56 protein-coding genes (2 of these 56 only partly in view) are annotated in these 55,648 nt (G+C 57.1%); 34 read left to right on the forward strand and 22 right to left on the reverse strand.

The annotated features are described in order from the left end of the window. Nucleotides 1–274, forward strand: partial view of a response regulator gene (locus AC4FIA_RS08935; RefSeq protein ID WP_490365549.1) — the 3' portion only. The gene continues 1,472 nt to the left of window position 1, outside the view; only the last 274 of its 1,746 coding nucleotides appear in the window; its start codon lies beyond the left edge, outside the window; it ends in the stop codon at nt 272–274. A 4-nt stretch (nt 275–278) separates the two neighbouring features. Here the strand turns inward: AC4FIA_RS08935 and AC4FIA_RS08940 are convergent, their stop codons facing one another. From AC4FIA_RS08940 to AC4FIA_RS08950, 3 genes are all read right to left on the reverse strand, one after another. After that, entirely contained in the window at nt 279–1,199 is a 921-nt protein-coding gene (locus AC4FIA_RS08940) for an MYG1 family protein (protein ID WP_490365550.1), read from the reverse strand. Nucleotides 1,200–1,365: 166 nt separating this feature from the next. Continuing rightward, entirely contained in the window at nt 1,366–3,027 is a 1,662-nt protein-coding gene (locus AC4FIA_RS08945) for a BCCT family transporter (RefSeq protein ID WP_490365551.1), read from the reverse strand. 230 nt (nt 3,028–3,257) lie between these two features. Further along, nucleotides 3,258–3,740, reverse strand: a complete 483-nt coding sequence (locus AC4FIA_RS08950; RefSeq protein WP_103910111.1) for a MarR family winged helix-turn-helix transcriptional regulator — start codon at nt 3,738–3,740, stop codon at nt 3,258–3,260. A gap of 231 nt (nt 3,741–3,971) precedes the next feature. Between AC4FIA_RS08950 and ectA the strand changes: the two genes are divergently transcribed. From ectA to AC4FIA_RS08970, 4 genes are read left to right on the forward strand one after another with little or no spacing between them, the layout of a single operon-like run. Further along, the gene (ectA, locus tag AC4FIA_RS08955; RefSeq protein WP_490365552.1) at nt 3,972–4,502 is read left to right on the forward strand and encodes a diaminobutyrate acetyltransferase; all 531 of its coding nucleotides are present in this window, start codon (nt 3,972–3,974) and stop codon (nt 4,500–4,502) included. A gap of 46 nt (nt 4,503–4,548) precedes the next feature. Continuing rightward, entirely contained in the window at nt 4,549–5,835 is a 1,287-nt protein-coding gene (ectB, locus tag AC4FIA_RS08960; protein WP_490365553.1) for a diaminobutyrate--2-oxoglutarate transaminase, read from the forward strand. Between the two features lie 4 nt (nt 5,836–5,839). Further along, nucleotides 5,840–6,241 (forward strand): ectoine synthase, encoded by a 402-nt coding sequence (locus tag AC4FIA_RS08965; RefSeq protein ID WP_490365554.1) that lies wholly within the window; start codon nt 5,840–5,842, stop codon nt 6,239–6,241. Nucleotide 6,242: 1 nt separating this feature from the next. After that, complete coding sequence (locus AC4FIA_RS08970) at nt 6,243–7,664, forward strand: aspartate kinase (RefSeq protein WP_490365555.1); 1,422 nt, start codon at nt 6,243–6,245, stop codon at nt 7,662–7,664. Between the two features lie 43 nt (nt 7,665–7,707). Here AC4FIA_RS08970 and AC4FIA_RS08975 read toward each other — a convergent pair whose 3' ends face one another. Beyond that, complete coding sequence (locus AC4FIA_RS08975) at nt 7,708–8,877, reverse strand: phytanoyl-CoA dioxygenase family protein (protein ID WP_490365556.1); 1,170 nt, start codon at nt 8,875–8,877, stop codon at nt 7,708–7,710. Between the two features lie 86 nt (nt 8,878–8,963). On the opposite strand from AC4FIA_RS08975, the gene AC4FIA_RS08980 reads away from it, so the two are divergent. After that, nucleotides 8,964–9,971, forward strand: coding sequence for a LacI family DNA-binding transcriptional regulator (locus AC4FIA_RS08980; protein ID WP_490365557.1), 1,008 nt, complete (start codon nt 8,964–8,966; stop codon nt 9,969–9,971). On the opposite strand, the gene argE is transcribed toward AC4FIA_RS08980, so the two are convergent. The 3 genes from argE to AC4FIA_RS08995 are packed head-to-tail and all read right to left on the reverse strand — an operon-like array spanning nt 9,968 to nt 12,530. Continuing rightward, a complete protein-coding gene (argE, locus tag AC4FIA_RS08985) occupies nt 9,968–11,137 on the reverse strand; it encodes an acetylornithine deacetylase (protein ID WP_490365558.1) in 1,170 nt (389 codons plus the stop codon). The two genes, AC4FIA_RS08980 and argE, sit on opposite strands and share 4 nt — an antisense overlap. Before the next feature lie 3 nt (nt 11,138–11,140). After that, nucleotides 11,141–12,325 (reverse strand): M24 family metallopeptidase, encoded by a 1,185-nt coding sequence (locus AC4FIA_RS08990; protein WP_490365559.1) that lies wholly within the window; start codon nt 12,323–12,325, stop codon nt 11,141–11,143. A gap of 22 nt (nt 12,326–12,347) precedes the next feature. Then, nucleotides 12,348–12,530 (reverse strand): hypothetical protein, encoded by a 183-nt coding sequence (locus AC4FIA_RS08995; protein WP_490365560.1) that lies wholly within the window; start codon nt 12,528–12,530, stop codon nt 12,348–12,350. Nucleotides 12,531–12,546: 16 nt separating this feature from the next. On the opposite strand from AC4FIA_RS08995, the gene AC4FIA_RS09000 reads away from it, so the two are divergent. The 8 genes from AC4FIA_RS09000 to typA all read left to right on the forward strand — a co-directional run bounded on the left by AC4FIA_RS09000 (nt 12,547) and on the right by typA (nt 23,003). Continuing rightward, on the forward strand, nt 12,547–14,148 hold the full coding sequence (locus AC4FIA_RS09000; protein ID WP_490365561.1) for a carboxyl transferase domain-containing protein: 1,602 nt from the start codon (nt 12,547–12,549) through the stop codon (nt 14,146–14,148). Nucleotides 14,149–14,159: 11 nt separating this feature from the next. Beyond that, nucleotides 14,160–16,118: an acetyl/propionyl/methylcrotonyl-CoA carboxylase subunit alpha gene (locus AC4FIA_RS09005; RefSeq protein ID WP_490365562.1), complete on the forward strand. Its 1,959-nt coding sequence runs from the start codon at nt 14,160–14,162 to the stop codon at nt 16,116–16,118. A 3-nt stretch (nt 16,119–16,121) separates the two neighbouring features. Next, nucleotides 16,122–16,982: a hydroxymethylglutaryl-CoA lyase gene (locus tag AC4FIA_RS09010; RefSeq protein WP_490365563.1), complete on the forward strand. Its 861-nt coding sequence runs from the start codon at nt 16,122–16,124 to the stop codon at nt 16,980–16,982. Then, entirely contained in the window at nt 16,979–17,770 is a 792-nt protein-coding gene (locus AC4FIA_RS09015) for an enoyl-CoA hydratase-related protein (protein ID WP_490365564.1), read from the forward strand. The genes AC4FIA_RS09010 and AC4FIA_RS09015 overlap by 4 nt, the downstream gene beginning before the upstream one ends. Nucleotides 17,771–17,883: 113 nt before the next feature. Further along, complete coding sequence (locus AC4FIA_RS09020) at nt 17,884–18,471, forward strand: TetR/AcrR family transcriptional regulator (protein ID WP_490365565.1); 588 nt, start codon at nt 17,884–17,886, stop codon at nt 18,469–18,471. A gap of 32 nt (nt 18,472–18,503) precedes the next feature. After that, on the forward strand, nt 18,504–19,667 hold the full coding sequence (locus AC4FIA_RS09025; RefSeq protein ID WP_287476277.1) for an isovaleryl-CoA dehydrogenase: 1,164 nt from the start codon (nt 18,504–18,506) through the stop codon (nt 19,665–19,667). Between the two features lie 84 nt (nt 19,668–19,751). Then, nucleotides 19,752–21,038 carry a flavin-dependent oxidoreductase gene (locus tag AC4FIA_RS09030; RefSeq protein ID WP_490365566.1) on the forward strand — a complete coding sequence of 429 codons (1,287 nt, stop codon included), beginning with the start codon at nt 19,752–19,754 and terminating at the stop codon, nt 21,036–21,038. A 144-nt stretch (nt 21,039–21,182) separates the two neighbouring features. After that, nucleotides 21,183–23,003, forward strand: a complete 1,821-nt coding sequence (typA, locus tag AC4FIA_RS09035; protein WP_490365567.1) for a translational GTPase TypA — start codon at nt 21,183–21,185, stop codon at nt 23,001–23,003. Between the two features lie 67 nt (nt 23,004–23,070). Here the strand turns inward: typA and AC4FIA_RS09040 are convergent, their stop codons facing one another. The 5 genes from AC4FIA_RS09040 to recA form a co-directional block, all read right to left on the reverse strand. After that, entirely contained in the window at nt 23,071–23,358 is a 288-nt protein-coding gene (locus tag AC4FIA_RS09040; RefSeq protein ID WP_490365568.1) for a DUF1330 domain-containing protein, read from the reverse strand. Continuing rightward, complete coding sequence (locus tag AC4FIA_RS09045) at nt 23,359–23,643, reverse strand: DUF1330 domain-containing protein (RefSeq protein ID WP_490365569.1); 285 nt, start codon at nt 23,641–23,643, stop codon at nt 23,359–23,361. It abuts the gene before it with no gap. Further along, nucleotides 23,643–26,300 (reverse strand): alanine--tRNA ligase, encoded by a 2,658-nt coding sequence (gene alaS, locus AC4FIA_RS09050; RefSeq protein ID WP_490365570.1) that lies wholly within the window; start codon nt 26,298–26,300, stop codon nt 23,643–23,645. Before alaS ends, AC4FIA_RS09045 begins: the two co-directional genes overlap by 1 nt. Nucleotides 26,301–26,371: 71 nt before the next feature. Continuing rightward, a complete protein-coding gene (locus AC4FIA_RS09055) occupies nt 26,372–27,247 on the reverse strand; it encodes a bifunctional helix-turn-helix transcriptional regulator/GNAT family N-acetyltransferase (protein WP_490365571.1) in 876 nt (291 codons plus the stop codon). A 104-nt stretch (nt 27,248–27,351) separates the two neighbouring features. After that, the gene (recA, locus tag AC4FIA_RS09060) at nt 27,352–28,419 is read right to left on the reverse strand and encodes a recombinase RecA (protein WP_103910092.1); all 1,068 of its coding nucleotides are present in this window, start codon (nt 28,417–28,419) and stop codon (nt 27,352–27,354) included. A gap of 182 nt (nt 28,420–28,601) precedes the next feature. On the opposite strand from recA, the gene AC4FIA_RS09065 reads away from it, so the two are divergent. After that, complete coding sequence (locus tag AC4FIA_RS09065; RefSeq protein WP_490365572.1) at nt 28,602–29,195, forward strand: gamma-glutamyl kinase; 594 nt, start codon at nt 28,602–28,604, stop codon at nt 29,193–29,195. Nucleotides 29,196–29,198: 3 nt separating this feature from the next. Here the strand turns inward: AC4FIA_RS09065 and AC4FIA_RS09070 are convergent, their stop codons facing one another. The 5 genes from AC4FIA_RS09070 to AC4FIA_RS09090 form a co-directional block, all read right to left on the reverse strand. Further along, a complete protein-coding gene (locus tag AC4FIA_RS09070; protein WP_490365573.1) occupies nt 29,199–30,578 on the reverse strand; it encodes an FAD-binding oxidoreductase in 1,380 nt (459 codons plus the stop codon). A gap of 64 nt (nt 30,579–30,642) precedes the next feature. Beyond that, nucleotides 30,643–30,753: a DUF2474 family protein gene (locus tag AC4FIA_RS09075; RefSeq protein ID WP_287476267.1), complete on the reverse strand. Its 111-nt coding sequence runs from the start codon at nt 30,751–30,753 to the stop codon at nt 30,643–30,645. An 8-nt stretch (nt 30,754–30,761) separates the two neighbouring features. Then, nucleotides 30,762–31,766, reverse strand: coding sequence for a cytochrome d ubiquinol oxidase subunit II (cydB, locus tag AC4FIA_RS09080; protein ID WP_490365574.1), 1,005 nt, complete (start codon nt 31,764–31,766; stop codon nt 30,762–30,764). Nucleotides 31,767–31,778: 12 nt separating this feature from the next. After that, nucleotides 31,779–33,182, reverse strand: coding sequence for a cytochrome ubiquinol oxidase subunit I (locus AC4FIA_RS09085; RefSeq protein WP_490365575.1), 1,404 nt, complete (start codon nt 33,180–33,182; stop codon nt 31,779–31,781). A 126-nt stretch (nt 33,183–33,308) separates the two neighbouring features. Next, on the reverse strand, nt 33,309–35,129 hold the full coding sequence (locus AC4FIA_RS09090; RefSeq protein WP_490365576.1) for a sigma-54 interaction domain-containing protein: 1,821 nt from the start codon (nt 35,127–35,129) through the stop codon (nt 33,309–33,311). Between the two features lie 236 nt (nt 35,130–35,365). Between AC4FIA_RS09090 and AC4FIA_RS09095 the strand changes: the two genes are divergently transcribed. From AC4FIA_RS09095 to AC4FIA_RS09115, 5 genes are all read left to right on the forward strand, one after another. Then, nucleotides 35,366–36,742, forward strand: coding sequence for a CmpA/NrtA family ABC transporter substrate-binding protein (locus tag AC4FIA_RS09095; RefSeq protein ID WP_490365577.1), 1,377 nt, complete (start codon nt 35,366–35,368; stop codon nt 36,740–36,742). A 3-nt stretch (nt 36,743–36,745) separates the two neighbouring features. Continuing rightward, a complete protein-coding gene (ntrB, locus tag AC4FIA_RS09100; RefSeq protein WP_490365578.1) occupies nt 36,746–37,582 on the forward strand; it encodes a nitrate ABC transporter permease in 837 nt (278 codons plus the stop codon). Nucleotides 37,583–37,592: 10 nt separating this feature from the next. Further along, on the forward strand, nt 37,593–38,495 hold the full coding sequence (locus tag AC4FIA_RS09105; protein WP_490365579.1) for an ABC transporter ATP-binding protein: 903 nt from the start codon (nt 37,593–37,595) through the stop codon (nt 38,493–38,495). Nucleotides 38,496–38,516: 21 nt separating this feature from the next. Beyond that, the gene (gene cynS / locus AC4FIA_RS09110) at nt 38,517–38,984 is read left to right on the forward strand and encodes a cyanase (RefSeq protein ID WP_488048204.1); all 468 of its coding nucleotides are present in this window, start codon (nt 38,517–38,519) and stop codon (nt 38,982–38,984) included. Nucleotides 38,985–39,048: 64 nt separating this feature from the next. Continuing rightward, nucleotides 39,049–39,513: a nuclear transport factor 2 family protein gene (locus tag AC4FIA_RS09115; RefSeq protein ID WP_490365580.1), complete on the forward strand. Its 465-nt coding sequence runs from the start codon at nt 39,049–39,051 to the stop codon at nt 39,511–39,513. Between the two features lie 3 nt (nt 39,514–39,516). Here the strand turns inward: AC4FIA_RS09115 and AC4FIA_RS09120 are convergent, their stop codons facing one another. Beyond that, a complete protein-coding gene (locus tag AC4FIA_RS09120) occupies nt 39,517–40,572 on the reverse strand; it encodes a YeeE/YedE family protein (protein WP_490365581.1) in 1,056 nt (351 codons plus the stop codon). 207 nt (nt 40,573–40,779) lie between these two features. On the opposite strand from AC4FIA_RS09120, the gene AC4FIA_RS09125 reads away from it, so the two are divergent. From AC4FIA_RS09125 to AC4FIA_RS09185, 13 genes are all read left to right on the forward strand, one after another. Continuing rightward, complete coding sequence (locus tag AC4FIA_RS09125; RefSeq protein ID WP_490365582.1) at nt 40,780–41,511, forward strand: cytochrome c biogenesis CcdA family protein; 732 nt, start codon at nt 40,780–40,782, stop codon at nt 41,509–41,511. Between the two features lie 16 nt (nt 41,512–41,527). Then, a complete protein-coding gene (locus AC4FIA_RS09130; protein WP_490365583.1) occupies nt 41,528–42,088 on the forward strand; it encodes a thioredoxin family protein in 561 nt (186 codons plus the stop codon). A gap of 121 nt (nt 42,089–42,209) precedes the next feature. Further along, nucleotides 42,210–42,680, forward strand: a complete 471-nt coding sequence (gene soxX / locus AC4FIA_RS09135) for a sulfur oxidation c-type cytochrome SoxX (protein ID WP_234994719.1) — start codon at nt 42,210–42,212, stop codon at nt 42,678–42,680. Between the two features lie 25 nt (nt 42,681–42,705). Further along, nucleotides 42,706–43,122 carry a thiosulfate oxidation carrier protein SoxY gene (soxY, locus tag AC4FIA_RS09140; protein WP_490365584.1) on the forward strand — a complete coding sequence of 139 codons (417 nt, stop codon included), beginning with the start codon at nt 42,706–42,708 and terminating at the stop codon, nt 43,120–43,122. 21 nt (nt 43,123–43,143) lie between these two features. Beyond that, nucleotides 43,144–43,473, forward strand: a complete 330-nt coding sequence (gene soxZ / locus AC4FIA_RS09145) for a thiosulfate oxidation carrier complex protein SoxZ (RefSeq protein WP_287477026.1) — start codon at nt 43,144–43,146, stop codon at nt 43,471–43,473. A 62-nt stretch (nt 43,474–43,535) separates the two neighbouring features. Beyond that, complete coding sequence (soxA, locus tag AC4FIA_RS09150) at nt 43,536–44,390, forward strand: sulfur oxidation c-type cytochrome SoxA (protein ID WP_287477025.1); 855 nt, start codon at nt 43,536–43,538, stop codon at nt 44,388–44,390. Between the two features lie 92 nt (nt 44,391–44,482). Next, nucleotides 44,483–46,177 (forward strand): thiosulfohydrolase SoxB, encoded by a 1,695-nt coding sequence (soxB, locus tag AC4FIA_RS09155; protein WP_490365585.1) that lies wholly within the window; start codon nt 44,483–44,485, stop codon nt 46,175–46,177. 15 nt (nt 46,178–46,192) lie between these two features. Further along, nucleotides 46,193–46,627, forward strand: a complete 435-nt coding sequence (locus AC4FIA_RS09160) for a DsrE family protein (RefSeq protein ID WP_490365586.1) — start codon at nt 46,193–46,195, stop codon at nt 46,625–46,627. 54 nt (nt 46,628–46,681) lie between these two features. Next, nucleotides 46,682–47,938 carry a sulfite dehydrogenase gene (gene soxC, locus AC4FIA_RS09165; protein ID WP_103910075.1) on the forward strand — a complete coding sequence of 419 codons (1,257 nt, stop codon included), beginning with the start codon at nt 46,682–46,684 and terminating at the stop codon, nt 47,936–47,938. Further along, complete coding sequence (locus AC4FIA_RS09170) at nt 47,922–49,121, forward strand: c-type cytochrome (protein WP_490365587.1); 1,200 nt, start codon at nt 47,922–47,924, stop codon at nt 49,119–49,121. Before soxC ends, AC4FIA_RS09170 begins: the two co-directional genes overlap by 17 nt. Next, the gene (locus tag AC4FIA_RS09175; protein ID WP_490365588.1) at nt 49,118–49,462 is read left to right on the forward strand and encodes a c-type cytochrome; all 345 of its coding nucleotides are present in this window, start codon (nt 49,118–49,120) and stop codon (nt 49,460–49,462) included. The genes AC4FIA_RS09170 and AC4FIA_RS09175 overlap by 4 nt, the downstream gene beginning before the upstream one ends. 34 nt (nt 49,463–49,496) lie before the next feature. Then, a complete protein-coding gene (locus AC4FIA_RS09180) occupies nt 49,497–50,765 on the forward strand; it encodes an FCSD flavin-binding domain-containing protein (RefSeq protein WP_490365589.1) in 1,269 nt (422 codons plus the stop codon). Nucleotides 50,766–50,921: 156 nt separating this feature from the next. Then, nucleotides 50,922–51,605 (forward strand): hypothetical protein, encoded by a 684-nt coding sequence (locus AC4FIA_RS09185; protein ID WP_490365590.1) that lies wholly within the window; start codon nt 50,922–50,924, stop codon nt 51,603–51,605. A gap of 35 nt (nt 51,606–51,640) precedes the next feature. Here AC4FIA_RS09185 and AC4FIA_RS09190 read toward each other — a convergent pair whose 3' ends face one another. The 4 genes from AC4FIA_RS09190 to AC4FIA_RS09205 form a co-directional block, all read right to left on the reverse strand. Then, nucleotides 51,641–52,549: an MBL fold metallo-hydrolase gene (locus AC4FIA_RS09190; RefSeq protein WP_490365591.1), complete on the reverse strand. Its 909-nt coding sequence runs from the start codon at nt 52,547–52,549 to the stop codon at nt 51,641–51,643. Between the two features lie 105 nt (nt 52,550–52,654). Further along, nucleotides 52,655–53,857 (reverse strand): 3-oxoadipyl-CoA thiolase, encoded by a 1,203-nt coding sequence (gene pcaF / locus AC4FIA_RS09195; RefSeq protein WP_490365592.1) that lies wholly within the window; start codon nt 53,855–53,857, stop codon nt 52,655–52,657. 11 nt (nt 53,858–53,868) lie between these two features. Next, nucleotides 53,869–54,549, reverse strand: a complete 681-nt coding sequence (locus AC4FIA_RS09200) for a 3-oxoacid CoA-transferase subunit B (RefSeq protein ID WP_490365593.1) — start codon at nt 54,547–54,549, stop codon at nt 53,869–53,871. Then, a complete protein-coding gene (locus AC4FIA_RS09205; protein ID WP_488048186.1) occupies nt 54,546–55,253 on the reverse strand; it encodes a 3-oxoacid CoA-transferase subunit A in 708 nt (235 codons plus the stop codon). Before AC4FIA_RS09205 ends, AC4FIA_RS09200 begins: the two co-directional genes overlap by 4 nt. 109 nt (nt 55,254–55,362) lie before the next feature. Here AC4FIA_RS09205 and AC4FIA_RS09210 point away from each other — a divergent pair, with 109 nt between their 5' ends. After that, nucleotides 55,363–55,648: the 5' portion of an IclR family transcriptional regulator domain-containing protein gene (locus AC4FIA_RS09210; RefSeq protein ID WP_490365594.1), read on the forward strand. The gene runs 473 nt beyond the window's last position; the window shows 286 of its 759 coding nt (coding positions 1–286); it begins with the start codon at nt 55,363–55,365; its stop codon lies off the right edge, out of view.

The following is a 55,648-nucleotide window of genomic DNA, read 5'->3' on the forward strand; positions in this document are numbered from 1 at the left end:
GTGTTATCAGGACTTTGATCTGATCATGACCGACGTTTTCATGCCGGAAATGGATGGGATCGAGTTGGTCAAAGAGCTTCGTGCGCAGGGGCGAACGGCTAAGATCATCGGCATGTCCGCATCTTCGGTTTCGGACGAGTTGGACAGGATCATGGAGGCTGGCGCAGACGGGGTGGTGAACAAGCCGTTTGATGTCCACGAACTGAATGCCGCTTTGATCAAAGCGTTCGACGGTGAAAAGCTTGACTTGGGGCCGTCAGCCGCGACCGGGTGAAGGCCTAGTTTCCCACTTCCAAAACAGCCAGACGCGCCATTTCCATAATAGCATCACGACTGTCGGCCACGGCGATGAACAGGGCGTTGTGACAGAATTTGGCACCTTTTACCCCAGTTGCCTCCTCAAGCGCTGCATCTGTCAATCCACCCCATGACGCGGGCAGGTCGGCGCGATTTTCGAACGTATCAGCGCCTTTGCGGATTGTTGTCAGCGTCCAGTCGTCGTTGCGGGGATGCACTACGAAAAGAAGGTGATCCGCGCCTGTGCTTTCGATGGCCGAGCGGAAGGGCATTCCGGTTGGCAATTCAAGAACACGGCCATCACCAGCGGCCTTGATGGCTTGTTTTACCAATGCCTCGGCCCGTTGTTTGGCGGATTTTGCGCGGATGCCCGCTTCGACAAAGTGACGGGCGACATTTACAGCCATTACGAATGCGCTGTTATCCGCCTCATCGCGGATGTCGTCGAAAGACGGCTTCAGCGTTTCCAGAAGGACAGGCAAGGTCAAACCCGACAGGGGACCAGCAGCAGAAGGATCAATCGCGCCGTTGTCGAGCAGATCGACGGGCAGAACAAAGCTTTGTTCAAAGCTCGCATGGACCTCGTCGATATCGCTTTGGGGCACATCCAGCGCGGCCAGATAGTCTTTGCCGAAGTGCCGCCAGATCAGGCCGAACGAACTGTAGGGCTGGCCATTGTCGCGCAGGGGGTTCGGTTTCTGGTGGTGGTCGAAGATCCCGGCGTCAGCATCATAAGCGCGCCCGACATCGTAAATGATCTTGCCTGAACCCGGGGTGATCCATGCGGTATCACGGCTTCTGATCAGCGTGGCCTCGGGAAAGAGCCGCGACAGGACAACCGTGGACAAAACTTCATCAGCGTGAAATCCGCCGGAATGGGTGACGAGGTGGGTGATTGACATACGCTGTTCGGATCTTGGTTCTTGGAGCTGCGAAAATTCATTAAATGATAGTCGTCATTTAATGCCGCGTCCTTACCTTAGCCTGTCTCTGATGGCACCAAGAAAAGCCATCTGACACAAAAAGGGCCTGCGGTGACGCTACACTGCAGGCCCTTAGAGTTATTTTTTAGGCTTTTTTCTTAACGTGATGATGTTCTGTCATCAGGCCTTTGTAGATCGCAAAGCACATGACCAGCAGAACCACCGTAAACGGCAGGCCTGTGGAAATGACCATCGACTGCAACGACTGAAGACCACCGGCGCTCAGCAGCAGTACGATCGCAACAGCACCTTCAAAGATGCACCAGAACGCACGCTGGGGAACCGGCGCATCGATTTTGCCGCCAGCCGTAATCGTGTCGATCACCAGCGAACCGGAGTCCGACGATGTCACGAAGAACACGATGACAAGAACGATGCCGATGAAAGATGTGATGCTTGCCAGGGGCAGGCCATCTAGCATCTTGAACAGCTTCAGTTCAAGGGCCGCATCTTGAGCGACTGTATAGCCGTCTGTGATTACCTGATGCAGGGCTGTGCCGCCAAATACGGCCATCCAAAGTACGCAGACCATCGACGGGATCAGCAGAACGCAGATCACGAATTCACGGACAGTGCGGCCACGGCTGACGCGGGCGATAAACATGCCAACGAAGGGCGACCAGGAAATCCACCAAGCCCAGTAGAACGATGTCCAACCCTGCGAGAAGTTCACGTCTTCACGGCCAATCGGGTTTGACAGAGCGGGCAGATACTGAAGGTAGGCAACTAGGCTGTCCCAGAAAAGCGAGATCAGGAACACAGTCGGCCCAACCAGCAGAACAAAGATCAACAGCAGGAGCGCCAGACCCATGTTGATTTCCGACAGGACTTTGACGCCGCCATCAAGGCCACGAAGCACGGAAACCAGCGCGATGGACGTAATAACCGAGATCAGGATCACTTCTGATGTCGAACCTGTCGGAATGCCGAACAGTTCGTTCAGACCCGCGTTTGCCTGCGTTGCACCAAATCCAAGTGATGTCGCAAGGCCAAAGAGCGTTGCGAACACGGCCAGAATGTCGATGACGTGACCAACCCAGCCCCATACAGCGTCGCCGAAGATCGGGTAAAACGCTGAACGGATCGTTAGGGGGAGGCCCTTGTTGTAGCTGAACAGGGCCAGCGCCAGTGCAACGACCGCGTAGATCGCCCAGGGGTGCAGGCCCCAGTGGAAGATCGTCGCTGCCATGCCCAGACGAACCGCTTCAGCTTCGTTGCCGGCTGCAGCACCCAAAGGTGCCCAGTCTGTGCGAACGCCGCCTTCGGCAGCTGTGCCGCCCATCGAGGATGAGAAGTGGCTCATCGGTTCGGACACACCATAGAACATCAGGCCGATGCCCATGCCCGCCGCGAACAGCATCGCGAACCAGCCGACATAATTGTAGTCAGGGCGCGCTTCCACGCCGCCAAGCCGAACATTGCCGAGCGGTGTCACGATCAGCACAAGGCAGAAGATGACAAAGATGTTCGCCGCGCCAAGGAAGAACCAGTCAAAGCCTTTGGTGACAGCACTAAACAGCCACGAGAACAGGCTGCCTGCCTGATCGGGCAGGGCGAGTGTGTAGAAAACGAACGCCACGATTGCCGCGCCCGAGATGGCAAAAACTGGATTGTGGATATCAAACCCAAAAGGTCCGACGCTGCCTTCGACATTGTGCTGACCGATCTCGTAGTCGGTCTCAATGCGGTGTGCAGCGCCGTCCGGGCTTCTAATGCCGTCGGATGGGTCGCTGGAAGTGTCAGTCATGTAATTCCCCCTGTTCACTTATTGCATTTATTGTCTTCGGAACTTCCACAGATAGTGTTTGGTTCCCTTTGGATAGTGTCGGGTCTGAACGCGACACTGCTACGGCCTCTAGCGACGCTTTTGGATCGATCGTGATGATCCGTCGGCACTAGGACGGAATTTGTAAACGCCATACACGTATCTGTGCTGCAACGCGCGGCGCACATGTTTCTAGGGTTGTGCTGGTTGGCTTAGGCGTCGTGGGTATGTTTGATGTCACCGGCATGAAGAACTGGCGACGCATCAATCTCGTCAGCGTCCAACATGGCCGCGACGCGTTCAAGGCTTGCTACAAGCATGGCCTGTTCCCAATCTTCCAACGCATCGAATTTTCGTACGAACCGCTGTTGTAATGGATCGGGTGCATCCTTGATTGTTTGCTGTCCGATATCGGTGATGTGGATGTTGATCTGACGACGGTCGGACGCCGATTTTTCGCGCGTGACCATGCCCACACGCACCAGCTTGTCTATCAACGATGTAACCGTCGCCTGACTAACCCGCATGCGGATCGAGATTTCCTTGGCTGTCGCCAGCCCTTTCTCGGCAATGACCTGAAGGACGCGAAACTGAACGGGCGTGATGCCGGTGGCTTGTTTGATCTCACGGTCAAACAGGTCAGTGGCCCGCAAAATGCGGCGCAGGGCAATCAGGCTCGTGTCGATACGGTCCATACGGTCCTCAAAGTGCTTAGGTCTACAAAGTATACATGTTTATATTCCGATTTGAAGGAGTACAAATTATTTGTTTATCAAAGCGAAGTGCTTAGCGTTTCTATGGACTTTGCTCAGTAAATTAAGGCATTTTGCGCTAAGCTGCTCATATTGTCGCAAATTTTACTTAGCTTCTTGAAATTTTTTGAAAGCATGATACTTAGATCGGCGAAGCAAAAATGGATGGTGAAGATGGACAGTATTCGCTCAAAGACCCAAAAGGACACACTTCGACTGCGCACACCCAGTGCCACTGACGGAGCGAAGGTCTGGGACTTGGTGCGGAACTGTAAGCCTCTCGATGAAAACTCGATGTACTGTAACATCATCCAGTGTGATCACTTTGCTGAAACATGCGTGGTTGCTGAACTGAACGGCAAGATGGTCGGGTGGATCTCGGCCTATCTGGTGCCGTCTGACCCCGACACTTTGTTCGTTTGGCAGGTCGCCGTAGCCCCCGAGGCGCGCGGCCACGGCGTTGGCGTCCGCATGTTGAAAGACATTCTGGATCGCGATGTCACAAGCGACGTTGAACGGCTTCATACCACAATTACCGATGACAACGACGCGTCTTGGGCGTTGTTCCGGAAATTCAGCCGCGTCAGCGGTGGCGACCTGACAAGCAAGTCGCATTACACAAAAGACCAGCACTTCCAAGATTGCCACAGCTCGGAAAACCTCGTGATCATCGAGTTGCCCGAAGCACTGGCACGCGCTGCCTGATCGCGCGCACTCACCAATTCTTTCCATAGCAAGAAAAGAGGCCGTAATGACTACGAGCACCTCCACCATGCCTATTTTTAAACGCCGTGAATCTGATGCCCGCAGCTACTGCCGTGGTTTCGATACGGTTTTCACCTCGGCCAAGAACGCCGAAATGACAGACGCGCAGGGGCGCACTTACATTGATTTTCTCGCCGGTTGCTCTTCGCTGAACTACGGCCATAACGATCCGGATATGAAGGCCGCGCTGGTTGACTACATCATGGATGATGGCGTCGCCCATGGTCTAGACATGCACACGGGCGCCAAGGGTGCGTTCATCGAGACGTTCGAAACCCACATCCTGAAGCCGCGTTCCATGGATCATAAGCTGATGTTCGTTGGCCCGACGGGTGCCAACGCGGTTGAGGCCGCCATCAAGATTGCGAGAAAGTCTACGGGTCGTACGAACGTTATCGCGTTCACCAACGGTTTTCATGGCGTGACGCAGGGCGCACTGGCCGCAACTGGCAACAGCTATCACCGCGGTGGTGCTGGCGCGCCGCTGTCTGGCGTTACACGTCTTCCTTACGATGGGTATATGGGCACGAACGTCGACACAGCTGATCTGCTTGAGCAGATGCTGCTGGACGCGTCATCGGGCCTTGATGCTCCGGCTGCGATCCTTCTGGAAACTGTGCAGGGTGAGGGCGGTCTGAATGCCGCAAGCGGCCCTTGGGTTCGTCGTATTGCCGAACTGGCGAAAAAGCATGGCGCGCTGCTGATCATTGACGACATCCAAGCGGGCTGCGGCCGGACCGGTTCGTTCTTTTCCTTCGACGATATGGACGTCCAGCCTGACATCGTGACGATGGCGAAATCTTTGTCGGGCTTTGGTCTGCCTATGGGCTTGGTTCTGGTGCGTGCCGATCACGACGTGATGGGCCCTGCGGAACACAACGGTACGTTCCGTGGCAACAACCATGCATTCGTCACCGCGCGTGTAGCCATTGAAAAATTCTGGTCAAACGACACGCTGAAGACCGACATCAAACGCCGCGCCAAACTGATCGAAGACGGATTGAAAACAATCGCCGAAATGGTGCCGGGGGCCTATCTGAAAGGCCGTGGCATGATGCGCGGTGTCGACGTCGGATCGGGTGATCTGGCGGGCGCAATTTGCGCCGAAGCCTTTGAAAATGGCTTGATCGTCGAAACATCTGGCCCCAACGATGAGGTTGTCAAAATCCTCGCGCCTCTGACAATTGAGGATGGTACGTTGGCGAAAGGCTTGGATATTCTGATCCAAGCGGCAGTAGCCAAGACCGAAACAACAAAGATTGCAGCGGAGTAACACCATGATTGTACGTGACTTTAATGAAATCATGAACTCGGATCAGGATCGCGTTGTCTCGGACGCGAAATGGACGAGCGTGCGCATGCTGCTAGCCAATGACGGCATGGGTTTTTCGTTTCACATCACCACGCTTGAGGCCGGTTCCGAACACACGTTCGAATACAAAAACCATTTCGAAAGCGTTTATTGCATGAAGGGTAAGGGCTCGATCACCGATCTGGCCACTGGCGAAACGCATGCGATTAAGCCGGGCGTAATGTATGCGCTTGATCAGCATGACCGCCACGTTCTGCGGTCCGAAGAAGAGCTGGTCATGGCCTGCTGCTTTAACCCGCCGGTCACTGGCACCGAGGTGCACCGCGAAGACGGGTCCTATGCTGCGCCCGAGGACGCAAACGCCTGATATGACCCATACAGTTGAGAAAATCGGTGGGACATCCATGTCCCGCCTCGATGAACTGCGCGATACGCTGTTCTTGCGGAACGGGACGGCCGACTATGGCCGCGTGTTTGTGGTGTCTGCCTTTGGCGGCATCACCAACCTTCTGCTAGAGCACAAGAAATCAGGCGATGCTGGCGTCTATGCCGCTTTTGCCAATGCAGATGACGATCACGGCTGGCACGAGGCACTGACCCGCACCGCGCAGGCGATGATTGAGGCCCACACGGCGGTTCTGGATCATTCTGCGGACATCGCACAGGCCACGACCTTTGTGCAGGATCGCATCGAAGGTGCACGTAACTGCCTGATCGATTTGCAGCGGCTTTGTTCTTACGGGCACTTCCAATTGACAGCACATCTGATGCAGGTGCGCGAATTGCTGTCAGGCTTGGGCGAGGCGCATTCAGCTTATGTCGCTGCGCTTATGCTACAACGGGCGGGAGTGAACGCGCGCTGTGTCGACCTGTCCGGTTGGCGCGACGAAGGCGACGTGACGCTTGAAACCCGCATTGCGAACGCGATGGATGGTATTGATCTGGCATCCGAGATGCCGATTGTAACGGGCTATGCCCAGTGCAGTGAAGGCCTGATGCGCGGCTATGATCGGGGCTATTCCGAAGTGACGTTCTCGCAGCTCGCCGCGCAAACCGGCGCGCGCGAGGCGATCATTCACAAAGAATTCCATTTGTCATCGGCCGATCCCAACGTGGTCGGGCAGGGCGCGGTGCGCAAACTGGGGCACACGAACTATGACGTCGCGGACCAGATGGCGAACCTAGGGATGGAAGCGATCCACCCGTCCGCAGCCAAAACGCTGCGTCGGGCAGGGGTGCCATTGCGGGTCGCCAATGCGTTCGAACCGGACGATCCGGGCACGGTCATTGATGAGGCCTCGGCAGATACGCCTGCGGTCGAAATGGTCACTGGCTTGGACATCATCGCCTTTGAGGTGTTCGAACAGGACATGGTCGGCGTCAAAGGCTATGACGCGGCTATTCTGGATGCGCTGACACGGCACAACGTGCGGATCGTGGCCAAAGTGTCCAACGCCAACACCATCACGCACTATGTGGATGGGTCGCTTAAATCCATGCGGCGGGTTGAGGCCGATCTGGCTGCGAAGTACCCGCAGGCCGAAATTGTTGCGCGTAAGCTGGCCTTGGTTTCTGTCATTGGTCGTGATCTGAACGGATTGAACGTGCTGTCGCGCGGGCTGGTTGCTTTGGCAAATGCGGGGCTTGATCCCACCGGTGCCGCGCATGGTCCACGGAACGTCGATACGCAATTCATTGTCGAACGCGACGTGCGTGACCAAGCCATTCAGGCGCTTCACGGAACCTTCTTTGAAGCCGAAAGCAGCGATCCGATTTCGCTGGCCGCATAAACAATCAGAGGGCGCACCGACAACGGCGCGCCCTTTTTTACATTCAGGTGGCGTTCTTGAACTCTAGGGCGTCCAGCGTTTCGGACAGCTTTGCGAAATCCCAACCTTCTTGCACGGCCTCGGTCAGATATTCGGCCTGCGTTTTAGGGGCCAAGCCGCCAATTGGTGGGTTCCGGTCCAGATTTGTCGGGAAGGGATAGCCCTCGGCTGTGGCGGCGATCACGTTGGCTATGTTCAACATCTCGGCACCTTGCTGCAAGGCGGGAAAGACGGCCTTGGACATCGCGTTTCTGTTGACGCTTTCCATCGCTCGCCCGAATGCAGAAGACACCTGAAGCAAGTTCACCAGGCGTTTGATATCGGTCGTCTTGTTGTGCCCCGCGCCGTGCATAACAGCAGGGTTGAAGAACACGGCATCGCCTTTTTCAAGCGGAAGCTGCACGTGGTTTTCTGCGAAGTACGCTTGATATTCTGGGCGGTTAAAAGCCAGATATCCTTCGAAAAATTGCTGGGAGAACGGCAGCAATAGGGTCGGGCCAGTTTCAACCGGCATGTCACAGTGCGCCACCGCACCTTGCAGCGTCAAAAGCGGTGACACACCATGAATGTGTGACGGGTACTGTGCCATACGCGCCTCTGGCATAAAGCCTAGGTGGTAGTCGCGGTGCGGTTTCTGCGCAGCGCCACCGGGGTTCACGCGGTTAACTTGCGCCGTCATCTGATAGGCCGGACCCAACCATGCCTCGGCGGCCATCGCCAGCGTGTGACTGCTGTAATAGGCCGCAAAATTGGCGGGGTCTGTCAGGCAATGTTTTTCCAGAGAATTCCAAATGCGGTCATTGGCACCTGGCTTGGCGAAATGGTCACCGCCGCCTTGGTTTTCGGTCTTTTCACGTTGGATGATCCGATCAAACACCTTCGATGCCTCATCAATCACCGCGTGATCGGGCAGGGCCTGCTTTACCACGATAATGCCCGCGCCTTCGGAAAACACCTGCGCCCATTCCGTCATCAGCGCCTTGCGGGCCTCGGGGTTGTTCGCGGCGGCATCCACCTTTGCGCCCTCGTAGACGGGCACGTTTTCAACAACCATCGCCGCGTTCGGGACGCTGCTGGGCTGCGTGCGTTGCGACGCAAGCGTTTTGAAATGCTCGAAATCTCCGCTGTCTTGGGCGATCCAAACGGGTCTGGACGGTCTTTGATGAAGTGTCATGGCTGTATCCTCCTCGTCGCCAAGGATGCGTGCGGCTGCTTGCTGAAAATAGTTGTAAATCACCTCAAAAAGACCTCAAATTCGGTATGACCCAGAAATTTACGATCAAGGAAATCGCCTTTCAGGCGGGACTAAGCGCGGCGACCGTCGATAGGGCGCTGCATGCGCGGTCACATGTTCGCCAGATTACCAAGGATCGTGTCGCCGCTGCGATTGAAGAACTGGAAAGGCAATATGCGGCAAGCCGGATCGAAGGCCGTCGGTTTACCATCGATGTTTTCATCCAGTCGCCAAGGCGTTTCTTCTCGGCGGTTCGAGCGGCGTTTGAGGCAGAGTTGCCTCTGGTCAAGCCCGCCTCGATCCGTGCGCGTTTTCATCTGTTTGAACGAATTGATGACAGGGACATCGTCGCAAAGCTGAAAGCCATCGCTCGGCGGGGCAGTCATGGGATCGTTCTGAAATGTCCTGCGACCCCAAGGGTCGAAGCCTGCCTGTCCCAAATCGCAGAGCGGGGGATTCCTGTTGTCACCTATGTAACCGACGTCGCCGATCCGCTGCGGTTGGCCTATGTGGGCATGGAAAACCGCAAGGCGGGGGCGACTGCGGCCTATCTGATGCAGCGCATGAGGCAGAGCAAGGGCGGTATTCTGATCACGCTTTCTAGCCAGTTGTTTTTGGGGGAAGAGCAGCGGCGAGATGGTTTTGCGGATCACATGGCGCGTCATCTGCCTGACACGTCGATCATAACGGTGTCCGAAGGTTTGGGGGTGAACAAGACGACCAAGGCGAGTGTCCTGTCAGCTTTGGCGCAGAACCCCGATATCACATGCGTTTATTCGATTGGCGGCGGCAACCGCGCCGTGCTTGAGGCCTTTTCCGAAGCCGGGCGCGACATCGATGTGTTTGCCGCGCATGACTTGGATGACACCAACCGGCGTCTTCTGGATGAGGGGCGGCTAAGCTTTGTTTTGCACCATGATTTCCGACAGGATGCGCGGCGGGTTGCATTGCATTTGTTGAAATATCACAGGTTGTTACCGGCCGATGTTTCGATAGAAGAAACCGAAATCAGTATCGCCTGTCCGCTGCTTTAGGCGCTTGCTGCCAGCGCACGGGGCAGTCTGGCCAGCATATCCAGACAAAGATCCAGCTGTTCAAGGCTGACAAATTCATCTGCCTTGTGCGCCTGTTCGATCGAGCCGGGTCCGCAAACAACCACATCCATGCCGAGACCCTGAAACAGTCCTGCCTCTGTGCCAAAGGGGACCAGATCAGACCCGTTGGCACCGGTCAAAGTGCTTACCAGATCGCGCGCCTCGTTGTTTTTCATCGGTTCCAATCCGGGGGTTTCCCCGATGATTTCCAGATGAATATCCGCTTTGCTCGATACAGAATGCATCCGGTCGATCAGGGCATTCTGACAGGCGGCCATTTCGTCTTTGACATAGTTCAGGTCGGCCATGTTGACGGGCCGCGTTTCCCATTCAAGCGTTGCCTTGGATGCGATCACATTATGGGCGCTGCCACCATGTAGGGCCCCGACATTGATCGTGCTCCACGGTGGGACGAACTGCGACCCTTCCGGTGCACGGGCCTCTAGTTCTTTGCGAACTTCCAAAAGGCGCGTCACATATTGCGTGGCGTATTCCACCGCGTTGACCTCGATCTCGGGGCGCGATCCGTGGCCGTCGGTTCCTGAGAACGTAACAGTGTATTCACAGCAGCCCTTATGCCCCTCAATGACCCGCATCGACGTGGGTTCGCCCACAATCGCCAAGCGGGGGCGCAGGTCACGTTCCCGCATTTCCTGCACCAAGGTATGTGCGCCCAGACAACCGACTTCTTCGTCGTGGGTAAAGGCGAAATGGATCGGCTGGTATTGCGAGGCGTTCTTCAACACATCCAGCGACGCCATGCAGGCGGCAATGAACCCCTTCATGTCACAGGTGCCGCGCCCGTAAAGACGGTCATCCTTTTCAACCATTTTGAACGGGTCACTGGACCAAGCCTGATCCTCGACAGGCACCACGTCGGTGTGACCGGACAAAAGCAGCCCGCCTTGGCGGCTTTTGCCCAAAGTCGCAAAGATATTCGCCTTTCCACCCTCAGGTGAGGTCATCACATCAACGGTTGCTCCGGCTTCGGTCAGAAGACCGGCAAGGTAGTGGATCATGTCAAAGTTACTGTCCGTCGAGACGGTTTCAAAGGCGATCAGCCTTTCAAGGATCTCTTTGCAGTGGTCCAGACGGGCAGGGGTCATGGCTTAGTCCTTGATGAACAGCTGGCGCGGAATATTGCACAGGGGCTCGGCAGGGCCGTCTTCGCGGATCACGATGGTTTCGGTCGTCTCCAGCCCCCAGTCATCCATCCACAAGCCTGGCATGAAATGGAACGTCATGCCCGGTTCTAGCACGGTTTCATCGGATGCGCGAAGGCTGACAGTATGTTCGCCCCAATCGGGAGGATAGCTGAGACCCACGGCATAACCGCAGCGGTTGGGACGTTCGATACCGACTTTGTGCAGTTCGGCATCGAGTGCGCGCGCAATGTCACAGGCACGGTTGCCTGCACGCGCTACTTCGATGCCCGCATTCAGACCCTCGGTCAGTGCTTCGGATGCATCACTGAAATGGGTCGGCGGTTTGCCGAAGAAAATCGTCCGGCACAGGGGCGCGTGATAGCGGCGGTAACAGCCGGATTGCTCAATAAAAGTGGCCTCGCCAGATTTCAGTGCCTCACCATTCCATGTCAGGTGCGGGGCCGAGGCATCTTCGCCCGAGGGCAGCAAGGGGACGATCGCGGGGTAGTCGCCCCAACTGTCTGCTTCACCCTGCACAGAGGTTTTGAACAATTCACCGACCAAATCATGTTTGCGCATGCCTGGCTCTGCCAATTCGATGGCCCGTTCGATCACCAGTTCCGAAATGCGAGCAGCGCGGCGCATAAAGCCGATTTCGGCATCCGATTTAATCAGGCGCTGCCAGTTCACAAGGGTTGATGCGTCGATGAAGGTCGCTTCGGGTAGGGTATCGGCCAAAACGGCAAATGCCTTGGCGGTAAAGAAATAGGTCTCCATCTCGATACCGATGCGCTTGTCGCCAAAGCCCATGATACGCAGATGGCTGGCAAGGTCTTCCATCGGATGAATGTCGGTCGCCTGAATATAGCGGTCAGCGTAGTAGATGATTTGCTCATCTTCCATCCAGACAGTGCGTCTCGCCCCATTCGCATCCTGCATCCGGCCCCACCAAATTGGCGGTCCATCATGTGTCAGGATTACGCCCTGATGGACGTAAAACGACCAACCGTCATAGCCGGTCAGCCAATTCTGGTTGGACGGGTTGGTGACAAAAAGAACTTCGATTCCAGCCTCGACCATCGCTTTGCGGGTCAGGGCGATGCGTCGATCGTATTCGGCTTGTTCGAAGGGGGCGTTCTGGATGGGCATGGATGGGTCTTTCTTTGCGGTGTCAGGCAGGCGCCGTCGCGCTGTGCAATCGAAACTCTGCCAATGGATAAAAATCAAGTTCATTTTCAAAGAGTTCGCAGCTTTCGACCTGTATTTGCGCCGTTGCGTCATTTTCCACGGCGCATTTGCGTGCTGGACAAGTGCCTAAAATCGCGGCAAAAGTAGAATAAATATGAATGATCATTCATAAATGGTGAGCAATGATAAAAAGCCAGATTTCTCCGCGTTCAGAAGACTTTGCGCAGAATCGCGCGGCCATGCAGGCGCAGATGGATGTGGTGCAGCAAGCAGCGGAACACGCGCTGCGCGGTGGTATTGCGCAGTCTCGTGAACGGCATCTTGCTCGGGGTAAGATGCTGCCTCGGGATCGCGTTCAGGCGCTTCTCGATCCAGGATCGCCGTTTCTCGAAGTGGGGTTGTTCGCCGCCCACGCGCTGTACGGCGGTGATGTGCCTGCGGGTGGCGCGATTGCCGGTGTGGGGCGTGTCGCGGGTCGTGATGTCATGGTTCTGGTCAATGACGCGACGGTCAAGGGCGGCACCTATTATCCGATGACCGTCAAAAAACATCTCCGTGCACAGGAAATCGCGGCTGAGAACCATCTGCCTTGTATTTATCTGGTGGATTCCGGTGGTGCGAACCTTCCCAATCAGGATGAGGTCTTTCCGGATCGCGACCACTTTGGCCGCATCTTCTTTAACCAGGCGAACATGAGCGCGCGCGGCATCCCGCAGATCGCAGTGGTGATGGGGTCTTGCACGGCAGGCGGTGCTTATGTGCCTGCCATGAGCGACGAGACGATCATCGTGCGCGGGCAGGGAACGATCTTCCTTGCTGGTCCCCCACTTGTCAAAGCGGCCACGGGCGAAACGGTCACCGCAGAAGAACTGGGCGGCGGCGAATTGCATGCGCGCACCTCAGGTGTCGCCGACCATCTGGCCGAAGACGATGCACATGCCCTTCAAATCGCGCGGCGTATCGTGTCGAATCTGGGTACCCAGCCCAAGGCCACGATCACTCGCACCACGCCCGAAGCACCGGCCTATGATCCGGCCGAGATCATGGGCATCGTGCCCGCCGATCCGAAGAAACCCTATGACATCCGCGAGATTATCGCGCGAACCGTGGATGGATCGCGCTTTGATGAGTTCAAATCGCAGTTCGGCGAAACGCTCGTCTGCGGTTTTGCGCATGTCCATGGCATTCCCGTGGGGATCATCGCCAACAATGGTGTTCTCTTTTCGGAAAGCGCCGTCAAAGGGGCGCACTTTGTTGAACTGTGCAGTCAGCGCGGTATCCCTTTGGTATTCCTTCAGAATATTACCGGTTTCATGGTGGGTAAAGCGGCAGAAGCGGGCGGTATCGCGCGTCATGGGGCAAAGCTTGTGACGGCTGTGTCCACAACATCTGTCCCCAAAATCACGATGCTGGTCGGCGGTTCTTACGGCGCGGGCAACTACGGCATGGCAGGGCGGGCCTATTCGCCGCGGTTCCTGTGGACGTGGCCCAACAGCCGCATTTCCGTGATGGGGGGCGAACAGGCGGCCAAGACATTGGCGCAGGTCAAACGGTCCGCAATGGAAAAACGGGGCGAGGTCTGGAGTGACGAGGAAGAAGCCGCATTCCGCAAACCCACGGAAGAGATGTTCGAAGAACAAAGTCACCCGCTCTATGCCTCGGCGCGTCTATGGGATGACGGCATTATCGACCCCACCAAAACCCGCGATGTCCTTGGGCTGTCGCTGTCCACAACGCTGAACGCGCCGATCGAAGAGACGCGCTTTGGCCTGTTCCGGATGTGATGGGGATGAGCATGATCAAGAAAATTCTGATTGCAAACCGTGGCGAGATTGCCTGCCGCGTCATCCGCACCGCGCGTGAATTGGGCATCGAAACGGTTGCTGTTTTTTCCGATGTAGACCGCAACGCGATGCATGTGGAATTGGCTGATCAAGCGGTACACATCGGTGCCGCACCTGTTGGCGAAAGCTACCTTCTTGGCGAACGGATCATCGACGCAGCCAAGCGCACAGGCGCAGATGCGATCCATCCGGGTTATGGCTTTCTGTCCGAGAACCCCGACTTTGTTGACGCCGTCGCAAAGGCGGGACTGATCTTTATTGGTCCTTCCGCAGATGCGATCCGTGCAATGGGATTAAAAGACAAAGCTAAGGCCTTGATGGAAAAGGCAGGCGTGCCTGTCGTGCCCGGGTATCACGGTGACAATCAGGATGCTGGTTTTCTGGCAAAACAAGCTAATGAAGTCGGCTATCCTGTCTTGATCAAAGCGCGCGCGGGTGGCGGTGGTAAGGGGATGCGTCTGGTCGAAAAGCCGGCCGATTTCGCCGATGCTTTGACCTCGGCCCAGCGTGAGGCGCAGTCTAGTTTTGGTGATCCTGCCTGTCTGATCGAAAAGTTCATCCAGAACCCGCGTCACATCGAAATGCAGGTGATGGGCGATGCGCATGGCAACGTGGTCCATCTGTTCGAGCGCGATTGTTCCATGCAGCGCCGCCATCAGAAGGTGATCGAAGAGGCCCCCGCGCCAGACATGCCGGAAAAGGTTCGTCAGGCCATGGGCGCGGCGGCGGTCGCTGCCGCCAAGGCCGTGAATTATCAAGGCGCCGGAACGGTTGAATTCATCGTTGACGGCTCTGGTCCGCTGCGGCCTGATGGCTTCTGGTTCATGGAAATGAACACGCGCCTTCAGGTCGAGCACCCAGTGACCGAAGAAATCACCGGCTTTGATCTGGTCGCGATGCAGATTGCCGTTGCCGAAGGGCAGGCCCTGCCTGTGACGCAAGATAAGATCACCGCGAGAGGCCACGCGTTCGAAGTCCGCCTTTACGCGGAAGACCCGTCAAACGGCTTCCTTCCGGCAACTGGCACGCTGGATATTCTGGATTTTCCTACCGCCGACAACGGTGTGCGAGTCGATACGGGCGTGCGGCAGGGCGATGTGATTTCGCCCCATTACGATCCCATGATTGCCAAGCTGATCGTAACAGGACCGAACCGCAACGCGGCATTGCTGAAGATGTCGAAGGCCTTGGAGGATCTGGTGGTCCACGGCTGCGTGACAAACCGTGCCTTCCTGTCTGCCTTGGTGAATGACACAGATTTTGCCGCAGGTCGCGTTGATACGGGGCTGATCGACCGCAAAGGCGCAGACCTGACTGCACGACCTGATCCGACAGCGCACACTTTGGCGCTGGCCGCGCTTGCCGCGGTGCGACCTGCTGATGCGGAAGATCCCTTTGCTAACTTCCGTCTATGGGGTGCTGCGCGTCAGGCCGTGACGTTTGAAGGTGATCCGAACATTTCGATCTTTGTCGAAACTACTGCCTCAGAAACCAAGGTGACCACGCCTATGGGCGAGGTGACGTTTTCAGCCGTTTGGCAAAACGGGCCAGAGCTTTTGGTTGAGGAAAACGGCGTGAAATCGCGGGCCATCGTCCACAAAACCGGCCATGGTGTGCTTGTCCAAACCGAAGGGCACGACCGTTTTTTCAAGTTCTTCGATCCGTCCGCATCCGCGTCTTCTGCTAAGGCGGGAGCTTTGACAGCGCCGATGCCCGGCAATGTGATCGCAGTCGTTGCCAAGGCGGGCGACAGCGTGTCGGAAGGCGACCGGTTGCTGGTTATGGAAGCCATGAAAATGGAACACGCCATCACCGCAGCCCAAGACGGCGTGATCGCGGAAATGTTGGTGTCGGAAGGCGATCAGGTCGAACAGGGCGCGCTGTTGGTGCGTATGCAGGAGGACGAATAAGCCATGTCTGATTTCGTCACCCTGTTTGAAATGGCCCCGCGCGACGGCCTGCAAAACGAAAAGGCCATGATCGCCACGGCGGACAAGATCAAACTGGTCGATCTTCTGTCGCAGGCTGGCTTCCGCAAGATTGAAACAGCCAGTTTCGTATCCCCGAAATGGGTGCCGCAAATGGCGGACAGCGCGGACGTGATGGCCGGGATCACGCGCGTTGATGGGGTGCGCTACACGGCTCTGACGCCCAACATGAAGGGGCTCGAGGCCGCCATCGCCGCAAATGCGGATGAGGTTGCGATTTTCGGCTCGGCCTCGGAAGGATTCAGCGAAAAGAACATCAACTGTTCGATCGCGGAAAGCCTTGAACGCTTTGCGCCAGTGGTTGAGGCGGCTCAAAAGGCTGGCATTCCGGTGCGTGGCTATGTGTCCTGCGTAACCGACTGCCCCTATGACGGACGCACACCACCAGATCAGGTTGCGCGGGTCGCTGCGGATTTGATTGAACTGGGCTGCTATGAGGTCTCGCTTGGCGACACCATCGGGCAGGGCACGAGTGAAACCGTGGATGCGATGTTGCGGGCGGTCACAGAACGCGTGCCAGCTGAAAGGCTAGCGGGACATTTCCACGACACCGCCGGTCGCGCCATCGACAACATCCGTGTCAGCGTTGGCCATGGCCTCCGCGTCTTTGACGCGGCGGTTGGCGGTTTGGGCGGATGTCCCTACGCGCCGGGGGCCAAGGGGAATGTCGCGACCGAAGCGGTCTACGACTTGCTGGCGGCTGAGGGATTTGAAACGGGTCTGGACCGTGACGCAATGATGGTTGCCGCTGAATTCGCGCGTAGCCTGCGGGGGGACGCAGCATGAACCAATTCAACACGTTGAAGATCGAACAGGGCGCGGATGGTGTCGCCCATCTGATCCTGAACCGTCCCGACCGGAAGAATGCCATTTCAGCCGAGATGATGGATGAACTGGTCGCGTTCGCGGCAATGGCGGCCGACACGCCGGAGATGCGCATTGTCGTCTTGCAGGGCGCAGAGGGTGTTTTTTGCGCCGGTGGTGATCTGTCGTGGATGATGGCGCAGATCAAAACGGATCGTGCAGGCCGCATGGCCGAGGCGCGTCGTCTCGCCAACATGCTTAAAGCGCTAAACGAAATGCCTGTTCCCTTGATCGGGAGGGTGGAAGGCGTGGCCATGGGCGGCGGCGCAGGTCTGGCCTGTGTTTGCGATCTGGCGATTGCTGCTGATGACTGTCGCTTCGGCTTTACCGAAACGCGGCTTGGCATCATTCCGGCGACGATTTCGCCTTATGTCCTTGCGCGGATCGGGGAAGGGGCCGCGCGTCAGGTCATGATGAATGCCGAGCTTTTCCAAGGCCCCCGTGCGGTCGAACTGGGACTGGTTGCGCGGTCTGTTCCCGCAGGCCAGTTGGGCATGGCGATCAAAGAAGCCATCGCACCCTACCTGAAGCTTCCGAAAGAAGCGGTGGGCCGAACCAAACGCCTGATCCGGTCATTAGGCGCGCAAATCGACGCTTCGGTGATCGACGGCACCATCGAACAATTGGCCGACGCTTGGGAAAGCGATTGTGCCGAAAAAGGCATCGCTGCCTTTCTGAATAAAACACCGGCCCCATGGGCCAAGGGCTAGGGACCCGAAAGTAGTAAGTTGAAAGGGTGAGTATTTTTTCAGCAGTGGCTTGAAAACGGGCATTTGTCGTTCAATAAATGAACGCCCATTCGTAATAAGCGGACCAGACGCATATGTTGCAACAGCGCTCGAAAGACACAAAAGAGACGATCCGGCTGAATGCCCTCCGTCTTTTTGCCAAAAGCGGCTATAGTGCTGTGTCCATGCGCGACATTGCGAATGCGGTCGGGATACAGCCCGGAGCAATCTACAACCACTTCCCTAGCAAACAGGACATCCTTGTGGATCTGATGATGACCCACATGGTTGATCTTCTGGCTGCGGCGAATAACGCCATGGAGGGTGTGGAAGGAACAAGGAACCGCTTGGTCGCCTTTGCCCGTTTCCACATCAGCTATCAGCTGGATTTTCCGGATCACGTCTTTATCGCCTACATGGAGTTGCGCAGCCTTGAGGAAACGGGCCGTCAGGACGTTTACGTCAAGCGCGACGAATACGAGGCGATCCTGCGCGAGGTTCTGGAACAAGGTGTCAAGGAAGGCACTTTCAAAGTCGCAAATGCTGCCGTTCAAACACGTGCACTGTTGGCGATGATGACAGGGATCACTGTTTGGTTCCGTGAAGACGGTGAACTGAACAGGGATCAGGTGATTGACTGTTACGTACAGGCTGTATTGCAGAGTGTTGGAATCCAAGAATAAGTCCAGCACCTGCCTCTTGGGAGGAAACCGCATTGTTTCACGCATCTATGAACTTCGCACTGGGTGAAGAAATCGAAGCCCTGCGCGACGTCGTGCACAAATTTGCTCAGGCTGAAATCGCGCCAAGAGCGCAAGAGATTGACCAGACAAACCAATTCCCCGCTGATTTGTGGAAGAAGATGGGCGACTTGGGTCTTCTTGGACTGACCGTCGAAGAAGAGCTTGGTGGCACAGGCATGGGCTATCTGGCTCATTGCGTTGCGATTGAAGAAATCAGCCGTGCTTCCGCCTCGGTTGGCCTGTCTTACGGCGCGCACTCCAACCTGTGTGTGAACCAGATCCGCAGGAATGGCTCGCCTGAGCAGCAGGAAAAATACCTACCGGGCCTGATGTCCGGCGACAACGTCGGTGCTCTTGCCATGAGCGAACCGGGTGCGGGTTCTGATGTTGTGTCCATGCGTCTGCGGGCGGAAAAACGAAACGATCGTTTCATCCTGAACGGCAACAAGATGTGGATCACCAATGGTCCGGATGCCGACACGCTGATCGTTTACGCCAAAACCGATCCGGACGCCGGTCCCAAAGGGATCACCGCCTTCCTGATCGAAAAGGGCATGGCGGGTTTCTCGACCGGTCAAAAGCTGGACAAGCTGGGGATGCGTGGGTCGAACACCGCTGAACTGATCTTTGAAGACTGCGAAGTGCCGTTTGAAAATGTGCTTGGGCAAGAGGGGCAGGGCGTTCGTATTCTGATGAGCGGTCTTGACTATGAGCGCGTCGTGCTGGCGGCGGGTCCCTTGGGGATTATGGCGGCCTGTCTGGATGTGGTGGTGCCTTACGTGCATGACCGCGAACAGTTCGGAAAACCCATCGGGACGTTCCAGCTAATGCAGGGCAAGCTGGCGGATATGTATGTCACGCTGAACGCCTGCCGGTCGTACGTCTATTCGGTTGCCGCTGCCTGTGACCGTGGTGAAACTACGCGTAAGGACGCGGCGGGCTGCATCCTTTATGCAGCGGAAAAGGCAACTCAGGTCGCGCTGGAAGCGATCCAGACACTGGGCGGCAATGGCTATATCAACGACTTCCCCACGGGTCGCCTTCTGCGTGATGCCAAGCTGTATGAGATCGGCGCGGGCACGTCCGAAATCCGCCGCATGCTGATTGGTCGCGAATTGTTCGAAGAGACCAAATAGTAAGTGCAGTTCCAATCTGGCCTTTCCGGCGTGCCTTGTGCTAGCCACGAGGCGCGCGGAAACGGCTAGTTTGAGGAGTGTGCCATGTCCCAGCCCAAAGTTCTGATCGCCGGTGGCGGTATCGCGGGTATGAGCATGGCTTTGACGCTGCATCAAATCGGCGTCCCTTGCGTTGTTCTGGAAACGGTGAGCGAGCTGAAGCCATTGGGCGTTGGTATCAACGTACAGCCCAATGCCGTGCGAGAATTGTTTGATCTGGGCATTGGCGCTGAGAAACTGGACCAGATCGGCGTGAAATGCCGTGAATGGGCGTTGGTCGGTCTGAAGGGCAACCCTGTTTACTCTGAACCGCGCGGACTGGAAGCGGGTTATAACTGGCCACAGTATTCGGTGCATCGCGGCAAGCTACAGATGCTGCTGTACCAAGAAGTGCTGGATCGTCTGGGCCCGGATGCAGTCCGTTTGGGCGTGCGCGTGACCGGCTATTCCAACAATGACGACGATACAGTGACGGTTGAAACCGTCGCTGCTGACGGCACGCAGGCGCAAGAGACGGCCAGCATGCTGATTGCTGCCGATGGTATCCATTCCGCTGTTCGCGCGCAGATGTACCCTGACCAGCCCCCGATCCACTGGGGCGGCGCGATCATGTGGCGTGGCACCAGCCCTGCGGTCCCAATTCGCACAGGTGCGTCGTTCGTCGGTCTGGGGCGTGCACGCCACCGGATCGTGTTCTACCCGATCTCACCTGCCGATCCCGAAACCGGCTTGTCCGAGGTCAACTGGATCGCCGAAGTGACCGTCGACAATTCCGAAGGCTGGAAGGGCGGCGACTGGAACAAAAAGGTCGAGATCGAAGATTTTATCCATCACTTTGAAGGTTGGGAATACGACTGGATCAACGTGCCCGAATTCCTGTCCAAAGCAGGCACTGTCTACGAATACCCGATGATCGACCGCGATCCTGTGCCCAGCTGGGCCGATGGCCGCGTGGTTCTGATCGGTGACGCCGCACATCCGATGTATCCAACAGGATCGAACGGGGCGAGCCAGGCCATCGTTGATGCGCGCAATCTGGGCGCATCGCTGATCGCGCATGGTTTGAACGAAACGGCCTTCGAAGATTTTGACGCGCGTTTCTGCGAAGACGTGTCCCAAGTCGTGCTGCGCAACCGCGGGGCTGGGCCTTTCGGCCTGTTGAACCTGATCGACGAACGCTGTGGTGGCGAATTCGATGACATCAACGACGTCGTGCCAGAGGATGAACGTCGTGAATTCACGGCCCGTTACAAGGCCGCTGCCGGGTTCGCTATTGAAACGCTGAACGCCTCACCGCGCACGATTGCAGAGGGCGCCAAGGTCGCCTTCTAAGCGACCAAATCAGGGGCTTTCAGCACTACGCCACGTCGCATCAGTCACATTCCGCGCTTTTCCACCCCTGTGACGCTTTAGGGGCTGGCCTTTTGTGCGTTAGGGGGCTACGCGACGCCCGACACACTGAAAAGGCTTATTCCCATGGATCTTCGCAACGTTGCGATCATTGCCCACGTGGACCACGGCAAGACAACGCTGGTGGATGAACTCTTGAAACAATCCGGCGCGTTCCGGGAAAACCAGGCCGTTGCTGAACGCGCCATGGACTCGAACGATCTGGAACGTGAACGCGGCATCACCATTCTGGCCAAGGCGACTTCGGTCGAATGGAAAGGCACGCGCATCAACATCGTCGACACCCCCGGCCACGCTGACTTTGGTGGCGAGGTCGAGCGCATCCTGTCCATGGTGGACGGCGTTGTGCTGCTGGTTGACGCCGCCGAGGGCCCGATGCCCCAGACCAAATTCGTGACCTCCAAGGCGCTCTCCTTGGGGCTGCGTCCGATTGTTGTTCTGAACAAGGTCGACAAACCCGACGCCGAACCCGACCGTGCGCTGGACGAATGTTTTGACCTTTTCGCAAGCCTTGGTGCTGACGAAGACCAGCTGGACTTCCCGCATCTGTATGCTTCTGGTCGTTCCGGCTGGGCCGATGCCGAACTTGACGGTCCGCGCAAGGATCTGGCAGCGCTGTTCAACTTGATCGTCAACCACGTGCCGCGTCCGCGTCAGGTGTCCCGTCAGGGCGAAGATTTCCGCATGCTGGCGACCACTCTGGGCTCTGACCCGTTTGTTGGCCGCATCCTGACTGGCCGCGTTGAATCTGGCACGCTGAAGGTTGGTGCAACTGTTCAGGCGCTGTCCCGTATCGGTCAAAAGATCGAACAGTTCCGTGTCACCAAAATCCGCGCGTTCCGTGGTCTTGCCCAGCAGGACATCGAAGAGGCACAGGCAGGCGACATCGTTTCGCTGGCCGGTATGTCCAAATCGACCGTGTCCGACACGATCTGTGCGCTGGCCGTTGATGAGCCGCTGGAAGCACAGCCCATCGATCCGCCGACCATCACTGTGACCTTTGGCATCAACGACAGCCCGCTGGCTGGCCGCGAAGGCAAAAAGGTTCAAAGCCGCGTCATCCGTGAACGCCTAATGAAAGAGGCGGAATCGAACGTCGCGATCAAGATCGAAGACACGCCGGGCGGCGAAGCCTTTGAGGTGTCCGGTCGTGGCGAACTTCAGATGGGCGTTCTGATCGAAAACATGCGTCGCGAAGGCTTCGAACTGTCGATCTCGCGTCCGCAGGTTATCATGCGCGAAGACGAAAACGGTCAGCGTATCGAGCCGATCGAAGAAGTCACCATCGACGTGGACGACGAATACTCGGGCGCGGTGATCGAAAAAATCACCGGTGCGCGTAAGGGCGAACTGGCCGAGATGAAACAGGCCGGTGCGGGCAAGACCCGTATCGTTGCGCACGTTCCGTCCCGTGGCCTGATCGGTTACCACGGCGAATTCCTGACCGACACGCGCGGCACAGGCGTTCTGAACCGCGTGTTCCACGGCTGGGCAGCGCACAAAGGCCCGATCCCAGGCCGTCGTGCAGGTGTTCTGATCTCGATGGAAGACGGCGAGGCCGTGGCTTATGCGCTGTGGAACCTTGAAGAGCGTGGCCGCATGTTTGTGGGCCCGCAGGCCAAGGTTTATCAGGGTATGATCATCGGTGAACATTCCCGTGACAACGACCTTGAAGTGAACCCGCTGAAGGGTAAGAAGTTGACCAACGTTCGTGCCTCCGGCACCGACGATGCGGTTCGTCTGACACCGCACATCAACTTCAGCCTTGAAGAAGCGATTGCCTACATCAACGATGACGAACTGGTCGAAGTAACGCCGTCGTCGATCCGTCTGCGCAAACGCTATCTTGATCCGCATGAGCGTAAGCGGATGGCGAAACAAGCCTGATAACAAAAGAAAAACCCTCCCCCAGATCGGGGGAGGGTTTTTTGTTTCAGCAGATCGAATTCGTGACTTAGTCGGTGATTTCGACGACGATAAGATCACGTTCAGAGGCATTGCGCGCATGGCTCAGCGCCTCTTGGTAGCCGTCCGAATGGTAGCAATCGATTGCTGCCTGTTTCGACGGGAACTGTGCAACCACATGGCGTTCGCGCTGTGCGCCTTCCAGAATGTGGTAGTCACCGCCACGGGCCAGAAAATGACCACCGTGTTCAGCAATCACTGGGCCTGCCAATTTGGCGTATTTGCTGTAGGAATCGGCGTCGGTTACGTGCACGTGGGCAATCCAGAGTGCCGGCATTTATAGTCCCTCCACAATAATGATGTCGCGTTCGCTAGAGCGAAGCGCGATTGGTAGAATGGCTTGATATGCGTCCGAGTTGTACCAGGCTTCGGCCTGTTCCAATGTTGGAAACTCGACAATCACGTGCCGTTCCGGCGCGCTGCCTTCGACAACTTTTTGAAGACCAGCTTTGACCAAAAATTTGCCGCCCGCAGCCTCGGCCAAGGCAACTGTCTGGGCGGCATATTCTTTGTAATCGTCCGGATCGGTTACGGTGATCCGCGCGATGATGTAGGCGGGCATCAGCCCGCCACCACAGCCTCGGCAGCTCTGATCGCAGCCTCGGCGTTGTCCGTGCTTGCACCGCCACCCTGCGCCATATCAGGACGGCCACCGCCACCTTTGCCACCCAGTTCCGGAACCGCTGCACGGACCAGATCGACCGCAGAAAGTTTGTCTTTCAGGTCGTCGGTCACGCCCGCCGCAACAGCCGCTTTGCCGCCAGTATCTGCAATCAACAGAACAGCACCGCTGCCCAGACGCGCTTTGTGTTCGTCGATCAGCGGGGGCAGGTCTTTGCCGGACACTCCGGACAGGACCTGTGCGTGGAACTTCACGCCGTTGATCTCTTTTGCCTCGGCAGGGGCCTGACCGCTGCCACCGGACATTGCCAGTTCACGACGCAGCTGGGCCACTTCGTTGTTCAGCGCTTTGCGTTCGTCCATCAGCGCCTTAACCCGTGCGGGCAGATCAGCAGCCGTGGCTTTTAACTCGCCCGCCAGTTCGGAAACGATCCGGTCCTGACCGCGCAGGTAATCCATCGCGGCCTCACCTGTCAGCGCTTCGATCCGGCGAACACCGGCAGAAGACGCACTGTCGCCCAGTGTCACGAACAGACCGATCTCACCGGTGCGTGCCACGTGCGTACCACCGCAGAGTTCCAGCGAATACGTGTCGCGGTTCGAACCTTTGCCCGAGGACGCGTCGGTGCCCATGGACACAACACGCACCTCATCGCCATACTTTTCACCAAACAGCGCCTGCGCACCCATCGCGCGGGCATCGTCGGGCGTCATGATGCGGGTTTCGACCGGCGCGTTCTGGCGGATGTAGTCGTTCACCTCACGCTCGACCGTTGTCAGCTCATCTATGGTCAGGGCCTTGGCGTGGCTGAAGTCAAAGCGCAGGCGGTCTGCCGCGTTCAGCGACCCGCGCTGCGCAACGTGGTCACCCAGCGCGCGACGCAGGGCTTCGTTCAACAGGTGCGTGGCCGAGTGGTTTGCACGAATGTTAGTCCGGCGTGCGTGATCCACGTCCAGCTTTGCAGCATCGCCCGCCTTGATCTCACCTTCGGTGATTTCGGCGAAGTGGATGAACACATCTGCCACTTTGCGTGTGTCGGTGATAGTCGCCTTAGCGCCATCTGTGGTGATCACGCCTGTGTCGCCAACCTGACCACCGCTTTCGGCATAGAAAGGTGTCTGGTTCAGAACGATCTGCACTTTGTCGCCAGCCTTGCCACCGTCGACCTTTGCGCCGTCCGCGACGATGGCCATGATCTGGCCTTCCGCTGTTTCGGTGTCATAGCCAAGGAAGTCTGTCGTGCCGTGTTCTTCAGCGATGTCGAACCAGATGGCAGCATCGGCGGCTTCGCCTGTGCCGGACCATGCCGCACGCGCCTTGGCCTTTTGTTCGGCCATGGCTGTGTCGAAACCGTCGGTGTCGACCGTCAGGTCCTTTTCACGCAGCGCGTCCTGCGTCAGGTCCAGCGGGAAGCCGTATGTGTCGTACAGTTTGAACGCGGTTTCGCCGGGCAGGGCGGCGCCTTCGGGCAGGTTCGCAAGCTCTTCGTCCAACAGCTTCAAACCGCGATCCAGCGTCTGGCGGAAACGGTTTTCTTCCAGCAGCAGCGTTTCTTCGATCAGCGCCTGTGCGGTGCCCAGTTCAGGATAGGCCGCGCCCATCTGACGGACCAACGCGGGAACAAGGCGGTGCATCAGCGGGTCTTTCGCACCCAGCAGGTGCGCGTGACGCATCGCACGGCGCATGATGCGGCGCAGAACATAGCCGCGACCGTCGTTTGACGGCATCACGCCATCGGCGATCAGGAAGGATGTAGACCGCAGGTGGTCGGCGATCACGCGGTGATGCGTTTTGCCAGGACCATCGGGGTCGGACGAGGTGGCATCAGCGGAGGCTTCGATCAGCGACCGCATCAGATCGGTGTCGTAGTTGTCGTGCTTACCCTGAAGCAGCGCGCCAATCCGTTCCAGACCCATGCCGGTATCGATGGACTGCATGTCCAGCGCGCGCATGGAGCCGTCCTCGAACTGCTCGTTCTGCATGAAAACGATGTTCCAGATTTCGATGAAACGGTCGCCGTCTTCCTCGGGCGATCCCGGAGGGCCGCCCCAGATGTGGTCGCCGTGATCATAGAAAATCTCGGTGCAGGGGCCGCAGGGGCCAGTCGGGCCCATCTGCCAGAAGTTGTCGGATGTCGCGATGCGGATGATCCGGTCTTCCGGAATGCCGACTTTCTTCCAGATTTCAAAGGCTTCGTCATCGGTGTGATAGACTGTGGCCAAAAGGCGCGTCTTGTCGATGGCGAAGTCTTTGGTGATCAGTTCGTAGGCAAAGGGGATCGCTTCGGTTTTGAAGTAATCGCCGAACGAGAAGTTGCCGAGCATCTCAAAGAACGTGTGGTGGCGTGCTGTGTAGCCGACGTTATCAAGGTCGTTGTGCTTACCGCCAGCGCGTACGCATTTCTGCGATGTGGTCGCGCGGGTGTAATCGCGGGTTTCAACGCCTGTGAACAGGTTCTTGAACTGCACCATGCCCGAGTTCGCAAAAAGCAAAGTCGGGTCGTTACGCGGCACAAGCGGGGACGAGGGCACAATCGTGTGCCCCTGTTTTTCGAAATAGCTCAGAAAGGTCGAGCGGATATCGTTCAGCGTTGCCATGCTTTGCCTCATGTCGCAAAAATTTTGTCAGATGTACCCCTAGCGTTGGGTGCTGTCCACAGGGGCAGGGCTTAGGTCAACTGCTTTTCAAAAAAATGTTCGGCATAGGGATTGTCGTTGTAGCGATCGATTTCGATCCAACCGCTGTTACGGTACAATCCAAGGGCTGCATGAAGCCGTCCATTCGTGTCCAGTTGCAGCGTCGTCATGCCCAGTTTGCGCGCATGATCCTCGATCTCATCCATCAGGCGTTTGCCAAGGCCAAGACCGCGGGCGGCAGACGACAGCCACAGGCGTTTGACCTCGCCCAGATTTGTGCCTTGGCCTTTCAATCCGCAACATCCGATGGGCAGACCGTCCGAAGTTGCCAGCAGAAAAACGCCCTTGGGTGGGCGCAGGAAATCGGCCTCTGGGTTGCCTGAGGCATGGGGATCGAATGTGATGCCAAGGATGCTGGTGATCTCATCGTAGAACTGGTTCACACAGTATTCTATGCGCGGGTCTTCGGGATCGACGGGGGCGATTTTTATGTGATCCCGTCCCAAAACGGTTGCGATCAGGTCCATAGCCGCCAATAGGCTGTCCTGATCCTTGTAGCGGGACAGAACCTTTTCAGCGGCAGAGTTCGACAGGCTTTCATATTGGTGAAAGGCATCCCGACCCGCAGGCGTCAGTTGCGCGACCCTGCGACGGGCATCGTTTCCGTCGCTTTCGACCGTTATCAGCCCCTCCGCCTCTAACCTGCGCAGGAGACGGGACATCAAGCCTGAGTCCAGCTCAAGATATTCGCGCAAGTCGCTGACTTCGGTCTTGCCGTGACCAATCGCATTCAGAACGCGGGCCGATCCCAACGGGCGTCCTAGGCCAAGGAATGACGTATCAAGGGCACCGCTTTGCGTGGTGACAGCACGGGACAGACGGCGGAAGCGGGATATGTTGTCTAGCATAGGTTGACTCGCTTGAATTTTTTTCTGACTTTAGTCAGGTAAATTCGAGCGGCAACAAAAAACGCCCCGAAATCGGGGCGCTTTTTCTAAGTCTTCCGATGGTTTTAGTCTTCGACCAAATCCGGATCGTCCTTGGCCATATCAAATTCAAGGCCATGCGCGGCACGAATCTTGTCCTCGATCTCAAGCGCGATCGCGGTGTTTTCCTTCAGGTAGGTCTTGGCGTTTTCACGACCCTGACCGATGCGTTCATCCCCGTAGGAATACCACGCGCCAGATTTTTCAACGACGCCAGCTTTCACACCCAGATCCAGCAATTCGCCAGTTTTCGAGATGCCTTCGCCATACATGATGTCGAATTCAACCTGCTTGAAGGGCGGGGCGACCTTGTTTTTCACGACTTTCACGCGGGTGGCGTTGCCGACTACTTCGTCACGGTCCTTGATCGCGCCGATGCGGCGGATGTCCAGACGGACGGACGAATAGAACTTCAGCGCGTTCCCGCCGGTTGTTGTTTCGGGCGAACCGAACATGACGCCGATTTTCATTCGGATCTGGTTGATGAAGATCACCATACAGTTCGAACGGTTGATCGAACCGGTCAGTTTGCGCATCGCCTGGCTCATCAGGCGGGCGTGAACGCCCACGCTGGAATCACCCATGTCGCCTTCCAGTTCGGATTTCGGCGTCAGCGCCGCGACCGAGTCGACGACAACAAGGCTAACCGCGCCGGAACGTACCAGTGTGTCCGTGATCTCAAGCGCCTGTTCACCTGTGTCGGGCTGCGAGATCAGCAGTTCGTCCAGATCGACGCCCAGCTTTTTCGCATACTGCGGGTCAAGTGCGTGTTCCGCGTCCACAAAGGCGCAAACGCCGCCTTTTTTCTGTTCTTCTGCAATAGCATGCAGGGTCAGTGTGGTCTTACCCGAGCTTTCCGGCCCGTAAATTTCGATGATCCGGCCTTTGGGCAGGCCGCCGATGCCGAGGGCGATATCAAGGCCCAGAGAACCGGTCGAGGTGGCTTCGATGTCGCGCATCGCGTTTTCGCCACCGAGTTTCATGATCGAACCCTTGCCGAACTGACGTTCGATCTGGGCCAGCGCTGAATCCAGCGCCTTCTGCTTGTCTGCGTTGCGCTTGCTGTCCATGGAGAGAAGATCTGCCGTTGCCATTGTTTCCGTGTCCTTATTCCATACCCGCTATCAAGCGGCAATCGCTGCTTTGTTCACCTCTTGTTCCAAAACATATCGGACCAAAACGAGAACATTGCAAGAGGATTTTCACTTTCTTTACATTTGCCGCACTTGGTTAAAGAGTGGTTTACATGATCGGATGAATGGGGGCGTGCTGCCTTATGTTGGTGTTTTGGAAGCAGAAATTGGTGTTTTTGGCCGTGCCGAAAACGGGAACATCAGCCTATGAAACTGCGCTTACTCCCCATGCTTCCATGGTTGTTTCCGACCCGCCCGAGCTGAAACACGCGCCGGTTTACCGCTACAATCGCTTCTTCCGGCCGATGTTTGAAAAGGTCGGGGCCGATCATATGGACGTGATGGCGGTGATCCGCGAACCGGTGTCGTGGCTGGGAAGCTGGTATCGTTATCGCCAGCGTCCGTTTCTGGATGGGAAACGAACTTCGACCAAGGATATCAGCTTTGATGACTTTGTGTTGGCCTACTGTCAGGGCGACAAGCCGCCCTTTGCCAATGTCGGCGCGCAGTCGAAGTTCGTAGAACCCCGTCCCAATGGCACGCAGGTGTCGCATCTGTTTCGCTACGAAGATCAGGGGAAGATCATCGATTTTCTGGAAGATCGTTTGGGCGTGAAGCTGGATCTGCCACGCGAAAATGTGTCGCCCAAGCGTGATCTGGAGCTGTCGCCCGAGGTCGAAGCAAAACTGCGGCGCAAGCACGCCGCAGAGTTCGAGTTGTGGGATAGTCTGGGCTAGGCCTTAGTTGACCTGAACCATTTTGCCCGGGTTCATCAGGTTGTTGGGATCAAGCGTTTTTTTCAGCTGTGTCATGACCGCGTATGCCGCGCCGTGTTCTTCTTCCATATAGCGCATTTTGCCGGTGCCAACGCCATGTTCGCCGGTCACTGTGCCACCGGATGCCAACGCGCGGCGGCATACGTTGTGGGCCAGTTCCTTGGCGCGCTTCAATTCTTCATCCGACTCTAGGTCGACAAGGATCAAAAGGTGGAAGTTCCCATCGCCGACGTGTCCTACCAGCGGGGCAATCAGACCGCTGGCGGCAATGTCCTCTTGCGTGCCTCTGATGCACTCGGCCAGTTCCGAAATTGGCACGCAGACATCTGTCACCACGCCTTCGGCACCGGGACGTAGGGATTTGCCCGCGTAATAGGCGCTGTGGCGGGCGGCCCAAAGACGGTTGCGGTCTTCGGTCTTGCTGGCCCATTCGAAATCCTGAACGCCGAATTCCTCGGCGATATCGCGGAAGCTGGCGACCTGTTCTTCGACACCGGCAGGGGAGCCGTGGAATTCCAGGAACAGATAGGGCTTTTCGGCCATGTTCATGTCGGGATTATAGGTGTTCATCCCCTTCATTTGCAGCGCGTCCAGAAGTTCGATCCGCGCCATGGGAAGGCCAGTCTGGATCGCCAGAATGACGGTGTTGACCGCATCATCAATGGTCGGGAATGCACATGTGGCGGCGGCGATGTGTTCGGGCTGGCCATAGAGGCGCACAGTCAGTTTGGTGATGATGCCAAGCGTACCTTCAGAACCCACAAACAGATGCGTCAGGTCGTAACCAGCCGAAGATTTGCGCGCGCGGGTGCCTGTTTCAATCACGGTCCCGTCTGCCAGAACAACCTCTAGCGCCAGAACGTTTTCTCGCATTGTGCCATAGCGCACCGCGTTCGTGCCCGAGGCACGGGTGGCTGCCATGCCGCCCAGCGTTGCGTTCGCACCGGGATCAACGGTGAACATCAGGCCGGTGGCGCGCAGGTCTTCGTTCAGCTGTTCGCGGGTCACGCCAGGTTGGACAACGGCATCAAGGTCCTCTGCGTGGACCTCAAGGATCTGGTTCATGCGGCTGGTATCAACGCTGATCCCGCCGTGGATCGGTACAATGTGACCTTCTAGCGAAGTGCCGACGCCGTAAGGGACCACAGGGCATTTGTGTTTCGTACAAATGCGCATGATCTGCGACACTTCTTCGGTTGTTTCGGGAAAGGCCACGGCGTCGGGCAGGGAGGGCGTGGAATAGGCCTCGTCCCGGCTGTGGATTTCGCGGATAGAGGAGCCTGTGGACAGGCGATCGCCAAGCAATTCGCGGATTTCTTCTATTGCTGCGGTGTTGTCCGACATAATTTAGGTACCTCCCAGTTTTCTTGGACGGCACTTAGACAGCAGACGCGATTTTGCGCAAGCCCTACACGGCCACGAGCTTGATCAAATATGCAACGATGCCAAGGCCCAAAACGGATGCCGCCCAGAGGGCAACAAACCATATCCATTTTTTCCAAAGCGGGTTCTCAGCCATGGGGGACCTCAGTGGTATCCTGCTGTTTCATCAATCTTGCCGCGGAACACCCAATAGGAATAGGCGGTGTAGATCAGGATAATGGGGATCAGGATCGCTGCGCCCACTAGCGCGAACATCAGGCTTTTGTCCGGTGCTGCAGCCTCTTGGATGCTAAGCGACGGAGGCACGATGTTGGGATAAAAGCTGATGCCGATACCGACAAAGCAGGCCACAAAGATACCGTTTGCAGCCAGGAAGGGCTGGACGTCGTTGTTCTTCTTCAGGCCCCAGAACATGATCCAAGACAGCAGGAACAGAACGAAGGGCACCAGTGACGACCATGCAGCCGTCGGCAGTGTGAACCAGCGTTCGAAATAAACCGCATCTTGGAACGGAGTCATGATCGAGACCACGCCAATCAGCGCCAGCGTTCCGATTGCCAGAGGCCACGACATGGCCGTGTGACGGGATTGCAGTTCACCGCTGGTCTTCATGTGCAGCCACGTTGCGCCCAACAGCGTGTAACCCACCACAAGCGCAACGCCTGTCAGGATCGAAAACGGTGTCAGCCAGTCAAACCAACCGCCTGCGTATGCGCGGTTCTCGACCTCGATACCTTGCACCAACGCGCCCAAAGCGATGCCTTGCGTAAAGGTCGCGACCAGCGATCCGGCAAAAAAGGCGATGGACCAGACGTGCTTCCAGCGTTTTGTTTTCCAACGGTATTCAAAGGCCACGCCGCGGAATACCAGTGCCAGAAGCATAATGATGATCGGCATGTAAAGCGCGGGCATCACGACCGCATAGGCCAGCGGGAAAACGGCAAACAGACCACCGCCACCCAGCACCAACCACGTTTCGTTGCCGTCCCAGACAGGGGCGACCGTGTTCATCATCACATCCCGTTCGTGTTCGCTTTTGGCGAAGGGAAACAGAATGCCGATCCCGAGGTCGAAGCCGTCCAGAATGACGTAGGTCAGAACGGCAAAGGCAATCAGGGCCGCCCAGATATTGGCTAGATCAAAAATCATAACAGCGGCTCCTTATTCGGCGGGGTTGGTGGCCAGTTGCGTCGAAGGCGTAATGCCCGCGGCACGCGTGGGGCCATCGGTAAAGTCGGCGTCCTTTTGTGGGACAAAGGCGTTCATGAGGCGCAGCAGGTAGTAGGTGCCCGCGCCAAAGACGAAGAAGTAAACCACGATGAATGCTAGAAGCGACGTCGCCACAGCAGGCGCATCAATCGGCGCCAGACTGTCCGAAGTGCGCAGCAGGCCATAGACGGTATAGGGCTGGCGACCGACCTCGGTTGTGACCCAACCTGCGAGAACGGCGATAAAGCCCGACGGTCCCATAACCAGTACAGAACGGTGCAGTAGCGGCGCGTCATAAAGCTTGCCCTTAACGCGGGCCAGAAGGCTCCAGCCACCGATCAGAAGCATGGCAAAGCCCAACCCGACCATCACACGGAACGAATAGAACACGATGGCCACAGGGGGCTCTTCATCATCCGGAATGGTGTCCAAACCGTCCAGAGGTGCATTCCGGTCGTGCTTCAGGATTAGCGAGCTCGCCTTGGGGATTTCGATGGCATAATCGATGCGCTTCTCTTCCTCGTTCGGGATGCCGAACAGGATCAGCGGCGCGCCGTCGGGGTGGCTGTCAAAGTGACCTTCCATCGCCATGACTTTTACGGGCTGATGTTCCAGCGTGTTCAGGCCGTGCATGTCGCCAGCAAAGATCTGGAGCGGCGTGACGATCACAGCCATCCACATCGCCATGGAAAACATACGACGCGATTCAGGCTTGGTGCGGTCACGCAGCAGGTGAAGCGCGCCAGTCGCGCCGACAACGAAGGCCGTCGTCAGGTAGGCAGCCAGCACCATGTGGACAAGGCGATAGGGGAAGGACGGGTTGAAGATGATCTGGAACCAGTCTTCGGGATAGAACTGGCCGTTGTCGGAAATGCTATATCCCACAGGGGTTTGCATCCAGCTGTTCACGCTCAGAATCCAAGTGGCCGACATCAGCGTGCCGAAGGCAACCATCGCAGTGGCAAACATATGAAGCTTTTCGCCAACCTTTTCTCGGCCAAACAGCATGATGCCCAGAAAGCCTGCCTCAAGGAAGAACGCCGACAGCACCTCATAGGCCATAAGCGGCCCGAGAACGGGGCCGGTTTTATCCGAGAAGACCGACCAGTTCGTGCCGAACTGATAGGACATCACGATACCTGAGACGACACCCATGCCGAACGCGACGGCAAAGATTTTTTTCCAGTAGTTGAAAAGGTTGAGATAGGTCGTGTCGCGTGTCCTGAGCCACAAACCGTTCAAAACTGCCAGATAGCTGGCAAGGCCAATCGAGAAGGCCGGAAAGATGATGTGAAACGACACGGTGAACGCAAACTGCGCCCGTGCCAATGTTTCTGTGGTCAATCCTTCAAGCATAAAACTGCTCCAATCCTATTTGGTTGGTGAGCTAGATAGTCTTGGGGATATTTGAACGTCTCTGCGACAATTGCGCCGTGACGGGGTGCTGCGACATTTCGCGTAACCAGCTAGAGCAGGTTCCGCCTAGGTCCACTCGGACGGGGTAATGTTTAGCTTTTTTATGCGTGAATACAGCGTGGTAGGCTGCAAAGCTAACAGTTCAGCGGCGCCATTCCGGCCGGATACTTTGCCCTTTGTTGCGCGCAAGGCTGCGACAATATTGCTGCGCATCGCGCCCTGCATTTCAGCGTCGGTCAGGATTTGACCCACCGATTTGCTGCCCAAAGTGGCGCCACTGGACAGTTCAATGATCAACTTGTCACCGGTCGAAACGATTGCCGCACGCTCGATCACGTTGCGCAATTCGCGCACGTTTCCGGGCCATTGATAGGACATCAATCGGTTCATGACGGCCTCGGTAACACGCGGTTTGCGACGCGACAGCCGTTTGCACGCGATGTCCAGCAAGTGGTTGGCAAGTGCGGGAATGTCGTCGGGTCTGTCACGCAGCGGCGTGCAGTGGATCGGAAAGACATTCAGGTGAAAATACAGGTCCTCGCGGAAACGACCAGCGGCCACTTCGCGTTCCAGATCGGCGGAAGACGCCGATATCAGGCGGATGTCGATGTCACGCGGCTCTAGCGCGCCAAGACGCCGGACTTTACCGCGTTGCAGGGCGTCCAGAAGCTGCCCTTGGGTGTCCAATGGTAGTTCCGTGATGTCATCCAGAAAAAGCGTCCCGCCATGCGCCAGTTCCAACTTGCCGGGTTTGTCGCGCAAAGCGCCGGGAAATGCGCCGCGCATCTGTCCGAACAATTCCGCATCGGTCGCATCTGCGGCAACAGAACCGCATTTGAAATGGATTAAGGGGCGTCTGCGCCGTTCGCTGTCTTTGTGCAGGGCAGAGGCGACAAGCGCCTTTCCGGTTCCGGCCTCTCCGGTGATCATAACGTTGGCGTTGGTTTTGGACACCAGTTCGATTTTTGCCAGCAGTTGCTGAACCGCAGGCGAGGTGCCAATGATATCGTGGTGGGCGCGTTCGGAAATGATTGCTTCTTGCAGGTAGGCGTTTTCCTGTTCCAGCCGGTCGCGCAGTTCCTCGATCTGATCCAAAGCGGCCCGCAGTTTCTGTTCGTTTTCTTTCCGCTCGGTGATGTCGCGGAAGATGACCACGGCACCTGCCAGAACCTGTTGGTCATAAATCGGGGTCGAGACATATTCGACGCGAATAGGGCGACCATCCTTGCGCCAGAACACCTCGTCTTCGATCCTGTGTACCTGTTCAAAGCGGAAGGACCGGTAGATCGGGCAATCATGTGCGTGATAGACGTCGCCGTTCAAATGGTGATGGTGCATGACCGAATGGATTTCGCGCCCGTACAGGTCCTCTGCGGTCCACCCGAGCATTTCTTGCGCCGCACGGTTCACAAAGGTGCATTTGCCCTCGGCGTTGATGCCATAGATGCCTTCGCCGGCGGCATTCAGGATAAGTTGGTTTTGTCGTTCCAGTTCGGTAAAAAAACCTTCGGCGCGCTTCCAGGCCGACAGGCCCGAGCGATGGAGGTTTGCTGTTTCGGTGGCTTGTTCGTGACGGTCAAGTTCGTCCAGATCAATCAAGGTCAGCAACAGCGCCTTGCTTTCATCCGCAAGCGTCCCCCGAAGTTCACAACGGAGGGGTTTGCCCGTGCATGAAGAAATCCGGACGTTTCTGGTCCATGCCTCTTTGCGGTGTCCGATCTCATCCACAAAGACCACAAAATTCGGAAGGTCTGCGCCGATCAGATCCGAAAACTGCCGCTCTTTGATGTCAGGAAGGTCCAATAAGGCCATTGCGCGTCTGTTGGCGGCCAGAATGCGATCGTTGTGCAGGTCAAGCAAAACGGCGGCTTCCGGTAAAGCCTGCAAAATAGAATCAGGATTAGACAGACCATCAAGCATGACGAAAGGGTTCTGCGTTGCAGCAACGTAATCAATACGAAATTTCGTGAATTACGAAATATCGTAGAAGTTGCCGCTGTTGGGTTTCTGTCAATGTACTGATATTATTATAATAATGTCGCTTGGTTAAATTTTAGGCACACCCGTATCCGTCCCTCTGATCTGTCTGCATGATGATTGCAATCAACAGCAAAGGGGAAGTTATGACGACGAAGAGCTTAGGAAATCCGTTCTCGGACAAATCCGATCTGCGGCACGGCGCGGACTGCGGATGCGATCATTGTTCAACCAGCATCAAGACGCCTGAACCTGATGCGATGTCTTCGGACCAAATGCTGGAGCGCGCGGTAGAAAGCGCTGTTGTCCGGTCCGTGTTCGGTCACAACGATCTGTCGCGCCGGTCCTTTATGGGAATGTTCGGCGGAACCACAATGGCGGCTGCGCTGGCCTCGGTTTTCCCACTGGAACAGGCGAAGGCTGCCATCCTTGATGAACTGGGCCCGCCCGAGAAAACCGATCTGAACATCGGCTTTGTTCCGATCACCTGTGCGACGCCGATCATCATGGCGCAGCCGATGGGCTTTTACGAACGCTATGGCCTGAACGCGCAGGTTATCAAGACAGCCGGTTGGGCGGTGGCGCGTGATAAATCGCTGTCGGGCGAATATGACGCCAGCCACATGCTAACACCGATGCCGCTGGCGATGACGCTGGGCGCGGGGTCTGTGGCCGAGCCGTACATCATGCCCGCGGTCGAAAACATTAACGGTCAGGCGATTGTTCTGTCTAATGAGCATCTGGACAAGCGTGACCCGACACAGTGGAAGGGCTTCACCTTTGGTGTGCCGTTCGAATATTCGATGCACAACTTCCTGCTGCGTTACTACGTGGCTGAATTCGGTCTGGACCCGGATGTCGATATCCAGATTCGCGTTGTTCCGCCGCCCGAGATGGTAGCGAACCTGCGCGCCGGTAACCTTGATGGCTATCTGTCGCCGGATCCGTTCAACCAGCGCGCTGTTTGGGAAGGCATCGGCTTTATCCACACACTGACCAAAGACATCTGGGAAGGTCACCCATGCTGTGCCTTTGCCGCACCGATGTCCTTTGCAACGGAACTGCCCAACACATACGGCGCGCTTCTGAAGTCGATTATTGACGCAACCCAGTACGCGTCAAATCCCGCTAACCGGAAAGAGATTGCCGAGGCGATTGCCCCGACCAACTATCTGAACCAGCCGGTGCCCGTGATCGAACAGGTCCTGACAGGGACCTATGCCGATGGTCTGGGAGAGGTGCAGAAGGTGCCCGACCGCATCGATTTCGATCCGTTCCCGTGGCATTCAATGGGCGTGTGGATCCTGACCCAGATGAAGCGTTGGGGCTATATCGAAGGGGATGTGGATTACAAAGCAGTGGCGGAACAGGTCTATCTGGCGGCTGACTGTAAGAAGGTGATGAACGATCTGGGCTATGAGGCGCCGGACGTCACCTACAAATCCCACACCATTATGGGCAAAACCTTCGATCCTGCTGATCCGGCTGGCTACGTATCCAGCTTTGCCATCGGGAAGGGCTAAGCCATGTTCGACAATCTCTCTGTCAATCAACGGGCAGCGGTGTTGTCGGTGGTGATGCTGGTGGTTGGCCTCTTTATCTGGGAGGCCGCCATCCCCGCACAAAAAGCCGCCGCCGAACTGACCGAATACGAACGTCTGACTGGCGGCGGTGCGCCCAAGGCCGGTGTGCCGCCGCCCAGTCAGGTGATCGCCAAGGCGTGGGAGCAACTGAGCAACCCGTTTTATGACGCAGGCCCCAATGACAAGGGTATCGGTATCCAGATCGGGTATTCGATTTACCGCGTTCTGACGGGCTACATAATGGCCGCGCTGATCGCTATTCCCTTGGGCTTCCTGATCGGGATGAGCCAAGTGGCCTATAAGGCGTTCAACCCTTTCATTCAGGTTCTGCGACCGATCTCGCCACTGGCATGGATGCCGCTTGCGCTGTTTATAATTCAGGACTCTGAGGCGAGCGCGATCTTCGTGATCTTTATCTGTTCGATCTGGCCCATGTTGCTAAACACCGCCTTTGGCGTCGCTAATGTCCGCCAAGACTGGGTCAACGTCGCCCGTACCCATGAGTTGGGATACCTGAAGACCGCCTTCACCGTGATCCTGCCAGCCGCTGCGCCGACCATCGTGACGGGTATGCGTATCTCGATCGGGATCGCGTGGTTGGTGATCGTCGCGGCCGAGATGTTGGTCGGTGGTACGGGCATCGGCTATTACGTCTGGAATGAATGGAACAACCTTGATCTGACGTCTGTGATCTTCTCGATCCTGATGATCGGTGTGGTTGGCATGATCCTGGACCTTGCCTTTGGCGCCCTGCAGCGCGCTGTGGCCTACGTGGAATAAGGGGATCACCATGTCCAAACCATTTCTATCCATCGAAAACCTGACCCAGATTTATCCTGACGGGCAGGGGGGGGATCTGACAGTTTTCGAGAACGCCAACTTCGGCATCGAAAAGGGTGAGTTCGTCGTGATCCTTGGCCACTCCGGCTGTGGTAAGTCCACAATCATGAACATCCTTGCCGGATTGGCCGAGCCCACCTCGGGTGTCGTCAAGATGGACGGGTTCGAAGTGTCGGGTCCCAGCCTTGATCGCGGTGTGGTGTTTCAAAACTATTCGCTACTGCCTTGGCTATCGAGCCTGAAGAACGTCAGCTTTGGGGTCGCGGCCCGTTACAAGGACTGGAGCAAGCAGAAGGTTCTTGAACACTCGAAGAAGTTCCTTGCCATGGTGGGACTGGAAGGGGATGTGATCCATCGCAAACCCAGCCAGCTATCAGGGGGGATGCGGCAGAGGGTGTCTATTGCCCGTGCCTTCGCGAATGAGCCAAAGCTGTTGTTGCTGGATGAACCCTTTGGTGCGCTTGATGCGTTGACACGGGGGACCATCCAGGACGAGCTTCTGAAAATCTGGGGGGGCACGGAACAGACCGTGTTCATGATCACCCACGATATCGACGAAGCCATTCTGCTGGCAGACCGCATCCTGCTGATGACCAACGGCCCCTATGCGCAGGTCGCCGAGTCCGTTGAAATCACCATCCCGCGACCACGGTCCAGAACCGAGATTGTGGAACATCCCAACTACTATGCGATCCGGAACCATCTGGTGCAGTTCCTAGGGCAGCGGTCCAAAGAACTGGCGGGTAAGCGCGAAGGCGAAACGCCGAAGGGCCCCGAAACCATCCGTATCGACAAAACTGGGTCTAAGGAGGACCCCGTGCCATCGGCCCCGCTGCGGGCCGTGAATACCTAAGCCGATCAAAGGAAGAAGACGATGAAGGACAATCTATCCATGGAAATGATGACAAAAGACGATGTCACAATGATGATCCTGTCGGCCAAGAAAACCGCAGGGCTGACTTGGGAAGGGATCGCCGAGAAAATTGATATGTCTCCTGTATGGACGCATTCCGCCTGTATGGGGATGAACGCGATGCCTGCCGATAAGGCGGCTGCTCTGGTCACTGCGCTGGGCCTGCCGCAAGAGGCGGCATCGGTTCTGGAAGAAAGCCCCACCAAGGTGTGGGAACAAGCCGTGCCCACCGATCCCTGTATCTACCGCCTGTATGAAATCGTTGGCGTCTATGGTCCCACGATCAAGGCACTGATTCACGAAAAATTCGGCGACGGCATTATGTCGGCCATCGATTTTGATATGCAGATCACTCGGGTGGAGAACCCCAAAGGTGACCGCGTCAAGATCGAGATGTCCGGCAAATACCTTGGCTACAACAGCTGGTAAAAATGTTCCGGCCGCGCTGGGCATCGCCCTTGCGCGGCCACTTCGACTGTAAGGCAAGACCCTAATGACCCGAGCACCCGTACCGCCGTTCACTTACGATGAGGCGGTGACCAAAGTCCGCATGGCCGAGAATGCATGGAACACTCGTGACCCCGAAAAGGTGGCGATGGCTTATACGCCGGACACCCGTTGGCGGAACCGGTCCGAGTTTTTGACTGGTCGTGAAGAGGTTCAGGAATTCCTAACGCGTAAATGGGCGACCGAGAACGGCTATCGCCTGATCAAGGAAATCTGGGCGCATGGTGAAAACCGCATCGCTGTCCGGTTCTGCTATGAATACCACGATGAACAGGGCCAGTGGTATCGTGCCCATGGGAATGAGAACTGGGAATTCGACGCCGACGGATACATGGCCGTGCGCCATGCCTCGATCAACGATGTTCCTATTGCCGAAGGCGACCGTCTGTTTCACTGGCCGCAGGGCCCGCGACCTGATGATCATCAGGGCCTGACGGCGCTGGGCCTTTAGGCGTCAGGCGATCCGTTCGAAGCCTGCGATCAGCTGACGCAACCCGATAGCCGCACCTGCAAAGATGGAGGCCGCTGTTACAGGTGCGCTGAAGGCAAGGGTCGAAAACGCTGACAGGCCTTGGCCCACGGTGCACCCCAGCGCGATGGCGGCGCCTGCGCCCATCAGAGCCGCGCCAAACACCTGACGGCGCAATTCGCGCGGGTCATCGCAGGCTTCCCAGCGGAACTGCCCTTTGATCAGGCTTCCTGCGAAAGCCCCCAGAAGAACACCTGCGACGGACCCCACGGCAAAGCTCATATTCCGACCCGAGGCCGTCATAAGGTACACCATCGTTTCCCCAAGAGGGGCCGCGAATGTGTGGGACACAACTTCGCGTGCTGCGAATCCGTTCTCGGAAACCCATGTTGTCCCGATCCAGCCGCTCAGAACCGCTAGACCGGCGACCACCGCCCAAAAGATCGTCTGTGGTTTTTGCAAGAGACTGCGGTTGGCCAAGGCACCGATCAGGATCGCAGCGCCAATAAGAACGCCGATGACCGTGGCCGAGATCCCAAGGACACCTTCAAGGCTGTGCGCGATGCCCGCGGGTGTATTTTCAACGGAATGCACCGGGAAAAGCATCAGGCGTAGGCCCGCTAACGGGCCGGACAGCACGGCGTAGGCGGATAGCCCCATGATCAGAACGATAACGAAGGACCTGAAATCGCCACCACCGACACGTGCCAAAGCGCCAAAACCACAGTTGCCCGCAAGCGCCATACCGTAACCGAAGGCCAGGCCACCCAGGATGCTGGCCAAGGGCGACCAGGCTGTCGTCAAATAGATCGAATCTTTTATGGCGGCTGCGCCCATAGCCTGGGCAATGAAGCTGCCGATTATGGCCACGCCAATTGCGATGCCCCACATGCGCAACCTTTTGGTATCATTTCCATAAAGCGCATCCTCCACAGCGCCCATCGAGCAAAAGCGCCCCAGTCTGGCGGCCAGCCCCAACAGTACGCCGCCAAACAGCCCGACAAGGGCCATTGCGCGCGGTTCACCCAGCGCTTCCAGCATCGCGATGTCCTCCCATCGCGCCAACCCAGACGGTGTCAGCGCACTCCGATTGCTTCTGGAGCTTCAAGTATTCTTGCGTATACCGCTTCGGTCAAGCTTCGGTTGCATGCCTATTCCAAAGGGTACGTATTTCACGAATTGCAGTTTACATAAATAAATTCCTAGATAACAATATGAATATGTGTTTGTCGGGGAGGGCAAAGCCACATGTTCGATGTGACTTTGATGGGGGCGCTTTTTGCGGGACTATTGTCCTTTCTGTCGCCCTGTATTTTGCCAATTGTGCCGTTCTACCTGTCGTATCTGGCAGGGGCGGGGATGCAGACGTTGCAAGAGGACGCGCCGCTTGATCCGGCTGTCCAGCGGCGCGCGGTGATAGCATCGCTATTCTTTGCCGCGGGTATCATGACGATCTTCATCGGACTTGGTGCCACCGCGACGGTGTTCGGGCAGGTGGTCCGCGAATGGTTCGATGTGCTGCGTTGGATTGCAGCGGCGATTATCATTGCGATGGGCCTGCATTTTCTGGGCGTGATCCGCATTGGCATTCTTTATCGCCAGTTCGGAAACTCGATGGGGGATACAAAGCCCACCAGCTATCTGGGCGCCTACGTGATCGGTCTTGCCTTTGCTTTCGGCTGGACGCCTTGCGTCGGACCGGTTCTGGCTGCCATCCTGTTTATGGCCGGTGCTCAGGACAGCGTGAGCGAGGGCATGCGCCTGTTGTTTGTCTATGCGCTTGGTATGACAGCGCCGTTTGTTCTGGCGGCGATGTTTATCAAACCCTTCTTGCGTTGGATGAAGGGCTTTCGTCGCCATCTGGGCAAGATCGAGAAAGCCATGGGCATATTGTTGATCGTCTTCGGCATTTTGATTGCCACAAACATGATGAACTGGATTGCCAATGCGATGTTGGCGTTCTGGCCAAGCATTGGCTGAGCTTTAGGAGAATGACATGAAACGTCTGTTATTTGCGTTCGCAGGTATGGCTATGGCGGTCACCGCTCAGGCCGCCGAGTTGGGCGATGACGGTCTGCACAAAGCAGACTGGATGCGTGACACATTCAAGGATCTGAGCGAGGACCTGTCCGAAGCGACCGCGAATGGTCAGCGGCTTTTGATCCTCGTTGAGCAGCGCGGCTGCATCTATTGCACCAGGATGCACGAAGAGGTCTTCATCAAGGAAGACATCGCGCAGATGCTGTCTGACGACTACTTTGTCGTGCAGGTAAATATGTTCGGCGATGTCGAGATAACCGACTTCGACGGCGAGGTTCTGGCCGAGAAGGATGCCGTCAAAAAATGGGGCGCATTGTTCACGCCTTTCCTGATGTTTTTCCCCGAAGAATCTGATGGAACATTGCCTGCAGATGAGCTTGCCGTGGCGACAATGCCGGGTGCATTTGGTCCAGCCACGACGCGCAATCTGCTGACGTGGGTGCTGGAAAAGGGCTATGACGGAGAAGAGCCTTTCCAGAAGTATCACGCTCGAAAGTTCGAAGAATCAAAGAATTAAGCGGCGGCTCTGATATCGAAAGACAGGCGACAGATACGTAAATTCAAACAAATGAATTTATTGTTGCGTTCTTCGCTATCCGTGCGCTACGGTACACAACAGGGAGAAAATGGGAGGAGATATGGGACGAGGATTCCAACTGGCGATTGCCGCGTCGCTTTGCGCGACTATGGCAGTAGCAGACGCCCCGGCACCAGCAGATGTTGTTTATGAGGATGGGGCAATTGCTCAATCCCTGACCGGCGTTGCAGGGGACGTAGAGTCTGGTCGCAAGATCATGAACAAAGGTGCAGGCAACTGCATCGCGTGCCATCAGGTGACAGATCTTCAGGATCTTCCCTTCCATGGCGAAATCGGCCCGTCGCTTGATGGTGCCGCCGACCGTTGGGAAGAATCCCAGCTGCGCGGTATCGTTGCCAACGCGAAAATCATGTTCCCTGACACGATGATGCCGTCGTTCTACAAGAACACCGGCTATATCCGTCCCGGGAATGCCTACACCGGCAAAGCGCCGGAAGGGGAACTCAGCCCGCTTCTGACGGCTCAAGAGGTCGAAGATGTCGTGGCGTACTTGCTCACTCTGAAAGAGTGATCGCGGATTATCCGGAGGAAAACTTATGACATTCACACGACGTGAAACGTTGGCGATCGGTCTGGGCGGCGTTGCTGCTCTGGCTCTGCCTATGCAGGCAGTGGCCATGGTCGACGACAAAATCGCGGCCTTCACGGGCGGCGCAGATGTAGGCGAGGGCGGTCTGACACTGACAGCACCCGAAATCGCTGAAAACGGCAACACCGTTCCTGTCGAAGTGTCGGCACCGGGCGCGGTTTCCATCCTGCTTCTGGCGGCTGGCAACCCGAACCCCGACGTCTGCACATTCAACTTTGGCCCGCTGGCCGGTGCGCAGGCAGCGTCCACACGCATCCGTCTTGCGCGTACGCAAGAAGTGGTCGCGGTAGCCAAAATGGCTGACGGCAGCTTTGTCCGCGCGGCACAGGAAGTAAAAGTCACAATCGGCGGCTGCGGCGGCTAAGGTCAGGAAGGGAATAAACCCATGGCAGATAACGTAAAACCACGCGTTAAAGTCCCCAAGTCGGCATCCGCTGGCGAGGTGATCACAATCAAAACTCTGATCAGCCACACAATGGAATCCGGTCAGCGTAAAAACAAAGCTGGCGAGATCATCCCGCGCTCGATCATCAACCGCTTCACATGCGACTTCAACGGCCAGAACGTGATCGACGTCACGCTGGAGCCCGCGATTTCGACGAACCCATACTTCGAGTTCCAGTCGCAGGTTCCGGAAGCAGGTGAGTTCACCTTCACTTGGTACGATGACGACGGTTCTGTTTACACAGAAACCAAGGCCATCTCGGTCGGCTAAACGATCCCATGAATAACAGCCCCGCCGGCATTGTTGGCGGGGAAGACTTAGGGAGGAAAACAATGAATAAAGCTATCGCTCGTGGTGTTGGTGCCGTAGCTCTGTCCGCGCTGTCTGTGACAGCGGTTCTGGCAGATGCAGACGATGACCAGCTCGTGATCAACGGCGAGATCGAGATCGTGACAGAGGCTGCAGCAGCTGCGCATCTTGAGAACCTAGATACGGTCTATTCCGGTTGGCGTTTCCGTAAGGATGAAACTCAATCGGCTCAGGCTGACGACTTTGAAAACCCCGGCTTTATCTTCGTCGAAACCGCTATGGATTCTTGGAACACTGTAGAAGGCGAAGCAGGCAAGTCCTGTGCGTCGTGCCACGGTGATCCCGAGGATATGGCAGCTGCAAAGCCCACGTATCCCAAGTGGAACGAAAAGGCTGGTGAAGTGCGTTCGCTTGAAATGCAGGTCAACGGCTGCCGTACCGAGCAGATGCAGGCCGAGGAATGGAAATACACAGGTAGCGACATGACCAACATGATTGCGCTGCTGTCGTCCGTTTCCCGTGGTATGCCTGTCAACGTAGCCATCGACGGCCCCGCCCAAGCAACTTGGGAGAAGGGCAAAGAGATGTACTACACGCGCTATGGCCAGCTTGAGCTGTCTTGTGCGAACTGCCACGAAGACAATTACGGCAACATGATCCGCGCTGACCACCTCAGCCAGGGTCAGATCAACGGTTTCCCCGCGTATCGTCTGAAGAACACCAAGCTGAACACGGTTCATGACCGTTTCAAAGGCTGTATTCGCGATACACGTGCTGAAACCTTCAGCCCCTCCAGCGCCGATCTGGTCGCGCTCGAGCTGTACGTGATGTCCCGTGGCAACGGCCTGTCGGTCGAAGGCCCGTCTGTACGTAACTAATCAATGATCCCGCGCGACTGGGCGTTGCGCGGGATTTTTTGCAGAAATAAATTCACACATATGCATGTGTGTGTTCAACTGGAGAGCAATGTATGATCTCGCGTCGTGACTTCTTGCAGGCGGCTATGGCCACCACAGCCCTTTACGGAGCGTCTGGTTTTGGAAACTGGTCCAAACTGGCAGCCCAGCAGGCGTTGACGCAGGATGATCTGCTGTCCTTCGACACCTTTGGCAACGTGTCCCTGATCCACATCACGGACATCCACGCGCAATTGGTGCCGATCTACTTCCGTGAACCTTCGGTGAATATCGGGGTGGGCGACAACCGCGGCGCGGTTCCACACCTAACCGGCGGCGACTTCCGCAAGCTCTATGGGATCGACGATGGTAGTCCCTCCCACTACGCCTTGTCTTCGGGCGATTTCCAAGCGCTTGCGGGCGCCTACGGCCGTATGGGTGGCCTTGATCGTGTGGCCACAGTGGTGAATTCGATCCGTGCCGATCGTCCTGATGCCATTCTGCTCGATGGCGGGGACACATGGCACGGGTCGTACACCTGCTATCACAGCCAGGGTCAGGACATGGTCAACGCGATGAACGCGCTGAAGCCTGACGCCATGACGTTCCACTGGGAATTCACGCTGGGTTCCGAGCGGGTTCAGGAGCTGGTCGAAGGCCTGCCGTTCGCAGCCCTTGGTCAGAACATCTTTGACGCCGAGTGGGATGAACCCGCCGAGCTGTTCAAGCCTTACAAATTCTTCGAGCGGGGCGGGGTGAAGGTTGCCGTTATCGGTCAGGCCTTCCCCTATATGCCCATCGCGAACCCGCGTTGGATGTTCCCCGAATATTCGTTCGGTATCCGTGACGAAAACATGCAGGCCATGGTCGACGAAGTGCGCGCCCAAGGGGCTGAATGCGTTGTCGTGCTTAGCCACAACGGCTTTGACGTGGACAAGAAGATGGCCTCTGTCGTGACAGGCATCGACGTCATCCTGTCCGGCCATACGCACGACGCATTGCCCGAACCTGTTCTGATCGGCGAAACGATCATCGTGGCGTCCGGCTCGAACGGTAAGTTCGTCAGCCGCGTCGATCTGGATATCCAGAACGGCCGCATGATGGGCTTCCGTCACAAGCTGATCCCGATCTTCTCGGACGTGATCACTCCTGATCCGGATATGGCGGCTTTGATCCAAGCGGAACGCGCGCCCCATTCTGATAAACTGTCCGAGGTGATCGGCCAGACGGACAGCGTCCTTTACCGTCGTGGTAACTTCAACGGCTCGTGGGATGATCTGATCTGTGACGCCCTGATTTCCGAACGCGAGGCTGAAATTGCCTTGTCGCCCGGCGTGCGCTGGGGCCCGAGCCTTGTGCCTGGCGACATCACCCGCGAAGACATCTGGAACGTCACGTCCATGACGTATGGCGAAGCGTACCGCACTGAAATGACAGGTGAATTCCTGAAAGTCGTGCTGGAAGACGTGGCCGATAACATCTTTAACCCCGACCCGTATTATCAGCAGGGTGGCGACATGGTGCGCACTGGCGGGCTTGGCTACACGATCGACGTGACCAAGCCGCAGGGCGAGCGCATCAGCAATCTGACGCTGCTGAAAACCGGCGAACTGATCGATCCCTCGAAATCCTACGTTGTCGCTGGCTGGGCCAGTGTGAACGAAGGCACCGAAGGTCCGCAGATATGGGATGTGGTGGAAAACCATATCCGCAAACTGGGCACGGTTTCCGTTTCGGAAAACAACAGTGTGACAGTCGTCAACGGCTAATCGGGAGGATAGACCATGACACGCATCGGCACTTTGGTACTCGCAGGCATGATGACCGCCAGCATGGCGTTTGCTGAAGGGAAGACCCATCACGTGGCCATCCATGTGGATGAGAACGACCCCCAAGTGATGAACATGGCGCTGAACAACGCGCAGAATGTCGATGCGTATTACAAAAGTGTGGGCGATGACGTGGTGATCGAAATGGTCGCCTACGGTCCGGGTCTGCACATGCTGGTGGCGGATAAATCGCCGGTACGGGACCGTATCGCCGCGATGTCACTGGAATTGGGAAACATCACCTTTGCTGCGTGCGGAAACACCATCAAGGGTATGGAAAAGAAAACCGGTCAGGCGGTTACACTGATGGAGGAGGCCAATGTTGTCCCCTCTGGCGTGGTGCGTCTGATCGAACTTCAGGAACAGGGATTTGCCTATGTGAGGCCCTAAACGGGGCCTAACGCCCCCTGTCTTTCAGGGGGATGGAAAAGTCAGGAGGACACAATGGACGCGAAAACGACACGACGCGGCCTGCTGAAGGGTGGGATCGCGGCCGGTGCCGGCTTGCTTGCTGGTACGACAGCAGCCAAAGCGGCAGGCGATCCGGCCATCACGGAAATGCAGCCGTGGAACCAGATGCTTGGGGATGGTGTGGATGCCAATCCTTATGGAAAACCAAGCCATTACGAAGCGCACGTAAAGCGCCGCAGTGTGGAATGGCTGACGGCTGATCCGGTGTCTTCGGTGAACTTCACACCGCTGCACGAACTGGATGGCATCATCACTCCCAACGGTTTGGCGTTCGAACGTCACCACGGTGGGATTGCGGATGTCGATCCGGCCAAGCACCGTCTGATGATCAACGGCCTTGTGGACAAGCCGCTTGTCTTCACCATGCAGGACATCATGCGTTTCCCCCGTGAAAACCGCGTGTACTTCCTTGAATGCGCGGCGAACTCGGGCATGGAATGGCGCGGTGCGCAGCTGAACGGCTGTCAGTTCACGCACGGCATGATCCACAACGTGATGTATACCGGCGTGCCGCTGCGCTACATCCTTGAGGAAGCAGGCGTCAAAACAAACGGTAAGTGGATCATGCCTGAAGGTGCAGACGCATCCGGCATGACACGCTCGATCCCGATTGAAAAAGCGCTGGACGACTGTCTGGTTGCGTTCAAGATGAACGGTGAAGCGCTGCGTCCCGAACAGGGCTATCCGCTGCGTCTGGTTGTGCCTGGTTGGGAAGGCAACATGTGGGTCAAATGGCTGCGCCGCATCGAAGTAGGCGATCAGCCGTGGCACCACCGCGAAGAAACATCGAAGTACACCGATCTGATGGAAAACGGCAAAGCACGTCGTTTCACATGGGAAATGGACTGTAAGTCGGTCATCACAAACCCCAGTCCGCAGGCCCCGATCCTGCACACCAAGGGCCACACGGTTCTGACAGGCGTTGCATGGTCTGGCCGCGGTACGATCCCGCGTGTCGATGTTACGCTGGACGGCGGCAAAAACTGGCATCAGGCGCGCATGGACGGCCCGTCGCTGGATAAGTCGATGCACCGTTTCTACTTCGAATTCGATTGGGATGGCTCGCCGCTTCTGCTGCAAAGCCGTGCGCATGACTCGACTGGCTACGTCCAGCCGACAAAGGCACAGCTGCGCGAAATTCGTGGTGTGAACTCCATCTACCACAACAACGCCATCCAGACTTGGTACGTGAATGAAAAAGGGATCGCGGAAAATGTCGAAATTTCTTAACATTTTAGCACCCGCAATAGGGGGCGCTGGCGCGGTCATGGCAATGGCTTATACGCTGGCTGACCAGTTCATCGTGGATATGCCCGCGCCCTTGCGCGAAGCTGTCGCCGTCGCACCGGCAAACGCGGAAGAACCCAAAGACGCCACAGCGCGTGTCATGGCCGCCAAATTTTCGCTGGGTCGCGAGGCCACGACAGACGAGGTGGCAGCCTGGGACATCGACGTGCGTCCGGATGGGCAGGGCCTGCCACCGGGCAGCGGCGACGTGATGACAGGCGAAGAGCTTTATGCCGACAACTGCGCCATGTGCCACGGCGACTTTGGCGAAGCTGTCGATCGCTGGCCGGTTCTGGCGGGTGGTCAGGGAACGCTGACAAACGATCGTCCGGTCAAAACCATCGGGTCTTACTGGCCGTACCTGTCGACAGTGTTCGATTACGTCCATCGTGCGATGCCCTTCGGCAACGCGCAGTCGCTGTCAGATGACGACGTCTACGCGATCACGGCCTACCTGTTGTACCTGAACGATCTGGTCGATGATGACTTTGAACTGAGCAATGAAAACTTCACCGAAGTTCGCATGCCCAACGAAGACAACTTCTATCCTGATGATCGTGCCGAGATCGAACTGACGGCCTTTACTGGCGACGTTTGCATGGAAAACTGCAAGGATGCCGTGGACATCACGGGCCGTGCGGCAGTTGTCGATGTGACGCCGGATGATGCCGCGGCGCGCAAACGTCGTGAAGAGGCCGCCGCCGCTGCCGAAGGTACTGCGGCACCGACAGAAGTTGCTGCCGCGGAAATGGCTCCGGCTGCTCCTGCGGCTCCGGCTGCGGATGACGCAACTGGCGATGACTCGGCCCTTGCCGAGGCAGGCGAGAAAGTCTTTCGCAAGTGTAAGGCGTGTCACGCCGTGGGCGAAGGCGCCAGCAACAAGGTTGGTCCGCATCTGAACGGTCTTGATGGGCGGACCGTAGGTGGTGTTGACGGGTTCAAATACTCGGGCACATTCACAGATGCACAAGCAAACGGTATGGTGTGGAACGACGAAACTCTGTCCGCGTTTCTTGCCAACCCGAAGACCTACATGAAAGGCACGAAAATGTCCTTCGCCGGTCTCAAGAAGCAAGACGATATTGATGCGGTGATTGCCTACATCAATGCCGAAGGAAAGGAATGATCGTATTGATGAACTTTAAGCGTTCACTAGCGAGTATCATGGCAATGGGTGTCCTAGCGGCACCCATTTCCGCCGAGGAAAATGCGATTTTCGCAATCGAAGGTGACCCGGATTATGGGGAATACCTGTCCTCGGAATGTTTAACCTGTCACACCGGCGAGACGGACAATTATGCGATCCCGCCGATCAAAGATCTTCCGACAGAGGCCTTTATCTTGGCGTTGGTTGATTATCGCAGCAAGCTTCGTGAAAATCCTGCCATGCAGATGATCGCGTCCCGTTTGGGCGATGAAGAGATTGCAGCCCTGGCTGCATATTTTACAGCCCAACAGACTGAATAATCAGCAGGGGTCATAATCCGTAGGGAGGATTAAAATGAAACTGAATAGAAGACATTTTATTGGAACGGCTGCGGCAGCAAGCGCGACGCTGTCAGCGCCGATGGTGATGGGCGAGTCGCACGGTAAGCCGCGTGTCGTTGTCGTCGGTGGTGGTGCAGGCGGTGCGACAGCCGCGCGCTATATTGCCAAGGACAGCAAGGGTGAAGTGGACGTCACCCTGATCGAACCCACACGTCGCTACTACACCTGCTTCTTCTCGAACCTCTACCTGGGCGGGATCAAGACGTATGACGATCTCGGTCACAGCTATGGCACGCTTGCCAGTGAACACGGGATCAACGTTGTTCATGACTATGCCGTGGGCGTGGATCGTGATGCGAAAACTGTGGCTTTGGCCGGCGGTGAAAGCGTCCCCTATGACAAGCTGATCCTCAGCCCTGGCATCGATTTCGTCGAAGGATCGGTTCCCGGTTGGGATATCACCGCACAAAACGCGATGCCCCATGCCTATAAGGGCGGTTCGCAGACCGAACTTCTGAAAGCACAGATCATGGCCATGCCGCAGGGCGGGACCTATGTCATGGTTGCGCCGCCAAACCCCTATCGCTGCCCGCCGGGACCGTATGAGCGGATTTCGATGGTCGCGCATTACCTGAAGGCCAACAACCCGACCGCCAAGATCATCATCGCGGATCCGAAAGAAAAGTTCTCGAAGCAGGGTCTGTTTGAAGAGGGTTGGAATTCGCACTACCCTGGCATGATCACGCGGATCGGTCCCGATTTCGGTGGCGAAAACACCAGCGTCAGTGTCGCGGACATGACCGTTGATATCGACGGTGAAGTGATCAAGGCCGATGTGGTCAACGTCATTCCGGGAATGATGGCCGGCAAGATCGCCCATTCTGCCGCCGTTACAGACGGCAACTGGGCGCCGGTCAACGCCGCAGACATGTCGACCAAAGCCGATCCTGACATCTATGTCCTGGGTGACTCCAGCCAGCAGGGCGATATGCCCAAGTCCGGCTTCTCGGCCAACTCTCAGGCCAAGGTTTGTGCCAACGCGGTGCGTGGTGCGCTGACAGGGTCCAAAGTGTTCCCAGCACGTTTCTCGAACACGTGCTGGTCGCTGATCGACACCAATGACGGCGTGAAAGTCGGTGCGACCTATGAGGCGACCGAAGAAAAGATCGCCAAAGTTGACGGCTTCATTTCCCAGACAGGCGAAGACGCAGCATTGCGTCAAGCGACCTACGAGGAATCCGAGGTCTGGTACTCCGCGATCACAGAAGACATGTTCGGCTAGATTTCCCCTCTGAGCTGAACGACATGCCGCGCCCGATGTCTCCGTCGGGCGCGGTTTTTATTGGCATCCGGTCAGGCGGGATGCTTTCGACCTAGACAAGAAGATGCGCGGTCTGCGACGGTCGCGCGTGTTTTCTAGGCTCTTTGGAGTGGGATTTTGATCAGGGCAGTCGCGCCAACCGCCATTACCGCGTTTTGGATCAGCAGTTGGTTCTCAATTGTTTCAAACAGCTGGGCGACAGGTTTGGCCGTGGTGGTTGTTCTGTCTTTGTTGGCGGCGTTGGTTTTCCACCACCTCGAGGCAGGGAAGACGCGTGCCTTTAAGCAGCTCTGCTTGGTAGCTTTCGGCGTTTTGATCGGCGGGGCTGTCGTCGCAGTTCTTGTTTTGGGCGCTGGGACACGGGCAGAGGCTGCCATCGTCTTGTTTGTAGCTGGTGGTTTGGCGGCATTTGTGCGGATGTGTGCCAATGTGGTGGCGCACAGATCCGAGTTCTTTGGCGGCACCGGAAAGGCCGGTTTGGTTCTGGTTTTTTTGGCGGCGTGGTCTTGGGCGCATGCATTTGCGATGTACGCGCATCGTGGCGTTGCAGTGAACCGAGAAGCGGCTTGTATCATCGCACCGATAGGGACCGACTACACCAAGCTGCTAACGCGTCTGGCGGACATGCGTTTGCCGTTCGTCGTTAGCACTGCAAAAAGCAGGTCGCATACCTGGGCTTATCACGCCATTCTGGTTACAACGGATATCGTGCCGTTGCACTACATTTGGTCAAAGCTAAAGATGCGCTTTGAGCCGCTAGATTTGCAACGAAATCCGTATCTTCCAAAGGAATGCCCGTAGGCTGATCGCCTGACGGGCATCCTGAAATCGAATGTTTATTCGGCGTTAAAGACGTAGCCGTCGCCATCGCGTGCCACGCGGCCCATGCCGCCGTCAAGCAGGTGGAAACCGATGATCGGCACGTTGTCCGCCGCCAGCATATCCATCATCGCGACGCGTGTCTGAATGCCCTCCTCTGCGTTCTGGTCGCTGCCAGAGGGCAGGTCAGGGCGGGCAAAGGCGATGTGGTGGTTGCCGATGGCATCGCCGATGACAAAGGCATTGCCTGCCTCGCCATCAATCATGAACGACATATGGCCGGGTGTGTGCCCGTAGCTGGCCATGGCGGTCACGTTAGGCAGGATCTGATCCTGATCCTCGAACAACTGGACGACGTCAGCGATTTCATCCAAGCGACGTTTCGCGCCGACGGCAAACGGCACGCGGGCCTCGCCGATGGTGTTGATGGTTTCCGGATCGCTCCAGTAATCGAATTCCTTGCGGCCGATATGGAACGTGGCCTCGGAGAAGGCGATATCGCCGAAATCATCCAACAGGCCCCAGAGGTGGTCGGGGTGGGCATGTGTGAACACGATATCGGTGATGTCATCCGCGCTCAGGCCAACGGCATCCAGACTGTCGTGGATCTGGCCCGCGCTGGCCATGAACTCTAGACCGGAACCGGCATCGAACAGAACCGTGCGCTCGCCATCCTGATAAAGGGTCAGGTTGCAGGGTGGCGTGAAGGCTTCTGACGAAACGTTGTATTTGTCCAGAATCGGTTGGACCTGATCCATCGGCGTGTCGCCGATAATCATGTTGGCGGGAAGCGTAAGGGAGCCATCGCTGAGCGATGTCACAGTGCCGGTACCGGCGGCGGTTTCGGCAATGGCAAAACGCGGGGCAGCCGTCGCGGCCAGAAGCCCCGCGCTGGTTTTCAAAAGGCGGCGGCGTGTAATTGTCATGTGATCCTCCCAAATCGCATAAAATTCTTACATGCGAATATGATTGAGTATATTCGGGGGATCAAGGGTTTTTGCCGCCCTGCGGTGAACAGGGCGGCAATATGCTTAGGCGCGTTCCAGCGCGACGGCGATACCTTGGCCGACGCCGATACACATCGTGGCAAGGGCATAGCGACCGCCAGTGTTTTGCAACTCGAGCGCGGCGGTGCCGCTAATGCGTGCGCCGGACATGCCCAGCGGATGGCCAAGGGCAATCGCACCACCATTCGGGTTCACGCGTGCGTCGTCGTCGTCGACGCCCAGATCGCGCAGTGTCGCCAGACCTTGCGACGCGAAGGCTTCGTTCAGTTCGATCACGTCAAAGTCCTTGGACGTCAGGCCCAGACGCGCCATCAGTTTCTTGGACGCAGGGGCAGGACCAAAGCCCATGATGCGCGGCGCGACACCGGCTGTGGCACCACCCATCACGCGGGCGATGGGTGTCAGGCCGTGGGCCTTAACCGCTGCCTCGGACGCCACAATCAGCGCGGCTGCGCCATCGTTGACACCGGACGCGTTGCCCGCTGTGACCGAGCCACCTTCACGGAACGGCGCCGGCAGCTTGGCCAGCTTGTCCGCCGTCGTGCCCGGGCGGGGGTGTTCATCGGTGTCAAAGATGATCGGGTCGCCTTTGCGCTGCGGGATCGTCACAGGCGTGATTTCCTGCGCCAGACGACCGTTTTCGATCGCGGCACCTGCCTTGGCCTGCGAACGGGCCGCGAAAGCATCCTGATCTTCGCGCGAGATGTTGAAATCTTCGGCCACGTTTTCAGCGGTCTCAGGCATGCTGTCGACGCCATACTGGGCCTTCATCAGCTTGTTCACGAAACGCCAGCCGATGGTGGTGTCGAACACCTCGTTGGCGCGGCTGAAGGCGCTTGTCGCTTTGGGCATCACAAACGGTGCTCGTGTCATGCTTTCCACGCCGCCTGCGATCATCATCTCGGCCTCACCGGCTTTGATCGCGCGGGCGGCTGTGATCAGCGCGTCCATGCCAGAGCCGCAAAGGCGGTTCATTGTGGTGCCGGGTACAGTTTCAGGCAGACCCGCCAGCAAGGCAGACATGCGCGCCACGTTGCGGTTGTCTTCACCCGCTTGGTTGGCACAGCCATAGATCACCTCATCCACAGCGGACCAGTCGATGTCATGCTTGGCCATCAGCGCCTTGATCGGGATCGCACCCAGATCGTCTGCGCGAACGCTGGACAGTGTACCGCCAAAGCGGCCGATGGGCGTGCGGATGTAGTCGCAAATATATACGTCGGTCATGATTATCCCCCTTACATTTCTGGCACGATCAGATCGGCGACGGTGCCTTGCACCTTCAACTCGCCACCTGTCACGGCCTGCAATTCCTCTAGCGAAATCTGTGGCAGCTTTTCACGCAGAACGAAATGCCCGTCCTCGATATCGATCACAGCAAGGCTGGTGTAAACGCGGGTTACGCAGCCCACGCCAGTCAGAGGCATGGTGCATTCGGCCACCAGTTTCGGATCGCCTTTCTTGGTGACGTGATCGGTGACAACCGCCACACGCTTTGCACCATGAACAAGGTCCATCGCGCCGCCCACGGCGGGCACGCCTTTGCCGGTCGACCAGTTGGCCAGATCGCCGTTTTGCGCCACTTGGAATGCGCCAAGGATGGCAACGTCCAGATGGCCGCCACGGACCATAGCAAAGCTGTCGGCATGGTGGAAAAACGCGGCGCCGTCCTTCAGCGTGATCGCCTTTTTACCAGCGTTGATCAGGTCCCAGTCTTCTTCGCCCTCGGCAGGGGCGGCACCGAAGTTCAGAACGCCGTTTTCAGTGTGATAGATCGCTTCACGACCTTCGACCTGATACTGGGCCACCATTTTGGGAAAGCCGATGCCAAGGTTCACATAAGCGCCGTCTTCAATATCTTGCGCCGCGCGCCACGCGATTTGCGCGTTGCTCAGCTTGATCTCTGCGAAATCGGTCATGGGTATACGGCTCCTTCGCGGTTCAGCACTTCTTCCTGCTGCGGGTTGGCGATTTCGACGATGGAATTGACGAAGATGCCGGGGGTGATGACCTGTTCGGGGTCAATGCCACCAGCAGGCACAAGCTTGGTCACCTGCGCGATGGTATGGCGCGCGGCCATACACATCAGCGGGTTAAAGTTACGCGCCGCCAAACGGTAGGTCATGTTGCCCATCGGATCGCCCAATTCGCCCTTAACCAAGGCAAAGTCGGCTTTCAGCCAGCGTTCCTGCACATAGGAACGGCCGTCGAATTCGCCCACCGGTTTGCCCTTGGCCAAATCGGTGCCGTAGCTGGTCGGTGTGTAGAACGCGGGAATGCCAGCGCCGCCTGCACGGATGCGTTCGGCCAGCGTGCCTTGCGGAACAAGCTCAAGCTCGATCTTGCCGTCCAGATAGCGTTCGGTAAAAGCGCGCGGGTCTTTGCTTTTGGGGAAGGAACAGATCAGCTTGCTGACCATGTCTTCGCGGATCATCGCCGCAAGGCCCACGTCACCGTTGCCTGCGTTGTTGTTGATCACTGTCAGGTTCTTCGCGCCTTTATCGATCAACGCGTGAATAAGTTCGATCGGGCCACCAGACCCGCCAAACCCGCCGATCATCACAGTCGCCCCGTCAGGGATGCAGGCGACGGCCTCGGCGGCGGATGCACATGATTTGTCCATTGCCGGTTCTCCTTTTGCTTTGCGCAAGGTTTAGGGCAGGGCGGGTGCGCGGTTAAGGAAATCTGTGCGCATATTGAACTTTGTTCGAAATCTGATATCGCGTGTTCACATGGTGAACAGAACAGACTTTGTTGGCTCTTTGGCCAAGGGATTGCGGGTGATCGAGGCATTCAACGCTGATCATCCCCGTCTTTCCGTATCTGAGGCAGCGGCGCGCACAGGGTTGGACCGGTCCACATCGCGGCGGTGTTTGCTGACGCTGCATGAACTCGGCTATGCCGATTATGACGGGAAGCATTTCCAACTGACCGCGCGGGTGTTGCGGCTGGGCATGGGGGCACTGTCGGCGCTACCTTTGCCGCAGATCGTGCAGCCTTGGTTGGATCAGCTTTCCG

The sequence above is a fragment of the Thalassococcus sp. genome, assembly GCF_982780845.1.

What these genes read in the sequence shown, in the direction of transcription:
- AC4FIA_RS08940 (WP_490365550.1), bottom strand. Translation starts at nt 1,199, where the DNA reads ATGTCAATCACCCACCTCGTCACCCATTCCGGCGGATTTCACGCTGAT.
- AC4FIA_RS08945 (WP_490365551.1), bottom strand. Translation starts at nt 3,027, where the DNA reads ATGACTGACACTTCCAGCGACCCATCCGACGGCATTAGAAGCCCGGAC.
- AC4FIA_RS08950 (WP_103910111.1), bottom strand. Translation starts at nt 3,740, where the DNA reads ATGGACCGTATCGACACGAGCCTGATTGCCCTGCGCCGCATTTTGCGG.
- ectA (WP_490365552.1), top strand. Translation starts at nt 3,972, where the DNA reads ATGGACAGTATTCGCTCAAAGACCCAAAAGGACACACTTCGACTGCGC.
- ectB (WP_490365553.1), top strand. Translation starts at nt 4,549, where the DNA reads ATGACTACGAGCACCTCCACCATGCCTATTTTTAAACGCCGTGAATCT.
- AC4FIA_RS08965 (WP_490365554.1), top strand. Translation starts at nt 5,840, where the DNA reads ATGATTGTACGTGACTTTAATGAAATCATGAACTCGGATCAGGATCGC.
- AC4FIA_RS08970 (WP_490365555.1), top strand. Translation starts at nt 6,243, where the DNA reads ATGACCCATACAGTTGAGAAAATCGGTGGGACATCCATGTCCCGCCTC.
- AC4FIA_RS08975 (WP_490365556.1), bottom strand. Translation starts at nt 8,877, where the DNA reads ATGACACTTCATCAAAGACCGTCCAGACCCGTTTGGATCGCCCAAGAC.
- AC4FIA_RS08980 (WP_490365557.1), top strand. Translation starts at nt 8,964, where the DNA reads ATGACCCAGAAATTTACGATCAAGGAAATCGCCTTTCAGGCGGGACTA.
- argE (WP_490365558.1), bottom strand. Translation starts at nt 11,137, where the DNA reads ATGACCCCTGCCCGTCTGGACCACTGCAAAGAGATCCTTGAAAGGCTG.
- AC4FIA_RS08990 (WP_490365559.1), bottom strand. Translation starts at nt 12,325, where the DNA reads ATGCCCATCCAGAACGCCCCCTTCGAACAAGCCGAATACGATCGACGC.
- AC4FIA_RS08995 (WP_490365560.1), bottom strand. Translation starts at nt 12,530, where the DNA reads ATGATCATTCATATTTATTCTACTTTTGCCGCGATTTTAGGCACTTGT.
- AC4FIA_RS09000 (WP_490365561.1), top strand. Translation starts at nt 12,547, where the DNA reads ATGATAAAAAGCCAGATTTCTCCGCGTTCAGAAGACTTTGCGCAGAAT.
- AC4FIA_RS09005 (WP_490365562.1), top strand. Translation starts at nt 14,160, where the DNA reads ATGATCAAGAAAATTCTGATTGCAAACCGTGGCGAGATTGCCTGCCGC.
- AC4FIA_RS09010 (WP_490365563.1), top strand. Translation starts at nt 16,122, where the DNA reads ATGTCTGATTTCGTCACCCTGTTTGAAATGGCCCCGCGCGACGGCCTG.
- AC4FIA_RS09015 (WP_490365564.1), top strand. Translation starts at nt 16,979, where the DNA reads ATGAACCAATTCAACACGTTGAAGATCGAACAGGGCGCGGATGGTGTC.
- AC4FIA_RS09020 (WP_490365565.1), top strand. Translation starts at nt 17,884, where the DNA reads ATGTTGCAACAGCGCTCGAAAGACACAAAAGAGACGATCCGGCTGAAT.
- AC4FIA_RS09030 (WP_490365566.1), top strand. Translation starts at nt 19,752, where the DNA reads ATGTCCCAGCCCAAAGTTCTGATCGCCGGTGGCGGTATCGCGGGTATG.
- typA (WP_490365567.1), top strand. Translation starts at nt 21,183, where the DNA reads ATGGATCTTCGCAACGTTGCGATCATTGCCCACGTGGACCACGGCAAG.
- AC4FIA_RS09040 (WP_490365568.1), bottom strand. Translation starts at nt 23,358, where the DNA reads ATGCCGGCACTCTGGATTGCCCACGTGCACGTAACCGACGCCGATTCC.
- AC4FIA_RS09045 (WP_490365569.1), bottom strand. Translation starts at nt 23,643, where the DNA reads ATGCCCGCCTACATCATCGCGCGGATCACCGTAACCGATCCGGACGAT.
- alaS (WP_490365570.1), bottom strand. Translation starts at nt 26,300, where the DNA reads ATGGCAACGCTGAACGATATCCGCTCGACCTTTCTGAGCTATTTCGAA.
- AC4FIA_RS09055 (WP_490365571.1), bottom strand. Translation starts at nt 27,247, where the DNA reads ATGCTAGACAACATATCCCGCTTCCGCCGTCTGTCCCGTGCTGTCACC.
- recA (WP_103910092.1), bottom strand. Translation starts at nt 28,419, where the DNA reads ATGGCAACGGCAGATCTTCTCTCCATGGACAGCAAGCGCAACGCAGAC.
- AC4FIA_RS09065 (WP_490365572.1), top strand. Translation starts at nt 28,602, where the DNA reads ATGTTGGTGTTTTGGAAGCAGAAATTGGTGTTTTTGGCCGTGCCGAAA.
- AC4FIA_RS09070 (WP_490365573.1), bottom strand. Translation starts at nt 30,578, where the DNA reads ATGTCGGACAACACCGCAGCAATAGAAGAAATCCGCGAATTGCTTGGC.
- AC4FIA_RS09075 (WP_287476267.1), bottom strand. Translation starts at nt 30,753, where the DNA reads ATGGCTGAGAACCCGCTTTGGAAAAAATGGATATGGTTTGTTGCCCTC.
- cydB (WP_490365574.1), bottom strand. Translation starts at nt 31,766, where the DNA reads ATGATTTTTGATCTAGCCAATATCTGGGCGGCCCTGATTGCCTTTGCC.
- AC4FIA_RS09085 (WP_490365575.1), bottom strand. Translation starts at nt 33,182, where the DNA reads ATGCTTGAAGGATTGACCACAGAAACATTGGCACGGGCGCAGTTTGCG.
- AC4FIA_RS09095 (WP_490365577.1), top strand. Translation starts at nt 35,366, where the DNA reads ATGACGACGAAGAGCTTAGGAAATCCGTTCTCGGACAAATCCGATCTG.
- ntrB (WP_490365578.1), top strand. Translation starts at nt 36,746, where the DNA reads ATGTTCGACAATCTCTCTGTCAATCAACGGGCAGCGGTGTTGTCGGTG.
- AC4FIA_RS09105 (WP_490365579.1), top strand. Translation starts at nt 37,593, where the DNA reads ATGTCCAAACCATTTCTATCCATCGAAAACCTGACCCAGATTTATCCT.
- cynS (WP_488048204.1), top strand. Translation starts at nt 38,517, where the DNA reads ATGAAGGACAATCTATCCATGGAAATGATGACAAAAGACGATGTCACA.
- AC4FIA_RS09115 (WP_490365580.1), top strand. Translation starts at nt 39,049, where the DNA reads ATGACCCGAGCACCCGTACCGCCGTTCACTTACGATGAGGCGGTGACC.
- AC4FIA_RS09120 (WP_490365581.1), bottom strand. Translation starts at nt 40,572, where the DNA reads ATGCTGGAAGCGCTGGGTGAACCGCGCGCAATGGCCCTTGTCGGGCTG.
- AC4FIA_RS09125 (WP_490365582.1), top strand. Translation starts at nt 40,780, where the DNA reads ATGTTCGATGTGACTTTGATGGGGGCGCTTTTTGCGGGACTATTGTCC.
- AC4FIA_RS09130 (WP_490365583.1), top strand. Translation starts at nt 41,528, where the DNA reads ATGAAACGTCTGTTATTTGCGTTCGCAGGTATGGCTATGGCGGTCACC.
- soxX (WP_234994719.1), top strand. Translation starts at nt 42,210, where the DNA reads ATGGGACGAGGATTCCAACTGGCGATTGCCGCGTCGCTTTGCGCGACT.
- soxY (WP_490365584.1), top strand. Translation starts at nt 42,706, where the DNA reads ATGACATTCACACGACGTGAAACGTTGGCGATCGGTCTGGGCGGCGTT.
- soxZ (WP_287477026.1), top strand. Translation starts at nt 43,144, where the DNA reads ATGGCAGATAACGTAAAACCACGCGTTAAAGTCCCCAAGTCGGCATCC.
- soxA (WP_287477025.1), top strand. Translation starts at nt 43,536, where the DNA reads ATGAATAAAGCTATCGCTCGTGGTGTTGGTGCCGTAGCTCTGTCCGCG.
- soxB (WP_490365585.1), top strand. Translation starts at nt 44,483, where the DNA reads ATGATCTCGCGTCGTGACTTCTTGCAGGCGGCTATGGCCACCACAGCC.
- AC4FIA_RS09160 (WP_490365586.1), top strand. Translation starts at nt 46,193, where the DNA reads ATGACACGCATCGGCACTTTGGTACTCGCAGGCATGATGACCGCCAGC.
- soxC (WP_103910075.1), top strand. Translation starts at nt 46,682, where the DNA reads ATGGACGCGAAAACGACACGACGCGGCCTGCTGAAGGGTGGGATCGCG.
- AC4FIA_RS09170 (WP_490365587.1), top strand. Translation starts at nt 47,922, where the DNA reads ATGTCGAAATTTCTTAACATTTTAGCACCCGCAATAGGGGGCGCTGGC.
- AC4FIA_RS09175 (WP_490365588.1), top strand. Translation starts at nt 49,118, where the DNA reads ATGATCGTATTGATGAACTTTAAGCGTTCACTAGCGAGTATCATGGCA.
- AC4FIA_RS09180 (WP_490365589.1), top strand. Translation starts at nt 49,497, where the DNA reads ATGAAACTGAATAGAAGACATTTTATTGGAACGGCTGCGGCAGCAAGC.
- AC4FIA_RS09190 (WP_490365591.1), bottom strand. Translation starts at nt 52,549, where the DNA reads ATGACAATTACACGCCGCCGCCTTTTGAAAACCAGCGCGGGGCTTCTG.
- pcaF (WP_490365592.1), bottom strand. Translation starts at nt 53,857, where the DNA reads ATGACCGACGTATATATTTGCGACTACATCCGCACGCCCATCGGCCGC.
- AC4FIA_RS09200 (WP_490365593.1), bottom strand. Translation starts at nt 54,549, where the DNA reads ATGACCGATTTCGCAGAGATCAAGCTGAGCAACGCGCAAATCGCGTGG.
- AC4FIA_RS09205 (WP_488048186.1), bottom strand. Translation starts at nt 55,253, where the DNA reads ATGGACAAATCATGTGCATCCGCCGCCGAGGCCGTCGCCTGCATCCCT.